49 protein-coding genes and 1 pseudogene are annotated in these 56,476 nt (G+C 67.5%); 32 read left to right on the top strand and 18 right to left on the bottom strand.

What is annotated here, in order from left to right; all coding sequences use genetic code 11:
- The first annotated feature begins 404 nt into the window (after window positions 1–404).
- The 8 genes from HWX14_RS23065 to HWX14_RS23100 all read left to right on the top strand — a co-directional run bounded on the left by HWX14_RS23065 (window position 405) and on the right by HWX14_RS23100 (window position 9,650).
- A complete protein-coding gene (locus tag HWX14_RS23065) occupies window positions 405–1,817 on the top strand; it encodes a PLP-dependent aminotransferase family protein (RefSeq protein WP_175884701.1) in 1,413 nt (470 codons plus the stop codon).
- A gap of 107 nt (window positions 1,818–1,924) precedes the next feature.
- On the top strand, window positions 1,925–2,896 hold the full coding sequence (eutB, locus tag HWX14_RS23070) for a hydroxyectoine utilization dehydratase EutB (protein WP_175884702.1): 972 nt from the start codon (window positions 1,925–1,927) through the stop codon (window positions 2,894–2,896).
- Window position 2,897: 1 nt separating this feature from the next.
- Window positions 2,898–3,902: a cyclodeaminase gene (locus HWX14_RS23075; protein WP_175884703.1), complete on the top strand. Its 1,005-nt coding sequence runs from the start codon at window positions 2,898–2,900 to the stop codon at window positions 3,900–3,902.
- A 10-nt stretch (window positions 3,903–3,912) separates the two neighbouring features.
- Window positions 3,913–5,121, top strand: coding sequence for an ectoine hydrolase DoeA (doeA, locus tag HWX14_RS23080; RefSeq protein ID WP_175884704.1), 1,209 nt, complete (start codon window positions 3,913–3,915; stop codon window positions 5,119–5,121).
- A gap of 4 nt (window positions 5,122–5,125) precedes the next feature.
- Window positions 5,126–6,151, top strand: coding sequence for a N(2)-acetyl-L-2,4-diaminobutanoate deacetylase DoeB (gene doeB, locus HWX14_RS23085; RefSeq protein WP_175884705.1), 1,026 nt, complete (start codon window positions 5,126–5,128; stop codon window positions 6,149–6,151).
- Window positions 6,152–6,164: 13 nt separating this feature from the next.
- Window positions 6,165–6,635, top strand: coding sequence for an Lrp/AsnC family transcriptional regulator (locus tag HWX14_RS23090; RefSeq protein WP_175884706.1), 471 nt, complete (start codon window positions 6,165–6,167; stop codon window positions 6,633–6,635).
- Window positions 6,636–6,756: 121 nt separating this feature from the next.
- Window positions 6,757–8,235: an NAD-dependent succinate-semialdehyde dehydrogenase gene (locus tag HWX14_RS23095; protein ID WP_175884707.1), complete on the top strand. Its 1,479-nt coding sequence runs from the start codon at window positions 6,757–6,759 to the stop codon at window positions 8,233–8,235.
- Window positions 8,236–8,255: 20 nt separating this feature from the next.
- Entirely contained in the window at window positions 8,256–9,650 is a 1,395-nt protein-coding gene (locus HWX14_RS23100; RefSeq protein WP_175884708.1) for an aspartate aminotransferase family protein, read from the top strand.
- Window positions 9,651–9,748: 98 nt separating this feature from the next.
- Here HWX14_RS23100 and HWX14_RS23105 read toward each other — a convergent pair whose 3' ends face one another.
- The 3 genes and pseudogenes from HWX14_RS23105 to HWX14_RS23115 form a co-directional block, all read right to left on the bottom strand.
- Window positions 9,749–10,681 (bottom strand): MBL fold metallo-hydrolase, encoded by a 933-nt coding sequence (locus HWX14_RS23105; RefSeq protein WP_175884709.1) that lies wholly within the window; start codon window positions 10,679–10,681, stop codon window positions 9,749–9,751.
- Between the two features lie 302 nt (window positions 10,682–10,983).
- Window positions 10,984–11,136: pseudogene (locus tag HWX14_RS36890) on the bottom strand (MFS transporter); the annotation flags it as partial.
- 60 nt (window positions 11,137–11,196) lie between these two features.
- Window positions 11,197–11,961 carry a sulfite exporter TauE/SafE family protein gene (locus HWX14_RS23115; protein WP_244130310.1) on the bottom strand — a complete coding sequence of 255 codons (765 nt, stop codon included), beginning with the start codon at window positions 11,959–11,961 and terminating at the stop codon, window positions 11,197–11,199.
- Window positions 11,962–12,282: 321 nt separating this feature from the next.
- On the opposite strand from HWX14_RS23115, the gene HWX14_RS23120 reads away from it, so the two are divergent.
- Window positions 12,283–13,626 carry a PLP-dependent aminotransferase family protein gene (locus HWX14_RS23120; protein WP_175884711.1) on the top strand — a complete coding sequence of 448 codons (1,344 nt, stop codon included), beginning with the start codon at window positions 12,283–12,285 and terminating at the stop codon, window positions 13,624–13,626.
- A 383-nt stretch (window positions 13,627–14,009) separates the two neighbouring features.
- On the opposite strand, the gene HWX14_RS23125 is transcribed toward HWX14_RS23120, so the two are convergent.
- The gene (locus tag HWX14_RS23125; RefSeq protein ID WP_175884712.1) at window positions 14,010–15,395 is read right to left on the bottom strand and encodes an MFS transporter; all 1,386 of its coding nucleotides are present in this window, start codon (window positions 15,393–15,395) and stop codon (window positions 14,010–14,012) included.
- Window positions 15,396–15,669: 274 nt separating this feature from the next.
- Between HWX14_RS23125 and HWX14_RS23130 the strand changes: the two genes are divergently transcribed.
- Window positions 15,670–15,957, top strand: coding sequence for a DUF1330 domain-containing protein (locus HWX14_RS23130; RefSeq protein WP_175884713.1), 288 nt, complete (start codon window positions 15,670–15,672; stop codon window positions 15,955–15,957).
- A 19-nt stretch (window positions 15,958–15,976) separates the two neighbouring features.
- Here HWX14_RS23130 and dhaL read toward each other — a convergent pair whose 3' ends face one another.
- Both dhaL and HWX14_RS23140 read right to left on the bottom strand, forming a co-directional pair.
- The gene (dhaL, locus tag HWX14_RS23135; protein ID WP_175884714.1) at window positions 15,977–17,686 is read right to left on the bottom strand and encodes a dihydroxyacetone kinase subunit DhaL; all 1,710 of its coding nucleotides are present in this window, start codon (window positions 17,684–17,686) and stop codon (window positions 15,977–15,979) included.
- Window positions 17,687–17,925: 239 nt separating this feature from the next.
- Window positions 17,926–19,053 (bottom strand): sigma 54-interacting transcriptional regulator, encoded by a 1,128-nt coding sequence (locus HWX14_RS23140; RefSeq protein WP_175884715.1) that lies wholly within the window; start codon window positions 19,051–19,053, stop codon window positions 17,926–17,928.
- A gap of 453 nt (window positions 19,054–19,506) precedes the next feature.
- On the opposite strand from HWX14_RS23140, the gene msuE reads away from it, so the two are divergent.
- Window positions 19,507–20,067: an FMN reductase gene (gene msuE, locus HWX14_RS23145; protein WP_175884716.1), complete on the top strand. Its 561-nt coding sequence runs from the start codon at window positions 19,507–19,509 to the stop codon at window positions 20,065–20,067.
- A 37-nt stretch (window positions 20,068–20,104) separates the two neighbouring features.
- Window positions 20,105–21,208 carry a dimethylsulfone monooxygenase SfnG gene (sfnG, locus tag HWX14_RS23150; RefSeq protein ID WP_175884717.1) on the top strand — a complete coding sequence of 368 codons (1,104 nt, stop codon included), beginning with the start codon at window positions 20,105–20,107 and terminating at the stop codon, window positions 21,206–21,208.
- 60 nt (window positions 21,209–21,268) lie between these two features.
- On the opposite strand, the gene HWX14_RS23155 is transcribed toward sfnG, so the two are convergent.
- On the bottom strand, window positions 21,269–21,916 hold the full coding sequence (locus tag HWX14_RS23155; RefSeq protein WP_175884718.1) for a LysE family translocator: 648 nt from the start codon (window positions 21,914–21,916) through the stop codon (window positions 21,269–21,271).
- A 111-nt stretch (window positions 21,917–22,027) separates the two neighbouring features.
- Here HWX14_RS23155 and HWX14_RS23160 point away from each other — a divergent pair, with 111 nt between their 5' ends.
- Window positions 22,028–22,876, top strand: a complete 849-nt coding sequence (locus HWX14_RS23160; protein ID WP_175884719.1) for a LysR substrate-binding domain-containing protein — start codon at window positions 22,028–22,030, stop codon at window positions 22,874–22,876.
- Between the two features lie 22 nt (window positions 22,877–22,898).
- On the opposite strand, the gene HWX14_RS23165 is transcribed toward HWX14_RS23160, so the two are convergent.
- Window positions 22,899–23,789 carry a LysR substrate-binding domain-containing protein gene (locus HWX14_RS23165; RefSeq protein WP_175884720.1) on the bottom strand — a complete coding sequence of 297 codons (891 nt, stop codon included), beginning with the start codon at window positions 23,787–23,789 and terminating at the stop codon, window positions 22,899–22,901.
- 152 nt (window positions 23,790–23,941) lie between these two features.
- On the opposite strand from HWX14_RS23165, the gene HWX14_RS23170 reads away from it, so the two are divergent.
- Window positions 23,942–26,998, top strand: a complete 3,057-nt coding sequence (locus HWX14_RS23170) for an FAD-binding and (Fe-S)-binding domain-containing protein (protein WP_175884721.1) — start codon at window positions 23,942–23,944, stop codon at window positions 26,996–26,998.
- A gap of 95 nt (window positions 26,999–27,093) precedes the next feature.
- Here the strand turns inward: HWX14_RS23170 and HWX14_RS23175 are convergent, their stop codons facing one another.
- The 3 genes from HWX14_RS23175 to HWX14_RS23185 form a co-directional block, all read right to left on the bottom strand.
- The gene (locus HWX14_RS23175) at window positions 27,094–27,396 is read right to left on the bottom strand and encodes a hypothetical protein (protein ID WP_011549323.1); all 303 of its coding nucleotides are present in this window, start codon (window positions 27,394–27,396) and stop codon (window positions 27,094–27,096) included.
- A gap of 87 nt (window positions 27,397–27,483) precedes the next feature.
- Window positions 27,484–28,638 carry a branched-chain amino acid ABC transporter substrate-binding protein gene (locus HWX14_RS23180; RefSeq protein WP_175884722.1) on the bottom strand — a complete coding sequence of 385 codons (1,155 nt, stop codon included), beginning with the start codon at window positions 28,636–28,638 and terminating at the stop codon, window positions 27,484–27,486.
- Window positions 28,639–29,283: 645 nt separating this feature from the next.
- Window positions 29,284–30,183, bottom strand: coding sequence for an EamA family transporter (locus HWX14_RS23185; RefSeq protein WP_175884723.1), 900 nt, complete (start codon window positions 30,181–30,183; stop codon window positions 29,284–29,286).
- 57 nt (window positions 30,184–30,240) lie between these two features.
- Between HWX14_RS23185 and HWX14_RS23190 the strand changes: the two genes are divergently transcribed.
- The 4 genes from HWX14_RS23190 (at window position 30,241) to HWX14_RS23205 (ending at window position 33,324) form a co-directional block, all read left to right on the top strand.
- The gene (locus HWX14_RS23190) at window positions 30,241–31,218 is read left to right on the top strand and encodes a LysR substrate-binding domain-containing protein (RefSeq protein WP_175884724.1); all 978 of its coding nucleotides are present in this window, start codon (window positions 30,241–30,243) and stop codon (window positions 31,216–31,218) included.
- Between the two features lie 221 nt (window positions 31,219–31,439).
- A complete protein-coding gene (locus tag HWX14_RS23195; protein ID WP_175884725.1) occupies window positions 31,440–32,108 on the top strand; it encodes a nitroreductase in 669 nt (222 codons plus the stop codon).
- A 57-nt stretch (window positions 32,109–32,165) separates the two neighbouring features.
- Window positions 32,166–32,633, top strand: a complete 468-nt coding sequence (locus tag HWX14_RS23200; protein WP_175884726.1) for a sodium:proline symporter — start codon at window positions 32,166–32,168, stop codon at window positions 32,631–32,633.
- A gap of 226 nt (window positions 32,634–32,859) precedes the next feature.
- Window positions 32,860–33,324 carry a hypothetical protein gene (locus HWX14_RS23205; RefSeq protein ID WP_175884727.1) on the top strand — a complete coding sequence of 155 codons (465 nt, stop codon included), beginning with the start codon at window positions 32,860–32,862 and terminating at the stop codon, window positions 33,322–33,324.
- Window positions 33,325–33,598: 274 nt separating this feature from the next.
- On the opposite strand, the gene HWX14_RS23210 is transcribed toward HWX14_RS23205, so the two are convergent.
- The 3 genes from HWX14_RS23210 to HWX14_RS23220 form a co-directional block, all read right to left on the bottom strand.
- A complete protein-coding gene (locus tag HWX14_RS23210) occupies window positions 33,599–34,243 on the bottom strand; it encodes a glutathione S-transferase (protein ID WP_175884728.1) in 645 nt (214 codons plus the stop codon).
- A 105-nt stretch (window positions 34,244–34,348) separates the two neighbouring features.
- Window positions 34,349–35,521, bottom strand: coding sequence for a porin (locus HWX14_RS23215; protein ID WP_175884729.1), 1,173 nt, complete (start codon window positions 35,519–35,521; stop codon window positions 34,349–34,351).
- A 237-nt stretch (window positions 35,522–35,758) separates the two neighbouring features.
- The gene (locus HWX14_RS23220; RefSeq protein WP_175884730.1) at window positions 35,759–37,612 is read right to left on the bottom strand and encodes an ABC transporter ATP-binding protein; all 1,854 of its coding nucleotides are present in this window, start codon (window positions 37,610–37,612) and stop codon (window positions 35,759–35,761) included.
- 295 nt (window positions 37,613–37,907) lie between these two features.
- Between HWX14_RS23220 and HWX14_RS23225 the strand changes: the two genes are divergently transcribed.
- The 6 genes from HWX14_RS23225 to HWX14_RS23250 all read left to right on the top strand — a co-directional run bounded on the left by HWX14_RS23225 (window position 37,908) and on the right by HWX14_RS23250 (window position 42,114).
- Window positions 37,908–38,474 carry a TetR/AcrR family transcriptional regulator gene (locus HWX14_RS23225; RefSeq protein ID WP_175884731.1) on the top strand — a complete coding sequence of 189 codons (567 nt, stop codon included), beginning with the start codon at window positions 37,908–37,910 and terminating at the stop codon, window positions 38,472–38,474.
- Window positions 38,475–38,699: 225 nt separating this feature from the next.
- The gene (locus tag HWX14_RS23230; protein ID WP_006481042.1) at window positions 38,700–39,125 is read left to right on the top strand and encodes an organic hydroperoxide resistance protein; all 426 of its coding nucleotides are present in this window, start codon (window positions 38,700–38,702) and stop codon (window positions 39,123–39,125) included.
- Window positions 39,126–39,182: 57 nt separating this feature from the next.
- On the top strand, window positions 39,183–40,217 hold the full coding sequence (locus HWX14_RS23235) for an alpha/beta hydrolase (protein WP_175884732.1): 1,035 nt from the start codon (window positions 39,183–39,185) through the stop codon (window positions 40,215–40,217).
- A 260-nt stretch (window positions 40,218–40,477) separates the two neighbouring features.
- A complete protein-coding gene (locus HWX14_RS23240) occupies window positions 40,478–40,849 on the top strand; it encodes a CidA/LrgA family protein (protein ID WP_011549311.1) in 372 nt (123 codons plus the stop codon).
- Window positions 40,846–41,580, top strand: coding sequence for an LrgB family protein (locus tag HWX14_RS23245; protein ID WP_006490940.1), 735 nt, complete (start codon window positions 40,846–40,848; stop codon window positions 41,578–41,580). The genes HWX14_RS23240 and HWX14_RS23245 overlap by 4 nt, the downstream gene beginning before the upstream one ends.
- 228 nt (window positions 41,581–41,808) lie before the next feature.
- Window positions 41,809–42,114, top strand: coding sequence for a hypothetical protein (locus HWX14_RS23250; protein WP_175884733.1), 306 nt, complete (start codon window positions 41,809–41,811; stop codon window positions 42,112–42,114).
- A 115-nt stretch (window positions 42,115–42,229) separates the two neighbouring features.
- On the opposite strand, the gene wrbA is transcribed toward HWX14_RS23250, so the two are convergent.
- Complete coding sequence (gene wrbA, locus HWX14_RS23255) at window positions 42,230–42,832, bottom strand: NAD(P)H:quinone oxidoreductase (protein ID WP_175884734.1); 603 nt, start codon at window positions 42,830–42,832, stop codon at window positions 42,230–42,232.
- A 61-nt stretch (window positions 42,833–42,893) separates the two neighbouring features.
- Window positions 42,894–43,619, bottom strand: a complete 726-nt coding sequence (locus HWX14_RS23260; protein WP_175884735.1) for a pirin family protein — start codon at window positions 43,617–43,619, stop codon at window positions 42,894–42,896.
- Window positions 43,620–43,748: 129 nt separating this feature from the next.
- Between HWX14_RS23260 and HWX14_RS23265 the strand changes: the two genes are divergently transcribed.
- Window positions 43,749–44,666 carry a LysR family transcriptional regulator gene (locus tag HWX14_RS23265; RefSeq protein ID WP_175884736.1) on the top strand — a complete coding sequence of 306 codons (918 nt, stop codon included), beginning with the start codon at window positions 43,749–43,751 and terminating at the stop codon, window positions 44,664–44,666.
- Window positions 44,667–44,756: 90 nt separating this feature from the next.
- Complete coding sequence (locus HWX14_RS23270) at window positions 44,757–45,881, top strand: Fic family protein (RefSeq protein WP_175884737.1); 1,125 nt, start codon at window positions 44,757–44,759, stop codon at window positions 45,879–45,881.
- 102 nt (window positions 45,882–45,983) lie between these two features.
- Here the strand turns inward: HWX14_RS23270 and HWX14_RS23275 are convergent, their stop codons facing one another.
- The gene (locus HWX14_RS23275) at window positions 45,984–47,060 is read right to left on the bottom strand and encodes a LacI family DNA-binding transcriptional regulator (RefSeq protein WP_175884738.1); all 1,077 of its coding nucleotides are present in this window, start codon (window positions 47,058–47,060) and stop codon (window positions 45,984–45,986) included.
- 242 nt (window positions 47,061–47,302) lie between these two features.
- On the opposite strand from HWX14_RS23275, the gene rbsK reads away from it, so the two are divergent.
- The 4 genes from rbsK to HWX14_RS23295 all read left to right on the top strand — a co-directional run bounded on the left by rbsK (window position 47,303) and on the right by HWX14_RS23295 (window position 51,699).
- Window positions 47,303–48,229: a ribokinase gene (gene rbsK, locus HWX14_RS23280; RefSeq protein ID WP_175884739.1), complete on the top strand. Its 927-nt coding sequence runs from the start codon at window positions 47,303–47,305 to the stop codon at window positions 48,227–48,229.
- A gap of 60 nt (window positions 48,230–48,289) precedes the next feature.
- Window positions 48,290–49,609, top strand: coding sequence for an MFS transporter (locus HWX14_RS23285; protein WP_175884740.1), 1,320 nt, complete (start codon window positions 48,290–48,292; stop codon window positions 49,607–49,609).
- Between the two features lie 43 nt (window positions 49,610–49,652).
- Window positions 49,653–50,600, top strand: a complete 948-nt coding sequence (locus tag HWX14_RS23290) for a dihydrodipicolinate synthase family protein (protein WP_175884741.1) — start codon at window positions 49,653–49,655, stop codon at window positions 50,598–50,600.
- Between the two features lie 451 nt (window positions 50,601–51,051).
- Window positions 51,052–51,699 carry a hypothetical protein gene (locus HWX14_RS23295; protein ID WP_175884742.1) on the top strand — a complete coding sequence of 216 codons (648 nt, stop codon included), beginning with the start codon at window positions 51,052–51,054 and terminating at the stop codon, window positions 51,697–51,699.
- 127 nt (window positions 51,700–51,826) lie between these two features.
- Here HWX14_RS23295 and fliD read toward each other — a convergent pair whose 3' ends face one another.
- Window positions 51,827–53,341: a flagellar filament capping protein FliD gene (fliD, locus tag HWX14_RS23300; RefSeq protein WP_175884743.1), complete on the bottom strand. Its 1,515-nt coding sequence runs from the start codon at window positions 53,339–53,341 to the stop codon at window positions 51,827–51,829.
- 549 nt (window positions 53,342–53,890) lie between these two features.
- On the opposite strand from fliD, the gene HWX14_RS23305 reads away from it, so the two are divergent.
- Both HWX14_RS23305 and HWX14_RS23310 read left to right on the top strand, forming a co-directional pair.
- Complete coding sequence (locus tag HWX14_RS23305; protein WP_175885543.1) at window positions 53,891–55,246, top strand: nitrate regulatory protein; 1,356 nt, start codon at window positions 53,891–53,893, stop codon at window positions 55,244–55,246.
- Window positions 55,247–55,575: 329 nt separating this feature from the next.
- Window positions 55,576–56,418: a formate/nitrite transporter family protein gene (locus HWX14_RS23310; RefSeq protein WP_034204814.1), complete on the top strand. Its 843-nt coding sequence runs from the start codon at window positions 55,576–55,578 to the stop codon at window positions 56,416–56,418.
- Window positions 56,419–56,476 lie beyond the last annotated feature (58 nt).

A 56,476-nucleotide genomic window follows, 5' to 3' on the forward strand; every position in this document is an offset into this window, starting at 1 on the left:
TTTTGTCACCCGGATGTCACGTCGCGTGCGGCACGGCCGGCCCGTCAGAAGGAATCCAGGCGGCGTGCCGGCCGTGGTCAAGCTGGAACACCGGCAGACCGAACCGCACGCGCGCGGCGTGGCGACTATATGGAATGGTCAGACGAGAGGCGTCCGGCAACACGAAGCACGAGCGGTGCGTCAAGGCAGATTCGAAGCCCGCGCGGCGCATTCTGCGCGGGTAGGCCGCCCCGCGACCTTCCTCCGCACGATAAAAGTGCCGCGGCGCAAGTCCGCCCGGGCACGCCGATTGCACCGTCCGACTCGACCCGCAACGTCCTGCTTTCGCACGCGATTGCACTAGGACAATATTTTCAGGGTGTCTTTCTGGGCGACCATGCGGAAGCCACGACGGAGACATCGAGATGGGACGGACCGAGGTATCGGCAGGCTGGCGCGACGCGATCGGCGCGGTGCACGGCATCGAGTCGAAATACAAGCGGCTCGTGAAGGCGATCGCCAGCGACATCGAGAACGGCGTGCTCGCGCCGGGCGCACGGCTCGCGCCGCAGCGCGACGTCGCGTCGAGCCTCGGCGTCAGCGTGCAGACCGTCACCAACGCGTACAAGGAACTGGAACGCCAGGGCCTGATCCGCTGCGAGGTCGGCCGCGGCAGCTTCGTGGCCGCGCGCGTGACGGAATCGATGTCGAACTACATCCTCGATACGGCCGAGCGCGAACTGGTCGACTTCTCGATCGCCCGCATCGTGCACACACCGGAGCACGACGTCGCGTGGCGCAGCGTGTGCGCGGCGCTCGCCGGCACCGACGATCAGCCGTGGATCCGTTCGTTCCGGCCGATCGCCGGCCTCGATGCGCATCGCGACGCCGGCGCCGCGTGGCTCGCGTCGCTGAACATGCCGGTGCGTCGCGAATCGCTGCTGGTCACGAACGGCGCGGCGCACGGGATCTTTCTCGCGCTCGCGTCGATCGTCGGGCCGGGCGATACCGTGTTGTGCGAGAGCCTGACCGATCACGGCGTGATCGGCTCCGCGAACGTGCTCGGGTTTACGCTGAAGGGGCTCGAGATGGACGAGCACGGCATTCGCCCCGAACATTTCGAGGAGATGTGCGACGGCGAACGCATCAGCGCACTCGTGTGCACGCCGACCCTCAATAACCCGACCGTGTCGATGATGACCGATTCGCGGCGGCGGTCGATCGCGCGCATCGCGACGCGCTACGGCGTGTACGTGATCGAGGACGACGTGTACGGCCCGCTGCCCGAGAAGACGGGCACGCCGATCGCCAGCCTGATTCCCGAACTCGGCTTCTACTGCACGAGCATGACGAAATCGGTGCTGACCGGATTGCGCACCGGCTATCTCGCGATGCCGCGGCGGCTCGCGTTGCGCGTCGAGAGCGTGCTGCGCGTGAGCAGCTGGATGGCGACGTCGCCGATCGCGGAAATCGCGACGCGCTGGATCGCCGACGGCACCGCGCGGCGTCTCGTCGAACTGCAGCGCCAGCGGCTCGCCGCACGCCAGGAGATGGTGAGGGCCGCGTTGGGGCCGTATGTGCTCGGCGCGCATCCCAATGCGCTTTCCGCATGGCTGCGCGTGCCCGACTACTGGACGGCCGAGCGGATCGTGCGCGAACTGCGCACCCGCAAGATCGCGGTGACGTCGCCCGATCCGTTCCTCGTCGGCGGCACGGAGCGGCCGAATGCGGTGCGCGTGTGCATTGGCGCCGAAACGTCCGATGCCGGATGCAATACGGCGCTCGAGACGATCGCGGGCGTGTTCGAACAGTATCCGCACCTGAACGATTTCCACTGAACCGGCGGCGCTGACGAGAAATCGCGCGCAATGTATCAGGACATTCGAAAGCGCGATTTGGAACATTAGACTGGATCGCATCACATTCGTCGCGAGGCGCGCGTTCCATGTCCTTCCTGTCGCTGTCCGACGTTTACCGCGCGCGTCGTCGCCTCGCCGGGCGCGCCGACGGTACGCCGCTCGTCGCGTCCGCCGCGCTGTCCGCGCGCGTTGGCGCACCCGTCTACCTGAAGCTCGAAACGCTGCAGCCGACCGGCAGCTTCAAGCTGCGCGGCGCAACCAACGCGCTCGCGGAACTCGCGGCGCAGCGCGTGACGCGCGTGGTCACCGCGTCGACCGGCAACCACGGCCGCGCGGTCGCGCATGCGGCACGTGCGCTCGGCATCGACGCGGCCGTCTGCATGTCGTCGCTGGTGCCGGCCAACAAGGTCGATGCGGTCGCGGCGCTCGGCGCGCGCGTGGTGATCGTCGGGGACAGCCAGGACGACGCGCAGGCCGAAGCACGACGCCTGGTGCGCGACGAAGGCTATGCGTACGTGCCGCCGTTCGACGATCCGCGCATCATCGCGGGCCAGGCGACGATCGGCGTCGAGATCCTCGAAGCGCTGCCCGATACGGCGACGCTCGTCGTGCCGCTGTCGGGCGGCGGCCTGTTCAGCGGCGTCGCGTTTGCCGCGAAGACGATCCGGCCGCCGATCGAGATGATCGGCGTATCGATGACGCGCGGCGCTGCGATGCACGCGAGCCTCGCGGCCGGTCGCCCGGTCGACGTCGACGAACAGCCGACGCTGGCCGATTCGCTCGGCGGCGGCATCGGCCTCGACAACCGCTATACGTTCGACATGACGCGCACGCTGGCCGACGACGTCGTGCTGCTCGATGAGCCGTCGATCGCGCGCGGCATCGCGCATGCGTATCGGGAAGAGCGGCTCGTCGTCGAAGGCGCCGGCGCGGTGGGCCTCGCCGCGTTGCTGGACGAGCGGATCGTGCGCCGCGACCGCAGCGGCCCGATCGTCGTGGTGGTAAGCGGCGCGAACATCGACATGGCCGCGCATCGCCGGCTCGTTTCGGAGAACTGACATGACCCAACCCGTCACGTTGCTCGGCCACGCGCAATTGCGTGCGCTGGTACCGCTCGATCTCGCCGCGATCGACCAGGTCGAGGGGGCGTTCGCGTCGCTCGCGACCGACGCCGTCGTGATGCCGCCGATCCTCAATCTCGCGCTGCCGGAGCGCCACGCCGAAGTGGACGTGAAGACCGCGTACCTGCCGCGCTTCGACAGTTTCGCGATCAAGGTCAGCCCCGGCTTCTTCGACAACCCGTCGCTCGGGCTGCCGAGCCTGAACGGGCTGATGCTCGTGCTGTCCGCACGCACGGGCCTGACCGAGGCCGTGCTGCTCGACAACGGCTACCTGACGGCCGTGCGCACCGCGGCGGCCGGCGCGGTGGCCGCGCGCCGGCTCGCGCGCGCCGATGCGCGCCGCGCGGCGATCGTCGGCGCGGGCGAGCAGGCGCGGCTGCAGCTTGCCGCGCTGATGCTGGTGCGCGACATCACGCACGTGACGGTGTGGGCGCGCGATGCCGAACGTGCCGCGCGATTCGCGGCCGACGTGCGTGCCGCACACGGGATCGACGCGATCGTCGCGCGCTCGGTGCATGCGGCGCTGGCCGATGCGGACATCGCTGTGACGACCACGCCGAGCCGCGCGCCGCTCGTGCATGCGGAAGACCTGCATCCGGGGCTGCACGTGACGGCGATGGGCTCGGACGCCGACTACAAGACCGAACTCGCGCCGTCGGTGTTCGGCACCGCGCGCTATTTCTGCGACCGGTTGCAGCAGACCCGCGTGGCCGGCGAGCTCGCGCACGCGATCGCGGCCGGGGCCGTCGCAGCCGACGCGGTGTTTCCCGAACTCGGCGAAGTGATCGCCGGCCGCTGCGACGGACGCACGCATCGTGACGACATCACGATCTGCGACCTGACCGGCACCGGCGCGCAGGACACCGCGATTGCCGTGCTCGCGCTGCAACGCGCCCGCGCGGCGGAAGTCGGCACGATTTTTCACAACGACCTCACGACTTGAGAGGAGACAGATGTCCGCAGTCATCGAAACCCAGACAGCCGCGCCGCGTCTCGCGTTCGCGCGCAGCGAATATGCCGCGCGCATCGCGAAGACGCGCGCGGCGATGGAGCGGGCCGGCATCGACCTGCTGATCGTCACCGACCCGACCAACATGGGCTGGCTGACCGGCTATGACGGCTGGTCGTTCTACGTGCACCAGTGCGTGCTGCTCGCGCTGGACGGCGAACCCGTGTGGTTCGGCCGCGGCCAGGACGCGAACGGCGCGAAGCGCACCGCGTTCATGGCGCACGAGAACATCGTCGGCTATCCCGATCATTACGTGCAGTCGAGCGCACGCCACCCGATGGATTACCTGTCGACCGAGGTGATCGCGGCGCGCGGCTGGAGCACGCTGCGCATCGGCGTCGAGCTCGACAACTACTATTTCAGCGCCGCCGCGTACGCGTCGCTGCAACAGCACCTGCGGGCCGCGCGCTGGGTCGATGCGACCGCGCTCGTCAACTGGCAGCGCGCGGTGAAGTCGCCGCGCGAGATCGAATACATGCGCGCGGCCGCGCGCATCGTCGAGCGGATGCATGCGCACATCGTGGAGACGATCGAGCCGGGCATGAAGAAAAGCGACCTCGTCGCGCAGATCTATGCGACCGGGATCGGCGGCGCCGACGGCTTCGGCGGCGACTATCCGGCGATCGTGCCGCTGCTGCCGACCGGCGCGGACGCGGCCGCGCCGCACCTGACCTGGGACGACTCGACGTTCGCGCGCGGCGCCGGCACGTTCTTCGAGATCGCCGGCTGCTACCGTCGCTACCACTGCCCGTTGTCGCGCACCGTCTATCTCGGCAAGCCGCCCCCGCACTTCATCGAAGGCGAGCGCGCGGTGATCGAAGGGATCGAGGCGGGGCTCGCGGCCGCGAAACCCGGCAACGTGTGCGAGGACATCGCGAACGCGTTCTTCGCGGTGCTGCGCCGCGCGGGCATCGAGAAGGACAGCCGCTGCGGCTATCCGATCGGCGCGAGCTATCCGCCCGACTGGGGCGAGCGCACGATGAGCCTGCGCCCGGGCGACCGGACGGTGCTCGAACCCGGCATGACGTTCCATTTCATGCCCGGGCTGTGGCTCGACGACTGGGGGCTGGAGATCACGGAAAGCATCCTGATCACCGAGACCGGCGTCGAGACGTTCTGCAACGTGCCGCGCAAGCTGTTCGTGAAGGAGTAGGGCGATGCGTGCTTCCCCGATTACGCCGACCGTCGATTTCGACGCGGACGGCGAACAGCACGGCTTCCTGAAGCTGCCTTACTCGCGCGACGATTCCGCGTGGGGCGCGATCATGATTCCGGTGACCGTCGTGAAGCGCGGCGACGGGCCGACGGTGTTGCTGACCGGCGGCAATCACGGTGACGAATACGAAGGGCCGGTTGCGCTGTCGAAGCTCGCCGGTTCGCTGAAGGCGGCCGACGTGACCGGCCGCGTGATCGTCGTGCCGTTCATGAACTACCCGGCGTTCCGCGCCGGCTGCCGCACGTCGCCGATCGATGCGGGCAACCTGAACCGCAGCTTCCCCGGCCGGCCGGACGGCACCGTGACCGAGAAGATCGCCGATTACTTCCAGCGTCATTTGCTGCCGCTCGCGACCCACGTGCTCGACATTCACGCGGGCGGCCGCACGCTCGACTTCGTGCCGTTCGCGGCGATTCACGTGCTGGAAAACCGCGACCAGGAAGCGCGCTGCGCGCGCGCGATGCGCGCGTTCGGCGCGCCGTATTCGATGCGCATGCTGGAACTCGATAGCGTCGGCCTCTACGACAGCGCGGCCGAGGAAGCCGGCAAGGTGTTCGTGTCGACCGAGCTGGGCGGCGGCGGCACGTCGACGGCGGCAAGCGTCGCGATCGCCGAGCGCGGCGTGTATGGATTGCTCGCGCATGCGGGCGTGATCGCGAAGGACGTCGTCGATGACAACGCGCCGCGCACGACGACGCTGCTCGACATGCCGGACGGCTCCTGCTACACGACGAGCGAGCATCGCGGGCTGCTCGAGATGTGCCGCGATCTCGGCAGCGAAGTCGAGGCCGGCGACGTGCTCGCGCGCGTGCACGACATCGACCGCACGGGCGTCACGCCGGTCGAGTACGTCGCGCGGCGGCGCGGGCTGCTCGCCGCGCGGCATTTTCCGGGCATCGTGCAGACCGGCGACACGATCGCGGTGGTGGCCGACATCGTCGAGCGCAACATTCCGGTGGCCATATAAGGATGCGCACGACGTGATCAAGCTCGACCGATACGACCTCGCGATCCTGCGCCTGCTCGAGCGCGACGGGCGCATCACGAAGTCGAAGCTGGCGGAAGCCGTGAACCTGTCGATTTCGCCGGCATGGGAGCGCGTGCGCAAGCTGGAGGAAAGCGGCGTGATCCGCGGTTATCGCGCGGACGTCGACTGGATCGGCGCGTTTTCCGCCAGCCGCATCGTGGTCGAGGTGACGCTGTCGCGGCACACCGCGCCCGACATGCGGCGCTTCGAGGATCGCGTGGCCGCCGCGCCCGAAGTCGCGCAATGCTATGCGACGGGCGGCGGCGTCGACTACGTGCTGCAAGTGGTCGCACGCGACATCGACCATTACCAGCGCTTCATCGATGCGTTGCTGATGGAGGATCTCGGCATCGAGCGCTACTTCACGTACATCGTGACGAAGGTCGTGAAGTGCGCATCCGGCGGCGCGCCGGACTGGCTGTAAAAGTTCGCGCCGGTGCGCGGCAATATGGAAAAAACCCGCATTTCCGGCCGCGCAAACCGAAATTTCCGCATGCGCGGGCGCGACACAATGAAGCTCGTGCCCACCAACGAGGAGACGCAGCATGCTGCCCGGACACCCCGTTCTGTTCAAGTCGACCTGCTATGTCGACGGTCGCTGGATCCACAGCGACAGTGCCGCGACGGTCGCCGTCGTGAACCCGGCCGACCAGGCCGTGATCGGCCACGTGCCGATGCTCGAACGCGCGCAGATCGTCGCGGCCGTCGACGCCGCGCAGCGCGCGTACGACACCTGGCGCTGGACGCCGCAAGCCGTGCGCAGTGCGGCATTGCTGCGCTGGCATGCGCTGATCCTGCGTCACGTCGACGATCTGGCCGCGCTGCTGTCGCTGGAACAGGGCAAGCCGCTGGCCGAAGCGCGCGGCGAGATCCGCTATGCGGCGAGTTTCGTCGAATGGTTCGCGAACGAGGCGAAACGCGTCGCGGGCCGCACGATTCCGACGCACATCGACGGCGCGCATCTGGGCACCGTGATGGAGCCGGTCGGTGTCGCGGCGCTGATCGCGCCGTGGAATTTCCCGGCCGCGATGATCACGCGCAAGGCGGCCGCCGCGATCGCGGTCGGTTGCGCGGTGGTCGTGAAGCCCGCGCACGAAACGCCGTTCTCGGCGCTCGCGCTCGCGCAGCTCGCCGACGAGGCCGGCTTCCCGGCCGGCGTGTTCAACGTCGTGCTCGGCGAGCCGCAGATGGCGATGGAAGCGCTGGTCGGCGATGCACGTGTGCGCGCGGTGAGCTTCACCGGCTCGACGCGGGTCGGGCGGCTCGTGACCGAGACCGCCGCGAAGGCCGGCATCCGCAAGATCGCGCTCGAACTGGGCGGCAATGCGCCGTTCATCGTGACCGAGGACGCGGATCTCGACCACGCGGTGCGGATCGCCGTAGGCGCGAAGTTCCAGACCTCCGGCCAGGACTGCTGCGCGGCGAACCGGATACTCGTCGCGCGCCCGCTGTACGACGCGTTCGTCGAACGGTATGCGCACGCGGTGCGCGCGTTGAAGACCGGGCCCGCGTTCGAGCAGGGCGTCGACGTCGGTCCGCTGATGCATCAGGCCGCGTTCGACGCGACCGTGGCGCGCGTCGAGGATGCGCGGGCACGCGGCGCGCGCATCGTCGCGGGCGGCCGGCCGCATGCGCTTGGCGGCTGGTTCTACGAGCCGACCGTGATCGCGGACGCCGCGCCCGGCATGCGCGTGGTCGACGAGGAAAACTTCGCGCCGATCTCGGCCGTCAGCGCGTTCGACACGCTCGACGAAGCGGTCGAAACGGCCAACGACACCGAGTACGGCCTCGCCGCGTACGTGTGCGCAACGCGCATCGACACGATCTTCCAGCTCGTGCGGCGGCTCGATTTCGCGATGGTGTCGGTCAACGGCGTGAAATTCACCGGCGCGCCGATCCCGTTCGGCGGGATGAAGGCGTCGGGCCTCGGGCGCGAAGGCGGCGCCGAAGGCTTCGAGCCGTTTACCGAAATCAAATACTTCTGCCTCGGCAATCTCGGCCTGCCTGTCGCGGCGACAGCCTGACCCATTCAAAGGAGCACATCATGCAAAAATCGATCGACGCACTGCTGCGCGAGGACCGCGCCCACTTCATGCACCCGTCGACGCACGCGTACGACCACGAGACCGGCGCGCTGCCGGGCAAGATCGTGCGCGGCGGCAAAGGCATCCGCATCGAGGATCACCAGGGCAAGCGTTATATCGACGCGTTTGCGGGCCTCTACTGCGTGAACATCGGCTACGGCCGCACCGAAGTGGCCGACGCGATGTACGAGCAGGCGAAGCAGCTCGCGTACTACCACACGTATGTCGGCCACGCGTCGGACGCGATCATCGAGCTGTCGTCGCGCATCATCGACTGGTCGCCGGCGGGGATGAAGAAGGTCTACTACGGGATGTCGGGTTCCGACGCGAACGAGACGCAGGTCAAGATCGTCTGGTACTACAACAACGTGCTCGGCCGCCCGAACAAGAAGAAGATCATCTCGCGCGAGCGCGGCTATCACGGCTCGGGCATCGTGACGGGCAGCCTCACGGGCCTGCCGAGCTTCCACCAGCATTTCGACCTGCCGATCGATCGCGTGAAGCATACGGTGTGTCCGCACTGGTATCGCAAGGCGCCGGCCGGCATGAACGAAACGCAGTTCGTCGCGTACTGCGTCGACGAGCTCGAGAAGCTGATCGCGCGCGAGGGCGCCGACACGATCGCCGCGTTCATCGCGGAGCCGGTGATGGGCACCGGCGGCATCATCGAACCGCCGGCCGGCTACTGGCCCGCGATCCAGGCCGTGCTGCGCAAGCACGACATCCTGCTGATCTCCGATGAAGTCGTGTGCGGGTTCGGCCGCCTCGGCTCGAAGATGGGCGCGCAGCACTTCGGGATCGAGCCCGACCTGATCACGGTCGCGAAGGGGTTGACGAGCGCGTATGCGCCGCTGTCGGGCGTGATCGTCGGCGAGAAGGTATGGGACGTGATCGCGCGCGGCTCGCAGGAGCACGGGCCGATGGGGCACGGCTGGACGTATTCGGGCCATCCGGTGTGCGCGGCCGCGGCGCTCGCGAATCTCGCGATCCTCGAGCGCGAGAATCTGGTCGGCAACGCGGCGGAAGTGGGCGCGTATTTCGGCGCGAAGCTGCGGGATGCGTTCGGCGCGCATCCGCTCGTCGGTGAGGTGCGCAGCGTTGGCATGCTCGCCGCGCTCGAATTCATGGCCGACAAGGACGCGCGCACGCCGTTCGATCCCGCGCTGAAGATCGGCGCGCAGGTGTCGGCTGCCGCGTTGCAGCGCGGCGTGATCGCCCGGGCGATGCCGCACGGCGACATTCTCGGGTTTGCGCCGCCGCTCGTGATGACGCGCGAGGAAGCCGACGAGATCGTCGGCATCGTGAAGGAAGCGGTGGACGAGGTCGCCGAGCGGAATATTTCGGCCGTCGCGTGATTTTCAAGCGGCTCTGACGCGCGCTTCGGCGCGCGAGGCGACGCCGCCGCATGCAAGTGCGGCGGCGTCTTTTTTGCCGGTACGGTTGGGGAGAACCGTCAGTAATCCCACACGACCGGAACGAAACGGAACCCGTCGCCGTTCCGTGCAACATGCCCGATGGACGGGAACGCGACATGCGCCGCGGCCAGCAGCGCGCCGGTTTCTGCGGCTTCGTTGAACAGCGCGATACGCACGTCGACCGCCGCGTCCGGATCGTGTTCGAAGCCGTTTTGCCAGTCGGGATGGTCGAAGTTGACTTCGAAAATCGCGTCGCCCGCGAACGTCAGTTTTTCCCCGTTCGATGCGATGTCGACCACGCAATGCCCCGGCGTATGGCCGCCCGTCACCCGCGCCGACACGCCCGCCGCGACTTCAACGCCGCGGTCGAACGGCACGATGTTTTCGCCATAAAGTTCCGCGAACGTCGCCGCTGCCTTGCGCAGTGCGGGCGGAACGGTTTCCGGCATCACCGTCTTGCTGAAGTCCGGATTCTTCCAGAACGCCATTTCCGCGGCCGATACGTGAATGCGTACGTCCGGGCGCAGCTTCGCCTTGACGCCGTCGACGTTCAGCCCGCCGACGTGATCCATGTGCATGTGCGTGATCACGATATCGGTGATCGCGGCGAGATCGATGCCGGCCGATTCCAGCCGCATCACCGAGCGCCCGGCACGCGTGAAGTATTCGAAGCCGTCGCCCACGCCCGAGTCGATCAGGATCAGGCGATCGCCGCTGCGCACGAGCGCGACGTTGAGCGCCCAGTCGAACATGTCGCGTTGCAGGAAACGGCCGTCGAACCATGCGTTGCGGTCCGCTTCGCTCACATTGGTGGACATCGTGGAAGTCGGCAGCGGCAGCACGCCGTCGCTGATCAGCACGACATCGACATCGCCGATGCGCACGGCGTAGCGGGACGGAAGGAGTTCGCCCGAACCTTCGTTGCCCAGGCGGGCGATGACCGGCTGGACGTTGCGGATGGGTACGTTCATGTTCAGTAATCCTGTTCGTCGGGTGGGGTAATCCGCCCTGCGGGGCGCAGCGCGGTTCGCGAGCGCGATCGTAAAGATCGCGCGCTTCGGTTCGTCCGGATTCCGGTCGAGCGTGTCAGCGATTGTAGTGACGGCCGACATGCGCCAACAGCGCCGCACGTGCGCACATCGTGTTGTCCGGCCGACAACAATCCGGCGGCGGCTTCCGCCGCCCGAAATGCACATCGCCCGCCTCCGTTGCCGGAAGGCGGGCGATGCAACGGATGCCGTTTATGGGAAGCCGGGCGCGGCCGGCGCGCGGGTCAGGCCGGTTGCCCCGGCACGGCTTCGACGCGCAGCGAACACCTGCGCGTCTCGATCACTGCCAGCCGCGCGACCAGCTCGACCGCGCAGGCGGCCATCATGTAGTCAGCGGGAATTAGCGCGTTGCCGGTCGTGCCGATCAGCCAGTCATCTCCCCCGCCGATATGCCGTTCCCGCTCGCCCGGTACGACATCGCGACAGGCTTGCCACGCTTACGCGAGATACCCCGTTACGCCATCCCAAAGCAGTTTCACCGCGGCCAGCACCAGCAGCCCGTAGCAGGCTCGATAAACCTGGCGTTGATCCAGTTTCGCGTGAAGCCGCCAACCGGCTATTACACCAGCAGGAATTGCACACAGGCAGACCGCCATCACGATCCAGACATTGCCCGTCGGCCTGGCCAGCAGCAGCCATGGCACTGCCTTGGTCGCGTTGCCCACGGTAAAGAACATGCTTGTCGTCCCCGCATAGACCTCCTTGCCGAGGCCGAGCGGCAGCAGATACATGGCGAGCGGCGGGCCGCCCGAATGCGCGACCATCGTGGTCACGCCGGAGGCAAGACCCGCCGTGATCGCCTTTGGCGTCGAACGCGGACGGACCGTCAACGCCGCGCCTCCGACCCACCATAGTCCGACGAAGATCAGCGTGATCGCCGCCATCACGATCGCGATCGCGCGGTGGTCGAGGAGCCGGAACGTCAGATAGCCGACGCCGATGCCCGTCACGAGCCCCGGCAAAAGCAGCATCAGGTCCGGCTTCGACCAGGTCGAAGGCTTCCAGTAGCGCAATGCGAACAGGTCCATTGCGATGAACAGCGGCGCGAGCATGCCGCCCGCGGTCACCGGATCCATCACCAACGACAGCAACGGAATACCGACGATCGAAAAACCGCCGCCGAAGGCCCCTTTCATGAACGAGATCAGGAACACGCCCGCAAAGGCGATCAGTACCGTGATGAGGGTCAGTTGCAGATCCATTCCGGTCGACGAAATCATCACGATGACCTCGCGCGGTCGGCGTCACACACGCCCGACAGGCGTGAAGGCCCCGTCGTCCTTCTCGCAGACGCAGGGTGGGCGGTCATCGAAGCGGTGAAAGGCATAGTGCGTCTCCATGAATGCTCCGAGGACAATCCGACGCCCGCGTGGATTTCGTCGAAACGAAGCGCGTGCACATTGGCCGTGGAAGCTGGGCAATCCCGATACAATCAGGCGATGAAGACAGCATGCACCGGCGTCATACTCGGTACAATAAAAACATTGATCTCGGTGCAATATATATTGAACTCGGTGCATTGAATGTCAAAATCCGAATACCTGAAGTTGGCCGACACGATCGCCGCTGACATTGCTGACGGAACGCTCAGGCCGGGCGACCGGCTTCCGCCACAGCGCAATTTCGCGGACCAGCGAAAGATCGCCGTGTCGACGGCCAGCAGGGTCTATGCGGAGTTGTTGCGGCGAGGGCTCGTCGTTGGCGAGGTCGGGCGGGGAACGTTCGTTTCGGGCGACGCAAGGCGCGGCGCGGCGGCGCCGGGCGAGCCGCGCGACGTCCGGATCGATCTGGAGTTCAATTACCCGATACTGCCCGACCAGATGACACTCATCGCGAGAAGCCTGAGCGGGCTCGAAAGCGTTGCGGCGCTCGCGAGCGCCCTGGGTCAGGCAACCAGCGGTGGCACGCCCGCTCTCAGGAACGTCGCCGCCGCATGTCTGGCGGGCAATGGTTGGGCGCCTTCTGCCGAGCAACTGGTCTTCACGGGGAACGGACGACAAAGCATTGCGGCCGCGGTCGGCGCCATGGTTCCGACGGGCGGGCGCTGCGGCGTCGAAACCTTGACCTACCCGTTCATCAAGGGCATCGCGGCTCGCCTCGGTATCACGCTGGTCCCGCTCGCGATGGACGAAGGCGGCGTGCGCCCCGACGCCGTACTCAAAGCGCACCGGGACGCGAATCTCTCGGCGATCTACATTCAGCCCGCCATCCAGAATCCGTTGGGCATGACAATGAACGCCGCGCGACGGGAAGATCTGTTGCGCGTCGTGGAAAAACTCGGCATTCCGATCATCGAGGACAACGTGTATGGCTTCCTCGACGACCAACCGCCGCTTGCCGCCCTCTCACCGGACAATTGCATCATGATCGACAGCCTGTCGAAGAAGGTGGCGCCGGGGTTGACGCTCGGCTTCATCGTGCCGCCGCATCGGTTGCGTGAAACCGTGATGGCGTCGGTGCGCTCGGGCGGATGGACGGCATCGGGATTTGCATTTGCCGCCGCGCAGCGATTGATGAGCGACGGTACGGTTGCCGAACTCGCCCGACTGAAACGCATCGATGCGGTGGCCCGTCAGAAGCTGGCCGCCGACCGTCTGTCGGATTTCGACATTCAGACGAACGGCAAATGCTTTCATCTGTGGTTGACGCTGCCGGCCCATTGGCGCTCGCAGGCATTGGTCGCGGCCGCGGCGCGGCGAGACATCGCGTTGACGCCCTCGACCACCTTCGCGGCCGCGCCCGGCCATGCGCCGAACGCCGTCAGGCTGGCGCTTGCCGCGCCGACGATGGAGCAGCTCGACGCGGGTCTGCTCACATTGAGCGGAATCCTGAATGCAAGAGAAGAGGATTTCGATTCGACCGAATAAGGTCTGCGCCGCGACGCTCGATTGGCCGCTCGCGCGTAGTCGTCGGACAGTCGTTCGGCGCCGACGCCCTCAACGCAACGCTTGAGCCGCATCGATTCACGCGCAGGCGATCGAGAACCTCGGGCCGGCCACCTGGCCGAGCCGAAACGGCGGCTCCGGCGGCTTGAAGATACGGCCGACGCTTTGCACGCCTGTCCGCTTCGGGCGAGCTCACGGCCGTCAATTCCGTCGACGGCCAACGACTGCTTCCGGCCGAAGCGCATCGGAACCGCGGTGGCCGTCGACCCGTCCCGAAACGCACATCGCCCGCCTCCGTTGCCGGAAGGCGGGCGATGCGAAGGTTGCCGCTTATGGGAAACCGGAGGCGATCCGTCGCGAATGCGTCAGCCCGGTTGTCCCGGCACGGCTTCGCCGCGCAACGAACACCCGCGCGTCTCGATCACCGCCAGCAGCGCGACCAGCCCGACCGCGCACGCGGCCATCATGTAGTACGCGGGAATCAGCGCATTGCCGGTCTTGCCGATCAGCCAGTCGTTGACGATCGGCGCGGTGCCGCCGAACAGCGACGTCGACACGTTGTACGCGATCGCCATGCCCGCATAGCGGACGTGGGTCGGGAACATCGCCGGGAACATCGCGGAAATGGTGGCGAGCTGCGGCACGTAGAGCACGCCGAGCACCGCGAAGCCGATGAAGGCGCCGAGCGGGCCGTGCGTCATCAGCGTGAACATCGGCACGGCCGCGACGAACAGCCCGACGAGCGAGAACCACCACATCGTCTTGCGGCCGACGCGGTCCGACAGCCAGCCGGCGAACGGCAGCAGCACCATCATCGCGAGCATGCCGATCAGCGGAATCAGCAACGACATGTTCTCGCCGACGCCGAGTTCCTTGTGCATGTAGGTCGGCATGTACGCGAGCAGCACGTAGTTGACGACGTTCAGCGCGACGACGAGCCCGCCGAGCAGCAGCAGCGGCTTCGCATAGCGCACCAGCAGCAGCCGGACCGGCAGCGCGGCGGTGGCGTTTTTCTCGCGGCGGTGCGCCTGTTCCTCGAGTTCGCGGAACACCGGCGTTTCCTCGAGGCGCGAGCGCAGGTAGAAGCCGATCAGGCCGAGCGGCGCCGCGACGAGGAACGGCAGGCGCCAGCCCCATGCATGCATCGCCGAATCGCCGAGCAGCAGCGCGAAGCCGAGCATCAGGAACGCGCCGAGCGAGAAGCCGGCGAGCGTCGCGAATTCGAGGAAGCTGCCGCACAGGCCGCGCCGCGAATCCGGCGCGTATTCGGCGATGAAGGTGGCTGCGCCGCCGTATTCGCCGCCGGTCGAGAAACCCTGCACCATGCGCAGCACGATCAATGCGGCCGGCGCGAGCCAGCCGGCCGTCGCATAGCTCGGCAGCACGCCGACGAGCAACGTGGCGCCCGACATCGTCAGGACCGTCAGCGCGAGCACGCGCTTGCGGCCGAGCCGGTCGCCGAGCGGGCCCCAGAACAGGCCGCCGAGCGGGCGGATCAGGAACGAGATCGCGAACGTGCCGAGCGCGAACAGCGTCGCGCTCGCGGTGTTGCCGGGAAACAGCGCGGCGGAAATATACGCGAGGCCGTACGCGTAAATACCGTAATCGAACCATTCGGTTGCATTGCCGAGGGCGGCGGCCGCGATCGCGACGCGCGGCAGGCTGTGCGGCTCGTCGCCGCGTTGGGTGGTCGCGTCGTCGGGAATCGACGACGCGGCGGAAACGGAAGTCCACGATGGCACGTATCGCATGAGGGGTCCTCGCTATCAGCATGCGCCCGGGCGGGCGCCGACGAGGATCAAAGTAATCCCGCCAATTCGCCTGGCCGGATGTCATAGGACGATGTGGGGATCGGGGTTTTCCCGCGCCGGGGCGGGGCGGCCCGCGGCGGCCGTGGCCGGCTCGTCGCGGCTCGGCGCGGCGCCGGCCGGCGAACGGCGGTAAGCTGCGCGCTGCCACGCGGCATTCATCGGACCGTGCAGCGCGTGGCGTCCCTTTTTTCACCCTTCAACAGGAGCGCATATCGTGGCGACCTACATCGTTTTTACGCGGGAAAGCACGCAGGACCAGCATGAGCTCGACCTCTACGCGAGCCAGGTCGGTGCGACCCTCGCCGGCCATCCGGTGAAGGTGCTCGCCGCATATGGGCCGCAGGAAATCCTCGAGGGTGAAGGCCCGGAAGGCGTCGTGATCGTCGAGTTCCCGTCGAAGGAGGCCGCGCACGCGTGGTATCACGGCCCCGAATACCAGGCGGTCGTCCAGCACCGGTTCAACGGCGCGCGCTATCGCGCGGTGCTGGTCGAGGGCGTCTGAGCGCGGCCGCGCGCGCCCGTTACCGCACGTGCGGCAGCAGCGCGCGCAGCCAGTACGACACGGCCACCGCACCGCCATCCGGCGTGCCGATCGCGCGCTCGCCGAGATAGCTGGCCCGTCCCGCGCGCGGCGCCATGCGCGCCGTTTCCTCCGCGCCTCGCTCGGCCGCTTCGACTGCCGCCGTCCACGCGCTCGCGGGATCGCGATCGCCGTCGAGCGCGCGGCCGAATGCGTCGACGGCCGGCACCAGCGCATCGAGCATCGTCCGGTCGCCGGCCTGCGCGCCGCCCAGTTCACTGATCGAATCCACCGCCGCGCGGAACGCCGCGGCCCAGTCGCGCGGCGACGGCTCGGCGCTATCGGCGACATCGGCCAGCCGGCGCGACGCGCGCAGCAGCGCGGTCGCATAGAACGGGCCCGAACTGCCGGCGATCGCGCGGCGCAACGCGGCGCCGAGCGCCGCGAGCGCACCGGACGGCGTGCCGTACGCGGTGTCGGGCAATTCGAGGACCGCCTGCGCGGCGCGCCGCATGCTCGCGCCGAGATCGCCGTCGCCGGCTGCCGTGTCGAGATCCGTCAGCGTCTGTTCGTGGTCGATCAGCGTCTGCGCCACCGCGTGCAGCGCCGGTTGCAGGCGCGCGGCCCACGCACGGCCCGCCGTATCGAGCGGTGGCGGCGGCGCGTCCTGCGACGCGGCCGCGGCCACGCGGATCTGCGTGTTCACGATGCCGCCGCCCGGCCATGCGCGCGCCTGCGTCGGCGCGTCGAGCAGCGCCGCGCGTTCGTCGTTCAGCCGCAGCACCGAGATCGAGCAGCCGGGCATGTTCAGCGCGGACAGGAACGTGCCGGCCCATGCGCGCGCGACGACGATGCCGCGCCGGCTCAGGTTGTCGAACGCGGCGCGCAGCACGATCGCGAGTTCCATGTCCGGCGTCGCGCCGAGGCCGTTGACGAACAGCGCGACGCGTTCGTCGCGGTCGAGCACGAGATCGGCGACGATGCTCGACAGCAGCGTGTCGGCCAGCGCGTCGGCCGGCAGCGGCGCGCGGCGCTCGACGCCTTTCTCGCCGTGGATGCCGAGGCCCAGCTCGATCTCGTGATCGGCGAGGCTGAAGCCCGACTTGTCGGCGCCCGGGATCGTGCAGCCGTCGAGCGCGACGCCCATCGTGCCGAGCTCGGCCGCCGCGTCGCGCGCGATGCTCGCGACGCGGGCAAGCGGCAGCCCGCGCGCGGCGGCCGCGCCCGCGAGCTTGTGGATCAGCACGGTGCCGGCGATTCCGCGTCGCTGGCCGCGCTCGACGCGGCCGCGCAGCGACACGTCGTCGGCGACGATGACCGTCTCGACCGGAATGCCTTCCGCACGCGCGAGCTCGGCGGCGAGCCCGAAATTGAGGCGGTCGCCGGTGTAGTTCTTCACGATCAGCAGCGCGCCGTTCGGGCCGGCGCTCGCGCGGATCGCGGCGAGCACGGCGTCGGTCGACGGCGACGTGAACACTTCGCCGCACACGGCCGCGCTCAGCATCCCTTCGCCGACGTAGCCGCCGTGCGCGGGCTCGTGGCCGCTGCCGCCGCCGGACAGGATCGCGACCGGCCGCTGCGACGGCTCGGGCAGCGGCTGGCGGACGAGCACGTGCTCGTCGCCGAGGATCGCGAGATGCGGCGATTGCCGCGCGATGCCTTCCAGCATTTCTCGCACGACGTCGGACGGGCGGTTCACAAGCTTTTTCATGGCGACGGATTCCGGACGGGTGAACAGGGCTCGGCCGGGCGCGCACGGGCGCCGGACGGCTTTCGTGTTGCGGAGGATCGTGCGTGAGCGGTTGCCGGTCGCAGGCGATCGCATGACCGACGGCCGGATGCAGAGCGGGCAACGAAGCGTACGCGTCGCGCCACGATACATCAGGTTCGGATGTTGCGGCACGGATCGCGGCGCGATGACGTGATGGCGCGTCATCGCGCCGGATGCCGCTATTTCAGCGCGGTGATCGCCTTCGCGCGAATCAGCCGCGCACGCAGCACGTTACGGCTGATGCCGAGCAACTGCGCGGCGCGGATCTGGTTGCGATGGCTGAATTCGAACGCGACGCGCATGACCGTGTCCTCGATGTGTTCGAAGAGATTGCCATGGCCGTCGTCGAACAGGTTGCGCAGCGCGTGTTCGAGCGCCGCCTGTGCGTCGGCGGACGAATCGGCCACAGGCGCGGGCACGCTCGGCAGGCACGGCGGCGCGATGTGCAGGTCGGTGTGCTGCAGCGCGTCCTGGCGGCTCACGAGCAGCGCGTGATGGATCACGTTCTCCAGTTCGCGGATATTGCCGGGCCAGCCGTGTGCCTCGAGCCGGCGCTCGGCGCGAGGATCGATGCGGCGCGGCCCGCCGCCGAGCCGGTCGCGGTAAATGTCGAGGAAGTGGCGCGCGAGCGGCAGGATGTCGCCCGGGCGATCCCGCAACGGCGGCACCGCGAGCTGCACGACGTTGAGCCGGTAGAACAGGTCGCCGCGAAAATGCCCGGCCGCGACGGCCCGTTGCAAGTCGACGTTGGTCGCCGCGACCACGCGCACGTCGACCGGAATGCCCGTGCGCGAACCGAGCCGCACGACCTCGCGCTCCTGCAGCACGCGCAGCAGCTTGACCTGCATCGCGAGCGGCAGGTCGCCGATTTCGTCGAGAAACAGCGTGCCGCCGTGCGCGGCTTCGAACCAGCCGGGCTTCGCGCTGAATGCGCCGGTAAACGCGCCTTTCTCGTGACCGAACAGTTCGCTGTCGACGAGCGTTTCGGAAAATGCGCCGCAGTTCACCGCGACGAACGGCCCGTCGCGCCGTGCGCCGAGTTCGTGTACGTGGCGCGCGATCAGTTCCTTGCCGGTGCCCGTCTCGCCGACGATCAGCACGTTCGCGTCGCTCGGTGCTACGCGGCGAACCTGTTCGAGCAGCGCGAGCGAACGCGGATCGGCGAACACTTGCGCGTGCGCGCGGGCCTGCGCGTGACGTTCGGGCAGCGCGGGCACGGGCGCCGCGGCCTGAAGCCCGGCCGGGTCGCGGGAAGTGTTGACGACACGAAGGTTGAGCGGGCGAGGCGAAGCGGAAATGGAAGTCATGGCGATGAACCGTTGGATCGCCAGGCGATGCGGCCCGGCTGCTGCGTGGTCAGCAGAGTGTTGAACGTTTCGCCGCGCACGAAAAGCATCGATTTCTGATAACCAAAGCGCGATTGCTGCGGAACCCGCAACGGCGCGGAAGAGCGGCGGTGTCGTGACGTCCAAACGTCGAATTCAGCGTTATCGCGTGCGCTGCGCTGCTGCCTGATCAGCAGCGCATCCGCAGACCCGCTGCGCGGTGTTCATCGCGTGACGGAATATCGATGTGACGCGCGCGCCGGAACGCTTGCCACTGTCGCGCATTTGGTCGAGCGCCATTTCTGGCGGGCGATCGCGAAAAGTTTCGGGATGCAGATGACTCTTCCGTCCCGCAGCCGCACCGATGGCACGCTCCTTGCTGACCCGAACCGGTATCGCCGCACCGCACGCGGCTCCACCACGGGAACGCATTGCATGAGCCACACCCTCAACGTCGTCGCGATATCAGGCAGCCTGCAGCGGCCGTCGCGCACGCTGGCGCTGACCGACGCGATCGTCACGGCGCTCGGCGCCGCGCTGCCGATCGAGACGCGATTGATCGAACTCGGCGAGATCGGCAGCCGGCTGGCCGGCGCGCTCACGCGCGCGCAGGTGCCGGACGATCTCGATGCGCTGATCCGCGCGATCGAGACGGCAGACGCGCTCGTCGTCGCGAGCCCGGTGTACCGCGCGTCGTACACGGGGCTCTTCAAGCACCTGTTCGACCTCGTGCGCCACGACGCGCTCGTCGACGTGCCCGTGCTGCTCGCGGCCACCGGCGGCAGCGAACGCCACGCGCTCGTGATCGACCATCAACTGCGCCCGCTGTTCAGCTTCTTCCAGGCGCGCACGCTGCCGATCGGCGTGTATGCGTCCGAAAGCGATTTCGACCAGTACCAGATCGCGAACCCGGCGTTGCGCGAGCGCATCGCGCTCGCCGTGGCGCGCGCGGTGCCGCAACTGCGCCCGCACGCGCTTTCCGCCGCGGCCGCGTAAGCCGCTTTTTCGTTTCCCCTTCGACCAGGACACCTTCATGAGCCTTCCCGACCCTTCCGCCGATGGCGTCAAATTCGCGTACTGGGTGCCGAACGTCAGCGGCGGCCTCGTCGTCAGCACGATCGAGCAGCGAACCGACTGGAGCCTCGAATACAACCAGAAGCTCGCGCGCACGGCCGAGGCGGCCGGCTTCGACTACGCGCTGAGCCAGATCCGCTTCACGGCCGGCTACGGCGCCGAATACCAGCACGAGTCGGTGTCGTTCAGTCAGGCGCTGCTGCATGCGACGACGAAGCTCAAGGTGCTCGCCGCGATCCTGCCGGGGCCGTGGCATCCGGCCGTGGTCGCGAAGCAGCTCGCGACGATCGACCACATCTCGAACGGGCGCATCGCGATCAACGTCGTGAGCGGCTGGTTCAAGGGCGAATTCACCGCGATCGGCGAGCCGTGGCTCGAGCACGACGAACGCTATCGGCGCTCGAAGGAATTCATCCAGGCGCTCAAGGGCATCTGGACGCAGGACAATTTCACGTTCAAGGGCGACTTCTACCGCTTCAACGACTACACGCTGAGCCCTAAGCCTTTGCAGAAGCCGCATCCGGAAATTTTCCAGGGCGGCAGCTCGCGCGCGGCGCGCGACAACGCGGCGAGCGTGTCGGACTGGTATTTCACGAACGGCAATACGCCGGAGAACCTGAAGGCGCAGATCGACGACATCCGCGCGAAGGCGGCCGCGAACAACCATCGCGTGCGGATCGGCGTCAATGCGTTCGTGATCGCGCGCGACACCGAGGAAGAAGCGAAAGCCGTGCTCGACGACATCATCCGGCACGCGCACGTCGAGGCCGTGCACGCGTTCGGCGACGCGGTGAAGGAGGCCGGCAAGGCGTCGCCCGAAGGCGAGGGCAACTGGGCGAAATCGACGTTCGAGGATCTCGTGCAGTACAACGACGGCTTCCGCACGAACCTGATCGGCACGCCGCAGCAGATCGCCGAGCGGATCGTCGCGCTGAAGGCGATCGGCGTCGATCTCGTGCTGGCCGGGTTCCTGCATTTCATCGAGGAAGTCGAGTACTTCGGCAAGCGCGTGCTGCCGCTCGTGCGCGAACTCGAGGCGCAGCGGCAGGCCATTGCCGCGTGACGCCGACCCGCCGCCAGCGCGCGGCCCGCGATCGTGCGGGCCCGCGCGGCGGCGCGACGCTTACGCGATACCCGCCATCTTCGACGCATCGACGAGCATCTCCACGCCGAGGCCGCCGAGCACCGCGCCCATCGCCCAGCGCTGCGCGAGCAGCAGCGTCGGGCGGCCGTGCAGGAACTTCGCCAGGCTGCCCGAGCAGATCGCCACCAGCCCGTTGGCCGACGCGAACGCGGCAATCAGCAGCGAGCCCAGAAACAGCGACTGGCCGAACACGCTGCCCTGCCCGTAGTCGATGAACTGCGGCAACAGCGACACGAACAGCATCGCGAGCTTCGGGTTCAGCACGCTGGTCGTCGCGCCCATCGCGAGCAGCCGCAGCGGCTGCTCGTTCGGCAACGTCTTCACCTCGAACGGCGAGCGGCCGCCCGGCCGCACTGCCTGCCACGCGAGGTACAGCAGGTAGGTCGCGCCGACCGCGCCCAGCACGCTGCCCGCATAGGGCACGCTCATGAACAGCGTCGTGATGCCGAACGCCGCGGCGAACATGTAGAACAGGTAGCCGAGCATCACGCCGGCGAGCGAAACGAGCCCGGCTGCGCGCCCTTGCGCGATCGAGCGCGACATCACGTAGACCATGTTCGGCCCCGGCGTGACCGCGAGCATGCCGCCGATGACGAGAAACCCGTAGATCGATCCGGACGTTTGCATGTTTTCCGCTTCCTGCGTCGAATGAGTGCTGACGGGGTTCATTGTCCGGCGCTGGAGATGAACAGTAAAACGGGATAAACTGAATCGATTGATCAGTTTTTCTGAGCAGACATGAAGAAGCTCGACCTCGATGTGCTCGCGATGGTGGTGGCCGTCGCGGAATCCGGATCGTTCGCGCAGGGCGCGCAACGCGTGCACCGGTCGCCGTCGGCGGTGAGCATGCAGATCAAGACGCTGGAAGACGCGCTCGGCAAACCGCTGTTCATCCGCGACACGCGCAACGTGACGGCGACCGACGACGGCAGGATGCTCGCCGACTACGGCCGCCGGATGCTCGCGATGCGCGACGAGGCGTGGGCGTCGGTCGTGCGTCCGGAGATCCGCGGCCGCGTCACGATCGGCGTGCCCGACGATTACATCTCGTCGCTGCTGCCGCAGGTGCTCGGCAAGTTCGCCGCGATGCATCCGCGCGTGGAAGTGCGCGTGATCGGCCAGCCGAGCAGCGCGCTGGTGCCGATGCTGAAGGACAACACGGTCGACCTCGCATGCCTGACCCGCGTCAAGGGCGTGTCCGGCGAGCTGATCCGGCTCGAGCCGATCGTCTGGACGGGATCGCCGAAACGGAACGTGTGGGAAGAGCGGCCGCTGCCGGTCGCGCTGTTCTCGCACGGCAGCATGGCGCGCGACCATGCGATCAAGGCGCTGAATCGGAAGAAGATTCCGTTCCGGATGTCGTATGAAAGCCCGAGCTTTCTCGGGCTGCTCAGCATGGTCGAGGCCGGCCTTGCGATCGCGCCGCTCGCGCGCTGCTGCGTGCCCGATCACCTGTTGCAGCTGTCGGAGAGCCACGGGCTGCCGTCGCTCGGCGAACTCGACGTCGTGCTCGCGCGCAGCGCGCAGTCCGCGCGCCCGCCGTGCGACTACCTCGCCGAGCAGATTCTCGGCGAATGGCGTGCCTGACCGGCACGTCGCCGGAAGCGTGTCAGCACGACGCCAGCAGCCATTCGCGGAACGCGACGAGCGACGGCAGCGTTTCGTTGCCCGGCGGGTAGACCAGGTAATAGCTGCGCTGGCTGGTAATCGCGTCGCCGATCGACACGAGTTCGCCGCGGCTCAACTCGTCCTCCACGAGCACCTTCGGCACCAGCCCGATCCCCATTCCGGCACGCACGGCCTGGATCAGGTGCGACGTCAGCTCGAAGCTCGGGCCGATACGCATCTGCCGATGGTCGAGCCGATAGTGCGAGAACCACTCGGCCCAGGCCTGCTGATTGCTCGTCACGCCCAGCAGCGTCTGCTTCGCGGCCCAGGCCGGCGTGCGCGCATCGGCCTTGCGGCCGCACCCCGTGTCCGGCGGCGCGATCGCGATCAGGAACTCGTTGTACAGCCGGTGCGCGTGCAGGCCCGGCCAGTCGTCCGCGCCGACGGTGATCGCCGCGTCGAGGTCGTCGTTGAGGAAATCGATCGCGCCGATCCGTGAATGAAGGTGCACGGTCACGCCGGGATGCGCGGCGTAGAAGCCATGCAGGTGCGGCAACAGCCATTTCGAGCCGAAGGTCGGCAGGGTCGCCAGCCGCAGCGAGCCGGCGCCGGCCTGGTGCGACATCGCCTGCAGCGTCGCGCCGCGAATGCGCCCGAGCGCGCCGCTCAGCTCGGCGAAGTAGCGGCGGCCGACTTCGGTCAGCTTGACCGAGCGGCCCTCGCGCCGGAACAGCGGCACGCCGAGTTGATCTTCGAGTGTCTGCACCTGCCGGCTGATCGCGCTCTGGCTCAGCGACAGCTCGTCGGCCGCGCGCGTATAGCTTTCATGCCGTGCGGCGGCCTCGAATACGAGCAGCAGCGACATCGACGGGGTGAGGCGACGGTAATTCATGAGTTTTATGCAAGCTTCGACGGGCGAAAATTCGTTTGTTTCTGACGGAATATCCAAAGATACTGGAATTCCGGTTGCGCGGAAACTTGCCAAAAGATCATGTTTCGACGCACGTTAAGCCACCGGCGCCACCCACACTGCGTTTTTGCCTCATGTCGATCGCTCCATTGCCCCGCCCCGTCAGCCCGTCCGCGAACGTTTACCGCGATTTTCTCGCCGCGCTGCAGGCCGCCGGCTTCGCCGGGGAAATCCGCGCGGACCACGCGAACCGGACCGTGCAGGCCACCGACAACTCGATCTACCAGCGCCTGCCGCAGGCTGTGATCTGCCCCGCGCATGCGGACGACGTCCAGTTGCTGGCCCGGCTGCTGGCCGAGCCCGCGCACCGCGACGTCGCGGTCGCCGCGCGCGGCGGCGGCACCGGCACCAACGGGCAATCGCTGACCGACGGCATCGTCGTCGACCTGTCGCGCAACATGAACCGGATCCTCGAAATCAACGCGCAAGCGCGCTGGGTGCGCGTCGAGGCGGGCGTCGTCAAGGATCAGCTCAATGCGGCGCTGAAGCCGCACGGGCTGTTCTTCGCGCCGGAGTTGTCGACGTCGAACCGTGCGACCGTCGGCGGGATGATCAACACCGACGCGAGCGGGCAGGGTAGCTGCACGTACGGCAAGACGCGCGACCACGTGCTCGAACTCGATTTCGTGCTGATGGGCGGCGAGCGGCTGCACAGCGATGCGCTCGGCGATGAAGAACTGGAACGCCGCTGCGCGCGGCAGGATCGCGTCGGCAAGGTGTATCGCACCGCGCGGCGCATCAGCGACGACAAGGCCGCGCTGATCGACGCGAAATTTCCGAAGCTCAACCGCTGCCTGACCGGCTACGACCTCGCGCACCTGCGCGAACCCGACGGCCGCTTCAACCTGAACGGCGTGCTGTGCGGCGCCGAAGGCTCGCTCGGTTTCGTCGTCGAGGCGAAGCTCAACGTGTTGCCGATTCCGAAATATTCGGTGCTGGTCAACGTGCGTTACGCGGGCTTCATGGACGCGCTGCGCGATGCGCGTGCGCTGCTCGAACTCGAGCCGCTGTCGATCGAGACGGTCGACTCGAAGGTGCTGATGCTCGCGATGAAGGACTTCGTGTGGAGCAGCGTGGCCGAGTATTTCCCGCAGGACGACGCGCGTCCGACGCTCGGCATCAACCTGATCGAATTCAGCGGCGACGACGAACACGACGTCGATGCACGCGTGCGCGCGTTCGTCGAGCATCTGCGCACCGATACGAGCGTGGAGCGGCTCGGCCACACGCTCGCGACCGGCGACGATGCGGTCAAGCGCGTGTATGCGATGCGCAAGCGCGCGGTCGGCCTGCTCGGCAACGTGCAGGGCGAGGCGCGTCCGCAGCCGTTCGTCGAGGATACCGCGGTGCCGCCCGAGAACCTCGCCGCGTACATCGCCGAATTCCGCGCGCTGCTCGATGGCCACGGGTTGCAGTACGGGATGTTCGGCCACGTCGACGCAGGCGTGCTGCACGTGCGCCCGGCGCTCGACATGAAGGACCCGAAACAGGCCGCGCTGGTGCGGCCCGTGTCGGACGCGGTGGCCGAACTCACGCAGCGCCATGGTGGCCTTTTATGGGGCGAGCACGGCAAGGGCGTGCGCTCCGAATATGCGCCGGCGTTTTTCGGCGAGCTGTATCCGTCGTTGCAGCAATTGAAGGCCGCGTTCGATCCGCACAACCAGTTCAACCCGGGCAAGATCGCGACGCCGCCGGACCCCACGCTGCGGCTGCTGAAGATCGACGAGGTGCCGACACGCGGCGACCACGACCGGCAGATCGACGAGCGCGTGTGGCAGAGCTACGGCACCGCGATGCATTGCAACGGCAACGGCGCGTGCTACAACTTCGATCCGGACGACGCGATGTGCCCGTCGTGGAAGGCGACGCGCGAACGCGTGCAGTCGCCGAAGGGGCGCGCGTCGCTGATGCGCGAATGGTTGCGTCTGCAAGGGCAGGCCGGCGTCGACGTCGTCGCGGCGGCGCGCACGCGGCAGCCGTTCCTGCGCGGTCTGGCCGAGCGCTGGCGCAACACCCGCAACGCCGGCAACACCCGCGATGGCGCCGCGGATTTCTCGCACGAGGTGTACGACGCGATGGCCGGGTGCCTGGCATGCAAGTCGTGCGCAGGGCAATGCCCGGTGAAGGTCAACGTGCCCGAGTTCCGCTCGCGCTTTCTCGAGCTGTATCACCAGCGCTACCTGCGGCCGCTGCGCGACTACCTGATCGGTTCGCTCGAATTCACGATGCCGTGGATGGCGCGCGTGCCCGCGCTGTACAACGGGTTGATGGGCGCCGGCTGGGTGAGGACGCTGCTCGAGCGCCGGGTCGGCATGGTCGACAGCCCGTTGCTGAGCCGCTTCGATCTCGCGGCCGTAATCCGCGCATGGAACGTGAAGCCGGCCGACCCGCACGTGCTGGCCGCGCTGAGCGACGCACAGCGCGCGCGCAGCGTCGTCATCGTGCAGGACACGTTCACGCGCTATTTCGATACCGAGCAACTGGCGACGCTGATCGAGCTGGCGGCGCGCCTCGGTTTCCAGGTGTGGCTCGCGCCGCTCGCGCCGAACGGCAAGGCGCTGCACGTGCAGGGCTTTCTCCATGCATTCGCGAAGGCGGCGATCCGCAACGCGACGCAACTGGCCGCGCTGGCGCGCTCGGGCGTCGCGCTGGTCGGTCTCGATCCGGCGATGACGCTCACGTATCGGCAGGAATACCTGAAGGTGACCGGGCTCGCCGACGTGCCGAAGGTCGCGCTGCCGCAGGAATGGCTGCTGGATGCGCTGCCCGAAGCCGGTGCGCGCAGCGCGACGGTTTCATATCGGCTGCTGCCGCACTGTACCGAGAAGACCAACGCGCCGGACAGCGGCAAGCAATGGGCGCAGGTGTTCGCCCGTCGCGGGTTGCGCTTGCAGGTTCAGGCGGCCGGGTGTTGCGGGATGTCGGGCACGTACGGGCACGAGGCGCGCAATCTCGCGACGTCGAAGACGATCTATGCGCAGTCGTGGGCCGCGCACGTCGATGGGGCGCAGCAGGAGGGCGAGGCGCTGGCGACCGGGTATTCGTGTCGCAGCCAGGTGAAGCGGTTGTCGTCGAAGCAGGTGCGCCATCCGTTGCAGGCGCTGCTCGATCACGTGCGGACGGTGGAGTGACAACGGGGCGGCGTGGGTTGCGCGGCCCGTAAGAGCGCGTCGATCGCGCGTCGAGCGGCCATCCCCGTGCCGCTGTCGACCTTCGCCGGCGCGGGTCAGGCGTCGGCTTTCGCTGCTTTTCGCGACCGCGGTTTTTCCGCTGCGGGAAACACGCCGACGCCGCGCGGCCGTTTCGGCTCGATCCGCATTTGCCGGATCACGCGCCGGAAATCGATCTCGTGCGCGGCCAGCGTGCCGATCAGTTTCGCGATGACCGCGAGGTGGGAAGGGACGGTGCCCTTGCTCGAATAGTTGGTGATCGAACTTTCGTTCATCCGGATCAGGCGGGCGAACTCGCGCGCCGTCAACTGCGCCTTCTTCAACTCCTGTTGGAATTCCGCATACGCCATTGCACACATGATGCTTCGTCTCCGTGAATCAGCATTCGGCCCGCGCGGCGCCGGCGCCGACGAGTGGCGTTCCCGTCGTGCCGGCGCCGCGTCGGGTTACATCTTCACCTGGTCGAGGAAGGTCTTCTTGCCGCTCTTGTAGCCGTAGATCGAGATGATCCCGTGCGTCAGGTCGCCCTTCGCGTCGAACGTCGTCGTGCCGATCACGCCGTCGTACTTCGTCGCCGGCATCGCCGCGAGGATCTTCGCCGGGTCGGTCGAGTTCGCGCGCTTCATCGCGTCGACCGCGATGTAGACCGCGTCATACGCGAACGGCGCGTCGAACTTGATGCCCTGGTTGAAACGCTTCTGGTACTTCGCGAGGAAATCCGCGCCGCCCGGCATCTTCTCGAGCGCAGCGCCTGCCTGCGAGCACAGCACGTTGTCGGCCGCCGGGCCGGCCAGTTGGGCCAGCGAATCGGTGCACACGCCGTCGCCGGACAGGATCTTCGCGCGCAGGCCGAGCTGCTTCGCCTGCTTCGCGAGCGGGCCGCCGGTGGCGTCCATGCCGCCGTACATGATCGCGTCGGGGTTCTCGCCCTTGACCTTCGTCAGGATCGCGCGGAAGTCGACCGCCTTGTCGTTGGTCGCGTCGTGCGACAGCACCTTCAGGCCGAGCGCCTTCGCCTTCTTCTCGAACTCGTTCGCGAGGCCCTGGCCGTACGCGGTCGAATCGTCGATCACCGCGACGCTCTTCACGCCCTTCGCCTGCGCATAGCTCGCGAGCGCCGGGCCCTGCTGCGCGTCGGTCGCGACCACGCGATAGGTCGTCTTGAAGCCTTGCTGCGTGTAGGTCGGGTTCGTGGCCGACGGCGAGATCTGCACGATGCCCGCGTCGCTGTAGATCTTCGACGCCGGGATCGACGTGCCCGAGTTCAGGTGGCCGATGACGGCGACGACCTTGTCGTCGACGAGCTTCTGCGCCACCTGCGTCGCCTGGCGCGGGTCGGCCGCGTCATCCTGCGCGTCGAGCTGCAGCGTGATCTTCTTGCCGCCGATCGTCAGGCCCTTCGCGTTGATTTCCTCGACCGCGAGGCGCGCGCCGTTCTCGTTGTCCTTGCCGAGGTGCGAGATGCCGCCCGTCGTCGGTTCGACGCTGCCGATCTTCACGACCTGGTCGGCCATCGCGCTCGACGCGGCCGCGAACGCGGCGGCAGCCAGTGCAACGGTGATCAGGGGTTTGCAGCGCATGCCGACAGTGCTTCGTTCCATCTGCCATCTCCGAATTGAATGTCTTTCTATTGACGTCTCGACCGGCCGGCTGCGGGCCGGGGCGATCGGACGAGTCTCCGTGCCCATCGCGGGCTTCATTTGCATGGCATCCGGCCGTGTGACCTGCCGCCCGGGCGAGCGGGCGAATCGTCGCCGGACGTCATGCAATCGTATGAATATATATGAAGCCGGTTTTGCGCGCTGCGGCGAATCTCGTAGCGGGCCGTGCGGCGCGGGTCGGCGCCCGGATGTCGAAGGTTCCGGATGCCGGAAATCGTGCGCTGCGGCGGACCCCAAGACTGCGATTCGCTGTCGTCGGCCTTACGGCCGCATCCATTATTCGGCCGGTCGCCACGGCGAAGCCATGGACACTGACATGCGGTCAATCGTGAACTGTTCGGTCGATTTGTCTGCACAGTTTGGTCAGTTGCGAATCGCGTATGGGTTTCATGGTCATGCTTCATCGAGAGCGATCGCTATTCGTATGCAACTAACGGTCAAGTTCGGCGACGTCAATGAATGGGTGCCGATTGCGTCGACCGAACGGTCTATTCAGATCGGCAGAAGCCGGGGCGTTCTGGGACTCGCGGCGCGGCAAATCCGGATCGTCGCGGCGGCCACGCAATTCGCTGCAAGCACTCGACGCTACGACCGTCCACGCAACGCGACGACGATCACGCCTGCAATTGCCAGCAGGCCGCCGCACGCCGTCGCGATGCCGGGCCGCTCGCCCGTCAGCACCACCGACAGCAGCGTCGCGACCGCCGGCGTCAGATAAAGAAAGCTGGCCGCGCGTGCCGCGCCGAAGTAGCCGAGCGCGATGGTCCAGGTCGCGTAACCGAGCGCGGCGGGAAAGACGCCGAGCACGACGACGGCCAGCGCCGTGTCGCGCGACCCGCCGCCGAGCGACACGAGCGCGCCGGGCAGCCAGGGCGCGAGCAACACCGCGCCGGCCAGCAGCGTGTACGCGGTGCAGGGCAGCGCGCCGTACACGGGAATCAGCCGCCGCTGCAACACGAAATAGCTGGCCGAGCACAGCGCCGCGCCGAGGATCAGCGTGCTTCCCGAGCCGAGGACGAGGCCGCCCGGCTGCCCTTGCGCGATCACCGCGATGCCGGCCAGGCTGACCAGCGAACCGAGCCAGCCCCAGCGATTGAAGCGCTCGCGCAGAAACACGGCGGCCAGCAATGCGGTGAAGATCGGCAGCGTATTCACGATGAAACTCGCCGCGCCGGCCGACACGGTCTGTTCGCCGGTATTGAGCAGCGCGTTGTAGAGTGCGATGCCGAGCAGGCCGCATGCGAGAAAGCGCCACGCATCGGCTTTCGTCGGCAGCGGCGGCCGTCGCCATGCGAGCCACGCGATCACGAGCAACGCGGCGGTCGCGAAGCGCGCGGCCGCGAGCTGCAGCGGCGCGAGGCCGTGCAGGCCGATCCGGATGAACGGGAACGCGGACGCCCACGAGACGATCGTGAACGCGACCGCGGCTGCCGCGACGAGCGGTTGTCGCGCGCCGCGCGACGTCGGTGACGAAAGGGTATTCATGCGGCAATGGTGCGGCGTGGCGAGATGTTAAGCTAGCGCACAGATCAACACGCGGATATGAATATGGCTCACAGCTCGGGGGCACGGCGAGCCGACGGTCCGGCGCGTGCGCGCCAGGTGGCCGGCGGGCCGTCGGCCGCCGCGCCGATGCCGGCCCCGCGGCCGCCGCTCGCGAGCCTGGAGACGGTCTGCACGGTGGCGCGCGAGGGTTCGTTTCTCGCGGCCGCGGACGTCTCCGGCGTCACGCACGGCGCGATCAGCCGACGCGTGGCCGCCGTGGAAAACTGGCTCGGGATGGCGCTGTTCGAACGGCATGCGCGCGGCGTGCGCCTGACCCCGGACGGGCAGCGCTTCGTCGGCCGGATCGAGCAGGCGTTCGCGATCATCGACAGCGCGGCCGATCAATGGCGCACGCCGCGCACGCCGCGGCTGGTCCGGATGAGCGTGGTGCCCGCGTTCGCGCAGCTGTGGCTGCTGGAGCGGCAGCCGGCGCTCGAGAGCGAAGCGCCCGCGTTGCGCATCGAGCTCGGCATCGAACTGCGCAACGTGGATATCGCCGGCGGCGAAGCCGATCTGTCGATCCGCTACGGGCGCGGCAATTGGCGTCGGCTCGACACCCGGCCGTTCATGCCGGAACGGCTGTATCCGGTCGCGCATCCGCGGCTCGCCGGCCAACTGGCGAGGATGCGCCGCGGAGCGGGCGACGCCGCGCTGCTCGACATGCCGTTGCTGCACGATTCGGACGTGACCGGCTGGCGCACGTGGTTCGACGCGCTCGGCATTCCGTTCAAGCCGCGTGCGCAGGATCGCCGGTTCGAGGATTACAACCTCGTGCTGGCGGCGGCCGAAGCGGGGCTGGGCGTGGCGCTTGCGCGCACGCCGCTTGCGGATGCGTATCTGAAGCGCAGCGCGCTCGTGCGCGTGAGCCGTCACGAGGTCGATTCGCTGCTCAGCTATCACTTCGTGCATGCGAAGGGCGAGAATCGGCCGGAGGTGCTCGCGTTGATGGAGCGGATGGTGAAGGCGCTGCGCTAGCGCATACATGGCGGCTCGCGCAGGCGACCGCTTCGGCACGCGCATCGCGCATGCGGCGGGCCGTCCGTTCCGTTCGTTCGGCCCGGGCCGCCGAATCGTTACAATGCAGCCGCGGAATACGGTGCGATCGCCGGAGTGAGGCAGAATCGCGCGTTTGGCCGGCAGATGGGCCACTCTCCAACCATGACAGTACGGGTTCAAATTTGCAGAAAAGGGAACCGATGAATAGACCAGACAAATCGTCGAAAGCGCGTGCGGCGCTGGATCAACTTTTTTCCGGCCTGGCGCCTGCGGACGCGAAGCGCGAATCGCCGCGTGCGGGCAATCCGTTCGCAACGGACGACGAGGTGTCGAGCGCATCCGGCGGTCGCGGCGGGGTGGAGGTCACGCTGTCGACCCGCATCCAGCTGCGCGGTTATCCGAGCGCCGACGCGTTCATGAAACGCATGGCCGAAGCGTGGGGCCTCGAGTGGGGCACCTACGACAGCGTCCGCGCGGTGGCGACGCTGCCGGCCGGATGGCGCTCGCGCCGGCTTCCGGAAGTCACGCAGATCGTCGACGAACGCGACGTGCTGCGCGCCGAGAGCAGCCTGCAGGGCGGCGAGATGTCGTATCTGAAGGTGCATCCGCGCTACTACATCGATGCGCGCAAGCGTTTCGGCTGGAGCAAGTCGTCGAAGGCGTCCGACGATCCGGATCTCGACGGCCCCGACTGGAACTGCTTCGTGGTCGATCGGGAAAAGTCCATCGAAGTGCACGAACTGACGACGTCGTCGTTGAAGGCCGACATGGACAATGCGCGGGCGACGCTGCTGAAATGGCTCGACGAGCACTATCCGAAACACCGCGACCCGTTTGCGTACTGGTCGGACTGCGAAGGGGCGTCGTAAACCGGCTCGCACGGCGGTTCGTTCGATGCATCGGCCGGCCCGTCATGAGGACGACCATTGAAACGAGCGAGTGGGGTTCCGATTCTCTGGGCAGCGTTCGGCGCGGCGGTCGGGTCGACCGTCATCGAGTTGCTGCTCTGGGCAATCGCCGGCGATGACGCCGTCCAGAATCTGTTGCGCGACGCGCGCCTCACGGCCGCGATCGTGATGGGGCGAAGCGTGCTCGGTGCGTCCGGCGGTTTCGATCTGCTGGTCATGGGCGTGGCGACGCTCGTGCATGCGGCGCTTTCGCTGGTCTATGCGGCCGTGCTGGCACGGCTGGTCCGCAGTCTGTCGTGCGTGCCCGCGCTGCTCGCGGGCGGCGCGTTCGGGCTCCTGCTGTACGGCGTGAACCTGTACGGGTTCACGGCGATCTTTCCGTGGTTCATCCCGGTGCGCGGCGCGATCACGCTGGTCGCTCATCTGATCTTCGGGATCACGGCCGCGGCTGTCTACTCCGTCGCCCGACGCGACGCTACCGGCTGATCAGGGCATCGATTGCCGACGGTGCCGGCCACCGTCATCCGTATTCCGACCCCTGGAATAACTTGCCGCGCTGTGTCGTTTAGCGCTCAGGAGACCCTGTACGAAGCGAAGCAGCGGCGAGCGGTGAGCGCCGCGCGACGCATCGTGCGCAAGCAAAACGGTGTGTGGGGCGTCGTTGGCGACGCGCGGAATCCAATGGTCGGGGGCAACAACGCAGGAGCCGATCATGTGCAACTTGTTTCGATCCGTGACGGGCATCGTCTGTCTCGGCTTTGCGGCGTCCGTCTTCGCGCAAATGGCTGACGATCCAGCGGAGACCGGCGCGAACTGCCGTGCGGTCGTCGCGCAGGCGGACATCGACGGCACGGAGCAGCAGGTCGTGGGGCGCGCGTGTCTGCAAGACGACGGGACCTGGCAGATCGTGCAAAACGCCGACGGCAGCGTGCTGTGGTACCCGGCGGCGGCCTATCCGTATGCCGATCCGTGGTACTGGGGGCCGCCGCTGTTCATCGGCGCGGGCGTGAGCTTCATCTTCGTCGATCGCTTCCGTCGTTTTCACCACTTCGATCACGTCGATCACTTCAATCCGATCGGGCATCGCCGCTTCGGCGTGCCGATGGGCGCGGGGTTCCGGCACGGCGCGTTCCCGGTCGGTGCGGGGCACGGGTTTGGCGGCATGCGGCGACATTAGGCCGGTGATTAGGCTGGCGTTGCGATATCTATTCGAGGCCGGCGTTTCGATGCACGGCATCGGCCTCGTCTTGCTGAAACGCCAAGTTGACCGGAACGTCGTGAGCGCTCATCGCGTTGCCTGCGTGGTCGGTCGGTCATGACCCGCCCGGCGACGATCGTCGTCGCGACGACGCGTGCGTATCCGGCGTGCGTGCAGGTCGGTACGATACGCCGTTGTGCTTGCAACCTTCCAGCAGGCCGCTCCGTTGCCGGCGCAACAATCGATCAGTCGCTCAGCCGAGCTTTCCACGCAGATCGTCGAACGGGATCATCACATTCGTGCGATACGCGGGCCGCGCCTTCAATCGTTCGTACCACGCTACGACATGCGGCACGTCGGGCCGCGCGATATCGAGTTCGAAATAGCGGTAAAGGTGCGTGCCGGCCGCGATGTCGGCGAGCGTGATCGCGTCGCCGGCGAGAAACGGCTGCCCGGCCAGCACGGCATCGAGCACCCGGAAATACTGCGCGCATTGCGCGATGCTCTGCTCGACGCGCACCGTGTCGCGCTGCTCGGGTGGCGTGCGGTAGTAGTCGCGGAACACGCCGTTGAGGAATGCCGGCTGCAGCGTGGTCTGCGCCCAGTCCATCCAGCGGTCGGCGCGCGATTGCTCGGCGGGATCGTCGCGCCAGAAGCCGGGACGTCCGTAACGCGCGGCGAGGTAGCGCAGGATGCTGTGCGATTCCCATACGACGGTACCGTCGTCGTCGATCACCGGGATGCGCCCGTGCGGGTTCATCGCGAGGAATTCGGGCGTGTCGAGCACGCCGAACCGGCCGCCGGCCGGCACGTGCCGATGGGCGAGCGCGAGCTCGTCGACGAGCCACATCACCTTCTGGACATTGAACGCGTTGCGTCGTCCCCATACCGTCAGCATGCCGGGCTCCCTGTGTCGTGACGAACGTGAAGATGGACAGTGTAAACGCCGCAGGCGCGCACCGCGGTGCGCGCCTGTCATGACGATCGTCGTGCAACGTGACGATCAGAACTTGTGGCGGATGCCGACGATCGCGAGTTCCTGCGTATCGGTGCCGGAGTTCACGCCGTACGAGCCGACCGACGCGGCCGCTTTCACGGTCGCCCCGCTCGCGTTGAGCGTGTTGCCGCTCGCCTTCTGATAGCCGAACAGCGCATACAGGTCGGTGCGCTTCGACAGCGCGTAATCCGCGCCGAGGTTGACCTGGTTGTAGTGCGCGGAAGCCGGGCCCGTCAGCGACGTGTAGTTGTAGCCGACGCCCGCGCGCAGTGCCGGCGAGAACTGCCAGTTGAAGAACGCCGAGCCGTTGTTGAACTTCGCGTTCTGGCTGAATGCCGACAGCGTGTCCGTGCCGTACTGCGTGTTCGAATACGCGAGGCCGAAGGTCGCCGCCCCGGCCACGTACTGGCCGGCCACGCGCACGATCTGGATCGACTTCGCGCTCGAGAAGCCCTGGTTGATCACGGTGTTGAACAGCGTGTCCGAGCTGCTCGACCACGTGCGCACGCCGTTCGCGACCGTCGTGCCGCCGTTCGCGTAGAAGTAGCCGGCGCCGAGCGACAGCGGGCCGTTCGCGTAGCTCGCGCCGAAGCTGTACGTGCGGCCGCTGCCGGTCGCGCCCGCGACGCCGCCGAAGCCGTACAACGCCTCGAACTGGAAGCCGGAGATCAGCGGGCTCGTGTATTTCACCGAGTTGCTGACGCGCAGGCTGTTGTCGTAGTTGTCGAGATCGCCCGGCGTCGCGAACACGCCGCCGAAGTAGTTGTCCTGCGTGAGGCCCTGCACGAGGTCGACGATCGGATCGTACTGGCGGCCGAGCGTCACGGTGCCGTAGGTGCTGCTCGCGAGGCCGACGACGGCCTTGCGGCCGAATTCGCGCCCGCCCTGGCCGAGCGCGCCGGTGCCGATGTTGAAGCCGTTCTCGAGCTGGAACAGCGCGGACAGGCCGCCGCCGAGATCCTCGATGCCGCGCAGCCCCCAGCGGCTGCCCGACAGATTGCCGCTGCTGAACTTCACGAGGCTCGACGCGTTGCTGCCGTTCGCGTTCTGCGCGTTGTGGACGTATGCGATGCCGGCGTCGGCGATCCCGTACAGCGTGACGCTGCTTTGTGCGTGGGCGCCGGTGGCGACGAGCGCGGCCGGCAGGGCGAGCAGCGCGAATGACCGGATCTGCTTCATGGTTGGATTCCCCCGTTGGTCGATTGATCTGACGAATCGGTGAACGATACGGGCCGCGCATCGTCGAGGGAACCAATAAATTGTCCGATCGTTATGAGGCGGCGCGGTGATGGATGCGCGCGCAACGGACTGACGGGCGGTGCGCAGATGGCTCGCGCGCCGCGGCCGGCGTGCCGCGCGATCGCGGCGGCATCCGCCTGCGATCGCCGCGCCGCCATGTTGCCACGGCGGTCCCGCCTACTGCGCCACGCTTTCCGCGTCCGCCGTCTCGCCGAGGAACCCGCCGCTCTGGTGCGCCCACAGCGCCGCGTAGATACCGCCCGCCTGCAGCAACTGCCGGTGCGTGCCTTCCTCGACGATGCGCCCTTCGTCGAGCACGATCAGCCGGTCCATCGCGGCGATCGTCGACAGCCGGTGCGCGATCGCGATCACCGTCTTGCCGCTCATCAGGCTGTCGAGGCTGCGCTGGATCGCGACTTCGACCTCGGAGTCGAGCGCGCTGGTCGCTTCGTCGAGCACGAGGATCGGCGCATCCTTGAGCATCACGCGCGCGATCGCGACGCGCTGCCGCTGGCCGCCCGACAGCTTCACGCCGCGCTCGCCGACTTCGACGTCGTAGCCGCTGCGGCCGTGGCGGTCGCGCAGCCGGTCGATGAACTCGGACGCTTCCGCGCGCACGGCCGCGTCCTGCATCTCGCGCTCGGTCGCGTCGGGGCGACCGTACAGCAGGTTTTCGCGCATCGTCCGGTGCAGCAGCGACGTATCCTGCGTGACCATCCCGATCGCGCCGCGCAGGCTGTCCTGCGTCACGTGCGCGATGTCCTGCCCGTCGATCCGGATCGAGCCGCCGCCCACGTCGTAGAAGCGCAGCAGCAGGTTCACGAGCGTCGACTTGCCGGCGCCCGAGCGGCCGATCAGGCCGATCCGCTCGCCCGGCCGGATCGTCAGGTTCAGCCCGTCGAATACCGCGCGATCGTTGTCCTCGTGCGCGAACTGCACGTTGTCGAACACGATTTCGCCGCGCGCCACCGTAAGCGGCTTCGCATCGGGCGCGTCGACCACGCTGCGCACCTTCGTCAGCGTGTTGATGCCGTCCTGGATCGTGCCGACGTTCTCGAACAGCTCGGTCATTTCCCACATGATCCAGTGCGAGTAGCTCGACAGGCGCAGCGCCATCGCGATCACGGCCGCGACGACGCCCGCGCTCGCTTCGCCGTGCATCCACAGAGACAGCGCGAGCCCGGCCGAGCCGACCAGCAGCAGCGTCGACAACAGATGGTTGACGATCTCGAACGCGCTGACGAGCCGCATCTGCGCGTCGCCGGTCGCCTTGAACGCTTCCATCGCGCGCCGCGCGTGGTCGGCTTCGCGCCGCGTATGCGAGAACAGCTTCACGGTCGTGATGTTCGAATACGCGTCGGTGATGCGGCCCGTCATCAGCGCGCGCGCGTCGGCCTGCCGGCTGCCGACCGCCCCGAGGCGCGGCACGAAATATGCGCACGCCGCGCCGTAGCCGAGCGCCCACAGCGCGAGCGGAATCATCAGCCGCCAGTCGAAGCTGGCGGCGAGCACGAGGATGCCGATCAGGTAGGCGGTGACGCCGATCACGACGTCGACCGACATGAACAGCGCGTCGCGCACCGCGAGCGCGGTCTGCATGATCTTGGTCGTCACGCGGCCCGCGAACTCGTTCGCGTAGAACGACAGGCTCTGGTCGAGCATCAGCCGGTGGAATACCCAGCGCAACCGCATCGGGAAGTTGATCGCGAGCACCTGGTGCTTGACCATCGTATGCAGCGCGATCAGCAGCGCGCTGCCGGCGAGGATCGCCGCGAAACCGGCGAGCGTGCCGAAGTGGCGGCCGCCGAATTCCGCCGGGGTCGACGACGACAGCCAGTCGACCACGTGCCCCATCATCGCGAACAGCGCGGCTTCGTACGCGGCCAGCGCGGCCGACGTCAGCGCGATCAGCAGGATCCAGCCGCGCGCGCCTTTCGTGCACGCCCAGACGAACGAGAAGAAGCCCTTCGGCGGCGTGACGGGCTCTTCGAGCGGGAAAGTCGGCAGGCGCCGTTCAAACCACGAATACATCGACTTGTTCTCCTTGTGCGGCCCGACGCAGCGGACGAGCCGACGATGCCGGGCCGGATGCGATGCGGCAATCGTGCGCCGGCCCATCCTTTCAGCCGATGGACGCGGCGCCGAGATCGCGTGACCCGTCGTGAAGTGTCGCATCGATTCGATCGCGCTGCAGGCCGGTTGTAAGCCGCCCCGGCCGTGCGGCCGGCTCCTCCGTACTTGCGCATCGGGCTCCTTCGCACGCAGGATCATCTCGCCCTTAAAAAACCCCTTGACTATCTATCTATGAGTAGATAAAGTTCGGTCCATGGAAACGAAAACGACCGTCCGCGAACAGATTCTCGACCACGCGATCACGCTGATGATGCAGCGCGGTTACAACGGCTTCAGTTATCGAGACCTGTCCGACCTGGTCGGCGTGAAGACGTCGAGCATCCACTACTACTTCCCGTCGAAGGACGATCTCGTGCTGGAAGCGGTGGCGGCCTACAGCGACGAAGTTCTCGCGGCCGTGCGGGCGATCGATCCGGCATTGCCGGCCGACGTGAAGCTGAGCCTGTACACGAAGATGTTCGGTCGCACGCTCGGCGACGGCAACCTGATCTGTCTGTGCGGGATGCTCGCGTCCGACATCGAAACGCTGCCGGAGAACGTGCGGCAGGCGGTGCAGGCGTTCTTCACGGCCAACGAGCGCTGGCTCGCGGAATTGCAGGCGCAAGGCGCGAAGGAAGGCACGCTGCAGTTCAGCGGCGAGCCCGACACCGCGGCGCGCACGCTGTACGCGGCGTTCCAGGGCAGCGTGCTGGCCAGCCGGCTGTTTCACACGCGGGCGCGTCTCGAGGACGTCGAGGCCGTCTGGAAAACGCGGTCCTGACGGACGGCGCAATGCAGTTGGGCGGTTCGCCGCCTTTTATTGGATCTCGTTATCTATCATGTAGTAGATAGATGATTGGCGCAGGTGGTGTGTCCGCCTGCATTTTTTGGGGATGTTTATCTATCTATGGATAGATAAATTGATGCGAGGCCGGCGGAAAAACCGCCGGCACGCGGACCCCGGTTCGAAGGCTGTTTCATTCATTTGTGGAAAAAGGAGTCTGTCATGTCGATCGAAAAAGTGCTGTACCGCGCCCATGCAAAAGCCACCGGCGGCCGTGACGGCCGTGCGACGGTGCCCGAAAGCGGCCTCGACCTGAAGCTGACCACGCCGCGCGAGCTCGGCGGCGCGGGCGGTGCGGGCGCGAACCCCGAACAACTGTTCGCCGCCGGCTACAGCGCGTGTTTCATCGGCGCGATGAAGTTCGTCGCGGCGCGCGACAAGATCGCGATCCCGGCAGACGCCGCGATCGAGGGCAGCGTCGGCATCGGCGCGATCCCGAACGGCTTCGGCATCGAAGTCGAACTGAAGATCTCGCTGCCGGGCCTCGATCGCGACATCGCGCAAACGCTGATCGACCGTGCGCACGTCGTCTGCCCGTACTCGAACGCGACGCGCGGCAACATCGACGTCACGCTTACGCTCGTCTGACCGATCGCACTGCCAACCATCCATCGCCATTCAAAGATTCGACCAAGGAGTTGCACCATGAAGATCGTCAAGCCGCTGTTGATCGCTGCCGCCGTGGCAGCCACACTGTCCACCGCACCTGCCGCGTTCGCCGCGGGCGCCGACGCGGTCGGTCCCGATGCGAAGACGAGCGCGTTCCTCGCCGCGCTGAACGGCCAGAAGGGCCCGGGCCTCGAAACGCTGAGCCCCGCGAAGGCGCGCCAGGTGCTGGTCGACGCGCAGAACGGCGTGAAGGTCGATCTATCCGGCATCGACGTGTCGAACCGCACCATCGAGCAGGACGGCCTGTCGGTGCCGGTCACGATCGTGCGTCCGCAAGGGGTGACGGGCACGCTGCCGGTATTCGTGTTCATTCACGGCGGCGGCTGGGTGCTCGGCGATTTCCCGACGCACGAGCGGCTCGTGCGCGATCTCGTCGTGCAGTCGGGCGCGGTCGCCGTGTTCGTGAACTACACGCCGTCGCCGGAAGCGCGTTACCCGGTCGCGATCAACCAGGCGTATGCGGCGACGAAGTGGGTGGCCGCGCACGGCGCGGAGATCGGCGTCGACGGCAGCCGCCTCGCGGTGGTCGGCAACAGCGTCGGCGGCAACATGTCGGCGGTCGTCGCGCTGATGGCGAAGGACAAGGGCGGCCCCGCGATCCGCTTCCAGGGGCTGATGTGGCCGGTCACGGACCACAACTTCAACACGGGTTCGTACAACGCGTATCAGCAAGGCCACTTCCTGACGCGGCCGCTGATGAAGTGGTTCTGGGACGCCTATACGAAGAACGAAGCGCAACGCAACGAGATCTACGCGTCGCCGCTGCGCGCGAGCGTTGCGCAGTTGAAGGGGCTGCCGCCCGCGCTGATCCAGGTCGCGCAGTTCGACGTGCTGCGTGACGAAGGCGAAGCGTACGGCCGCAAGCTCGACGCGGCGGGCGTGGACGCGACGACCACGCGCTACGACGGCACGATCCATGACTTCGGCTTGCTGAACGCGTTGGCCGACGATGCGCCGACGAAGGCCGCGACGAAGGCGATGGCCAACGAAATCGCGACGCGGCTGAAGTAACGCGATCGGCGGTCGTTCGAATCGGAACGACGGGACGGCGGGCACGTTGCCCGCCGTTTTTGCGTGTGGGCGTTTCGTTCATGCCCGGCAGTGTGTCGGGCAAAACGGTTGAAGCGAATGAATGGCGATCGCACGAACGCGCCCGTGCCGCCGGCATTGTTGGTACGATCGCGCGTATCGTCCACGCCGGCGTCGCCAGCCGCCGGTTCATTGGCCGCGCAGCCGCACGCTCGCGCGGCCACGTTCGGGAGAAGCGGTTCATGTTGCAGGCGTTCGCGGTCTTGCTGATCTTCCAGTGTCTCGGGGAGGGCGTGTCCTATCTGTTCGGCCTGCCGGTGCCGGGCCCGGTGATCGGCATGCTGCTGCTGTTCGGTTTCGTGATGCTGCGCCCGCAGGTGGCCGATGCGATCGAGCCGACCGCGCTCGAGCTGCTGCGTCACCTGTCGCTGCTGTTCGTGCCGGCCGGCGTCGGCATCATGGTGTCGGCCGACCGCGTGCGCGGCGACGCGGTCGCGGTCGTCGTCGCGCTGGCCGTCAGCACCACGCTCGCGATCGCGGTCACGGCGCTCGTCACGCGCGCGCTGCTGCGGCGCCAGCGCCGCGCGGGCGGCACCGCGGAGGGCGCGCAATGACGGCCTTCCCGAAGCTCGGCGCGATCTGGGTCTATCTCGCCGCGAGCCCGCTGCTGGGCCTGACCATCACGCTGGTCGCGTATCTGTTCGCGCAGGCCGTCTATGCGCGGGCGCGCTTCAATCCGCTGGCGAATCCGGTGCTGATCGCGGTCGCGGTGATCGTCGTGCTGCTGACGCTCACGCATACGCCGTATCCGACGTATTTCGAAGGCGCGCAGTTCGTCCACTTCCTGCTCGGCCCCGCGACGGTCGCGCTCGCGCTGCCGCTGTACCGCCAGTGGTCGAAGCTGCGGCGCACCGCGCTGCCGCTGCTGGTCGGCCTGCTCGCGGGCTCGCTGACCGCGATCGTGTCGGCGGTCGGCATCGCCGCGCTGTTCGGCGCGTCGCACCAGACGATCGCGTCGCTCGCGCCGAAATCGGCGACGACGCCGATCGCGATGGCCGTCGCCGCCGAGATCGGCGGCATTCCGTCGCTCACGGCCGTGCTCGTGATCTCGACCGGGATCTTCGGCGCGGTGTGCGCACGCGGCATCCTCAATCTGCTGCGGATCGACGAGCCGGCCGTGCGCGGCTTCGCGCTCGGCGTCGCGTCGCACGGGATCGGCACCGCGCGCGCGTTCCAGGTCAGCGAGGAAGCCGGCGCGTTCGCCGGGCTCGGGATGGGGCTGAACGGCGTGTTGACGGCGTTCGTCGTGCCGATCCTGCTGCCGGTGCTGTCGCGCTGGATCTGAGCGTCGCCGCGCTCGCCCGGGGTATCGGTTTCCCTGATGGCGTGCACGACACGCCGAAAGGACGGCGCACCCGCCGCGCATGTATCGTTGACGTTATCAGGACAATTCAGGAACGCACACGGACATTTGCGCGGCGATCGGCTAACGTTGCATCGGTGCCGTTGTCGCAAGCCGTCGCGTGCGCGCCGGTGTCCGACCCACACTCAACAATCGACAAGGAGATCGGTCATGAAGCAGTCTCGCGTGGTTTCGGTGGCAGTAGCAGTAGCGGCGTCGTTCGGTCTGTTGTTGACCGCCGCGCCGGCGGCCTATGCGCAGGACACTGCGCCCGCGCCGACGCAGAAGCAGCTCGACAAGGCGCAGAAGAAGGCGGCGCGCAAGGCGGCCCGCGCGCGGCACGCGTCGGACCTGAAGGCGATCGGCACCGGCAGCGGTTACCGGTTGACCAACGACCAGAGCAACTATCCGCAGAACGCGGTGCAGAAGGCGCCCGCGACGAAGGCGGCGCCGGCCGCGCCGGCGTCGGGCCAGTAAGGCCAGTAACGGTCGAAAGCGTTGCACAGCACGAACGGCGCCGGTCGAACCGGCGCCGTTCGTTCATGTGCAGCGCGGCGGGGCAGCAGCACCGCGGGCCCGCGAATCCGCCGCGTTACGACGCGAGCTTGTTCGCGAGTTCCGCCACGTGCTTGCCCTGGTAGCGCGCGATGTCGAGCTCGTTCGCGCTTGGCTGGCGGCTGCCGTCCGCGCCCGCGAGCGTGGTCGCGCCGTACGGCGTGCCGCCGGTGATTTCGTTCATGTTGACGAGGCCGCTGCACGCATACGGCACGCCCACGATCACCATCCCGTGATGCAGCAGCGTCGTATGGAACGACGTGATCGTCGTTTCCTGGCCGCCGTGCTGCGTGCCGGTCGACGCGAACACGCTGCCGATCTTGCCGACGAGCGCGCCCTTCATCCACAGGCCGCCGGTCTGGTCGAGGAACGTGCGCATCTGGCCGGCCATGTTGCCGAAGCGGGTCGGCGTGCCGAAGATGATCGCATCGTAGTCGGCGAGTTCGTCCACCGTGGCGACCGGCGCGGCCTGGTCGACCTTCACGCCGATCGCGCGGGCCTGGTCGACGGGGATCGTCTCCGGCACGCGCTTGAGCGTGACTTCGACGCCGGGCACCGATTTCGCACCCTCCACGATCTGCTGCGCCATCGTTTCGACGTGCCCGTAGGACGAGTAGTAAAGAACGAGAACCTTGGCCATGTTGCGAATCTCCGATTAAAAGGGCCCCGCGCTCAGCGGGGCCCGGTTTCCCGAACGGGCGTCACGCCCATTCGGCCGTCACTTCGACCGGACGCAGGTCGAACACCAGCACTTCGGCATCCTTGCCGTCGGCGATCGTCAGCGCGTGTTCGCCGCGGATGCGCGCGCCGTCGCCTTCGCCGAGCGTCACGCCGTTGACCGTCACGCTGCCGCGCGCCACGTGCACGTAAGCAAAGCGGCTCGGATCAAGTTCCAGCGTAGTGCTTTCGTCGCCGTCGAACAGGCCCGCGTAAATCCGGGTGTCCTGCCGGATCTTCAGCGAACCGGCATCGCCGTTCGGCGACACGACGAGGGCGAGCTTGCCGCGCTTGTCTTCGGCCGCGACATTGGTCTGCTGATAACGCGGCTCCGCACCCTTTTCGGCCGGCCCGACCCAGATCTGCAGGAAGTGGACCGGCGTGTCCGGCGAGTGGTTGAACTCGCTGTGGCGCACGCCCGTGCCCGCGCTCATCAGCTGCACGTCGCCCGGCACGATCACCGAACCGGTGCCCATCGAGTCCTTGTGTTCCAGCGCGCCGTCGAGCACGTACGACAGGATTTCCATGTCCCGGTGCGGGTGCGTGCCGAAGCCGCGGCCCGGGGCGACGCGGTCGTCGTTGATCACGAGCAGGTCGGAGAAACCGACTTGCTTCGGATCGTAGTAATTCGCGAACGAAAACGTATGACGGGAGCTGAGCCAGCCATGCTCCGCACGGCCACGTTGGTTTGCTGCACGGATATCGATCATGATTTTTTGTCCTTGAAGTCGCCGGACCTCGGTAGTGGGCTCGGCTGTTCGTTGAGATGAATCTTAGGTCAATCGATTTGACAAATAAATCGCTGTAGAGATAATGACTGTCGCTATGGAGTGGACAATATGGAACTCAACGACCTGAGGATCTTCGTCGCGACCGTGGATGCAGGGAGCTTCACGGCGGCGGCCGATCAGCTGATGCTGTCCAAGCAGTTCGTCAGCCGGCGCACGATGGCGCTGGAGGCGTCGCTCGGCGTGCGGCTGCTGCATCGCAATACCCGCAATCTCGCGGTGACCGAATCGGGGCAGGAGTTCTATGCGCGCGCGCAGCGGATCCTCGCGGAGATCGCGGATGCCGAACAGGCGATGTCGGTGCGCAGCACCGAGCTGCATGGTTCGCTGAAGATCAGCGCGCCGCTGTCGTTCGGGATCACGCACGTGTCGCCGCTGATCGCCGAATTCCTGTCCGCGCACCCGGCCGTGCGGCTGAACCTCGATTTGACCGACCGGCGCGTCGACCTGATCGGCGAGGGCTTCGACCTCGTGCTGCGGATCGGCTCGCTCGAGGATTCGACGCTGATCGCGCGCCCGCTCGGCGCGTGGCGGATGATCGCGTGCGCGAGTCCCGCCTACCTGAAGCGGCACGGCGCGCCGCAGACGCCGGCCGATCTCGCCGGCCACACGTGCGTGCTGTACGGGCGCGAGCGGCGGGTCGGCTGGGAATTCCGCGTCGACGGCGCGGCGCGCACGTTCGACGTGCAGGGTCCGCTCGTCGCGAACAACGGCGAAGTGGTGCGCGACGCGGCGATCGCCGGGCTCGGCATCGCACTGCTGCCGCACTTCATCGTCGGCGCGGCGCTCGACAGCGGTGCGCTCGTGCCGGTGCTCGACGCGTACGTGCCGCCGCCGATCACGCTCAATGCGGTGTTTCCGCAGCACCGGGAAGGCTTCGTCACGCTGCGCACGTTCATCGGGTTTCTCGCGGAGCGGCTCGGGGAGGCGCCGCCGACAGGGGCGAGCGGGGCGGGCCGGGTGCGGTAGCCGGCCGCTTTGCGGTGAATGGGACGCTCAATCTCCGCAGAATTTGCGGAGATTATTGAGTCGTGCGGCGAATGGGCGGATAATCTCCGCATGATGAGCGGAGATTGCACCTTTATCTGGGAAGCGGCCGACTGGCCGGCATGGCGCTTCGACCTGCCGGCCCTCGCCACGCCGCTCGCCGACGTCAGCCGTGCGCAGGGCATGCTGGTCGGACGACTGGCGGATGTCGGCCTGGCGTTGCGCGACGAGGCGAGCCTGGCCGCGCTGACGGACGACGTCGTCAAGACCAGCGCGATCGAGGGCGAGAACCTGAATGTCGCATCGGTCCGGTCGTCGATTGCGCGCCGGCTCGGCGTCGACATCGGCGCGCTGGCGCCGGTCGATCGTCACGTCGAAGGCGTCGTCGACATGGTGCTGGATGCGACGACCCATTCGGGCGCACCGGTCACCGACGCGCGGCTGTTCGGGTGGCATGCCGCGCTGTTCCCGACCGGCTATTCGGGGCTGTCGCGGATCACGGTCGGCGGTTGGCGCACGGATGCGCGCGGGCCGATGCAGGTGGTCTCCGGGCCGATCGGCCGGCAGCGCGTGCATTTCGAGGCGCCGCCTGCCCCACGCCTGCCGCACGAGATCGCGCGCTTTCTCGCGTGGCTCAACGCGCCGCCGGCCGAGCCGTTGCTGATCCGGGCCGGGCTCGCCCATCTGTGGTTCGTCACGCTCCACCCGTTCGACGACGGCAACGGTCGTATCGCGCGCGCGCTCGGGGATCTGGTGCTGGCGCGCGCGGATCGCAGCCCGCAGCGTTTCTACAGCCTGTCCGCGCAGATCCAGCGCGAGCGCAACGCGTATTACGACGTGCTGGAGCGTACGCAGCGCGGCTCGCTCGACGTCACGGAGTGGCTCGCGTGGTTCCTGAATACGCTGGGCCGGGCGATCGATCATGCGCATACGACGCTCGATGCGGTGCTGATCAAGGCGCGCTTCTGGCAGCGATGCGCGGGCGTCGCGATGAACGAGCGCCAGGTCAAGGTCATGAATCGCCTGCTCGACGGCTTCGAAGGGAAGCTGACGACCACCAAGTGGGCCGCCCTCGCGAAATGCTCGCAAGACACGGCGCTGCGCGACATCACGGAGCTCGTCGAGCAGCGCATGCTGCGTCGCTCGGCGTCCGGCGGCCGCAGCACGAGTTACGAGCTGGTGCCGTTCGACGGCTGATGTCGTCGCCGGCGCCGAAGGCGATCGACGCGTGGCACGACGATCTCGACGAGACGCTGCCGATCGACGATCGACGTGATGCAGCAAGCCGGCGCTGCCGCGCTATTTCTTGCGCGCGGCGCGCGCTTGCGCCGGCGTCCGCGCCGGCGGCGCGGCGGATTCCCTTATGCGCAACTCGGGCTGGACGGCATGGCCGGGCCCCGTGGCGCCGTTCTCGAGCGCATCGAGCAACGCATGCGCGGCCTGGCGCCCGATCGCGTCGGTGTCGACCCACATCGTCGTCAGCGGCGGCTGGATCTCGCGCGCGAGCGCAATGTCGTCGAACCCGGTGATGGACAACTGCGCGGGCACGTCGATGCCGAGCGCCTGCGCTTCGAGCAACGCGCCGAGCGCGAGCGCATCGTTGCCGCAGATCACGGCGGTCGGCCGCGTCGCCGCGTCGCTGCCGGCGATCGCGCGCAGGCTCGCGCGCCCGAACGCGATCGTGGCCGCGCCTTCGTGCTGATGGACGGGGCGCACCGCGAGCCCGTGCGCGGCCAGCGTGTCGTGAATGCCGCGCAGCCGGGCCTGGACGCGGTCGTTGTCCGTCGACGGCTGCATGATGATCGCGAAATCGCGGTGGCCGAGGTCGAGCAGGTGCGTCGTGAGCCGTGCGAACGCCGCGCGGTTGTCGAAGCCGATGCAGCAGTGCGGGCTGTCGTCGCGGTACGCATACGTGACGACGTACGGCACGCGATGCATCGCAAGGAGTTCGAACAGTTCCGGCGGATACGCTTCGCCGACCAGCGACACCGCTTCCACGCCGCGCGACAGCATCGCGCGCACCTGCGCGAGCGCCTGCGCGGGGTCGTAGTTCGAGCAGCCGAGGAACAGCGTGATGCCGTGCTCGGCCATGACCGTCTGCATGCCGGCGACTTGCGACGCGAACACCTGATCGTCGAGAGTGGGAATGATCGCGCCCGTGATGTGGGTGCGCGTGGACGCCAGCGCGCGGCCGGCCGCATTCGGGATCCAGTTCAGGGCGAGCGCCGCGTCGCGCACGCGCTGCTGCACGTCGGCCGACACCTTGCCGGGATCGTTGTACACGCGCGAGACGGTCGCGGTCGACACGCCGGCCAGTTTGGCGACGTCGCCGAGCACCGAGCGGCCGCTGCCGCGGCGTGCGCGGGGCGTGCTCATCGGCCGTCTCCGCGCGTGGCGGCCGTGCCGCTGCCGTGTGCCGTCGGAAGCCTCATTGTTTACCCTCGATTCGTGATGGCCCCGCTTGCATTCTCGACCAAGCCTGCGAGAATGTAAGCGCTATCTTGCTGCTGCTTCCCTATTATGTCAGACACTTGTTCGATCCGTATGGCGAAATTTTCCGAGACGACGGCCTTCCCGGTCATTTTGTCGGCTGCAAATGTAAGCGGTTACATCAAGCCATGAACGGCATCCGGTCACCGCGTATCGCCGTCGTCGGCAGCGCCAACATCGATCTCGTCACGCGCGCGCCGCGCCTGCCGGCGCCGGGCGAGACGCTGCTCGGCACGACGTTCGAGACCGTTCACGGCGGCAAGGGCGCGAATCAGGCGGTGGCGGCCGCGCGCCTCGGCGCGTCGGTCGCGATGATCGGCTGCGTCGGCGACGACGCGTTCGGCGCGCGCCTGCACGCCGCGCTGGCGGCGGAGCGCATCGACGTGACACACCTGCACCGGATCGGCGGCACGGCAACCGGCGTCGCGACGATCACGGTCGACGACGGCGGCGCGAACAGCATCGTCGTGGTGCCCGGTGCGAATGCGTGCGTCGATGCCGACCGGATCGACGCGGCACGCGACGCGATCGCCGGCGCCGCGCTGCTCGTGTGCCAGCTCGAAGTGCCGGTCGCGAGCGTGACGCGCGCGATTGCCTGTGCAAGCGCGCATCACACGCCGGTGCTGCTCAATCCCGCGCCCGCGCAGCCGCTCTTCGATGCATTGCTGGCGCGGGTCGACTATCTCGTCGTCAACGAAACCGAGGCCGAGTCGCTGACCGGCATCGCCGTCGGCGACGACGCGTCGGCCGCGCGCGCTGCTGACGCGCTGTGCGCGAGGGGCGTCGGCAACGTGCTGGTCACGCTCGGCGCGCGCGGCGTCTGCTGGCGCGGCAGCGCAGGCAGCGGCCGCCATCGCGCGATCGCGGTGGCGGCCGTCGATACGACCGCGGCCGGCGACACGTTCGTCGGCGGGTTCGCGGCCGCGCGGGCCGGCGGCGCGTCGATGGACGACGCGATCGGTTTCGGCCAGCGTGCGGCCGCGATCAGCGTCACGCGCCACGGCGCGCAGACGTCGATCCCGACGCGCGACGAAGTAGTACGGTCGGACACCTGAATTCCGCATGCGACGGAACGGCCGAGCCCGGCCCATACCAGTGACATGGAGACAATCGACATGAACGACAACCAATCTGTTCCGCACGCGCCGCCCCGGATCCGGCGCGGTCAACGCATCGCGCTCGCGCTGTTGATGGCGAGCGGGATCGTCAACTATCTCGATCGCGGCACGCTGGCCGTCGCGAGTTCGGCGATCCGCGGCGATCTCGGCCTGTCGCTCGCGCAGATGGGGCTGCTGCTGTCGGCCTTCTCATGGAGCTATGCGCTGTGCCAGTTTCCGGTCGGCGGGCTGGTCGACCGCATCGGCCCGCGCCGGCTGCTCGGCATCGGGCTGATCGTCTGGTCGTTCGCGCAGGCGTCGGGCGGCCTCGTGTCCACGTTTGGCTGGTTCATCGTCGCGCGCATCGTGCTCGGCATCGGCGAGGCGCCGCAATTCCCGTCGGCGGCGCGCGTGGTGAGCAACTGGTTTCCGCTGCGGGCGCGCGGCACGCCGACCGGCATTTTCAATGCCGCGTCGCCGCTCGGTACCGCGCTTGCGCCGCTGCTGCTGTCGGTTCTCGTTGCATCGTTCAACTGGCGCTGGGCGTTCGTCGTGACCGGGGCGCTCGGTCTCGTCGTCGCCGTCGTGTGGTTCGCGTTCTATCGCGATCCGGTGCGCGCGCAACTATCTACCGCCGAGCGCAATTATCTCGATGCCGACGCGCAAAGCGTCGCCGCGGCGCCGAAACTGACGTTCGCCGAATGGCGCAGCCTGTTCTCGCACGGCACGACGTGGGGGATGCTGATCGGCTTCTTCGGCTCGGTGTACCTGAACTGGGTCTACCTGACCTGGCTGCCGGGCTACCTGACGATGGAGCGGCACATGAGCCTGATCCGCACGGGCTTTGCCGCATCGGTGCCGTTCCTGTGCGGGTTCGTCGGTTCGCTGGTCGCCGGCTGGCTGTCGGATCTCGTCACGCGCCGCAGCCGCTCGCCGGTCGTGAGCCGGCGCAACGCGGTGGTGGCCGCGATGCTCGGGATGGTCGCGTTCACGATTCCGGCCGCGCTCGTGCAGAGCAATACGGTTGCGCTCGCATGCATTTCGGTCGTGATCTTTCTCGCCAACGCGGCGTCGGCGTGCTCGTGGGCGCTCGCGACGGCGGCCGCGCCGCCGAGCCGCATCGCGTCGCTCGGCGCGATCCAGAATTTCGGCGGCTTCATCGGCGGCGCGCTTGCCCCGATCCTGACCGGCATCATCGCGCAGAAGTGGTCGTTCGTGCCCGCGCTGCTCACCGCGGCGGCGATCGCGTTCGCCGGCGCGATGGCCTACCTGCTGCTCGTGCGCAAGCCGATTCCCGAACAGGCCGCGAACGCCGCGCCCGGACCGTTGCCGGCGTGAGCATGCAGCCTGCATCCGCATTCATTGAAGGAAGGAGAAACCGATGCAACATCCGCAGCAATCGAACGTGACCATCGAGGGAATCGTGCCGGTGATGCTGACGCCGTTCGACGACGCCGGCGCGATCGACTACGCCGGGCTCGAGCGGCTCATCGAATGGTATCTGGCGCACGGCTCGGATGCGTTGTTCGCGGTCGCGCAATCGAGCGAGATGCAGTTCCTGAGCCTCGCCGAACGCGCGGAACTCGCGCGCTTCGTGGTCGAGCGGGTGGCCGGGCGCGTGCCGGTCGTCGCGTCGGGCCACATCAGCGACGATCTCGACGCGCAGGTCGCCGAATTGTGCGCGGCGGCCGAATCGGGCGCGCAGGGTGTCGTGCTCGTGACCAACCGGCTCGATCCGCAACGCAAGGGCAGCGCCGCGTTGCTCGACCATCTGAACCGGCTGCTCGCGCGACTGCCGTCGGATCTTCCGCTCGGCCTGTACGAATGTCCGGCGCCTTACCGGCGGCTTCTGTCGGATGACGAACTGCGCGCATGCATCGACACGGGCCGGTTCGTGATGCTGAAGGACGTGAGCTGCGATCTCGCGACGGTCAAGCGACGCGTCGCGCTTGCCGAGGGATCGCCGCTGAAGATCCTGAACGCGAACGCCGCGATTGCGTGGGACGCGATGAAGGCCGGGTCCGCCGGTTTCAACGGCGTGTTCACGAACTTCCACCCCGATCTCTACCGGTGGCTGCGCACGCAAGGCGAATCGAATCCGGCGCTGGCCGACGAACTGTCGACGTTCCTGGTCGTCTCGGCGGTATCGGAGGCGCTGGGTTACCCGGCGCTCGCGAAGCTCTATCACCAGCGGATCGGCACGTTCGGGTCGATCAAATGCCGTGCGATCGACTACGACGTGCGCGAACGCTTCTGGGCACTCGACGCCGTGCTCGACAAGATCGTGGCCGGCACCGAGCATTTCCGCCGGCGAATCGCCGCGTTGTAACGGGGGGCGCGTGCCACGCCAGTGGCGTGGCGCGTGATCGCATCGCGTGCCGTGCATGCGGCCGGCACGTCCGTTGCGCTTGCTGGAACGATCCGCGTGCACGATGCGTCGCGATCGCGGCGCAATCCAATCATCGAGATTCCCGTCACGTCGATGGCGGCAACGCGTGCCGCCATACCGCTGCGCCGCCGCACCTCCGGCCGTCATTCGGCGGTCATTCACTCTGTCACGAACCCGAACCGCCCGCGATCCGCGAGCGCGGTGACGATGCTCGTCCGGCCAACCTGCCGCGCGTCGCATTGACGATGTCTGACGGACTGTCGACATGTGCTCGCACCCGGCGAGAAAAGCGCACAAATCTGCGCAATCCCGCGCCCGTCCGTTGTAACGCTTCGTAATACCATGCCGCGGAGTGATTTTTACCGACGAACCGCTGAAGCCGCATTCGCCCATGCAACACCTGCCGACGACAAGCCGGCCGCCGATCCTGGCGGCGCCGGTTGATCCCATGCTGCACGCCGTGATCGACGAAGTCGTCCACCGGAGCGTGTCGGAGGCAACGACGCGCAGCGGCTACATGCGCTGCGCCGACTATGCGATCGTCGGCGCGCAGGTGCTCACGCTGCTGACCGGCAAGCCCTATCGACCGTTCGCGGGCGGCGAAGTCATGGATTTCGGCGGCGGCAACCTGTACGCGCTCTGCACGACGCGCGAGCGGCGTCGCACCGCGCGGCACCTGTCGCAGCTCGCGCGTTATCACTGCTGGATCGAAGCGCGCCACGACGATGCGGGCGGGCGCACGCGCAAGGAAATCGTCGACTTCACGCTGCGCCACGACGAGACCGTCGCGAACCAGCTGGGCATGCCGTTCGCCCGTGCTTATCAGGCCTATTTCTGGGGGTGGGAGGACGAGCACGCGGTGCCGGCCGAGTTGCACGACCATCCGGTATTCGCGAAGCAGGGGCCCGTGTGGCGCTGGGCCGAGCGCGAATGCACGTCGCTGCTGCGCGCGTACGAGCACGAACGGCCCGGCTATTTCGCGCGTCAGGTGTCGCGTGCGATCGATTGCTTCGCCGATCGCGTCGAAGGTCTCGGCTGACGCGTGCCTGCTTCGAGGACAAGCGCGGGCCGGCTCCCGGTCGCGATGAGACGAACCCGGCGAGCACAGGCGCGCCGCCGGGCATGAACGACAGTGTCGGGCCGCGCGCATCGCGCGGCCCGGCCGCTTACTTGCTGGACAGCGTGCCGCTGCTGTTCGCACCGCCAAACAAGCGCGTCAGGTACTGCGTGTTGGTGTTCATCCGCGCCATCAGCGTGTTGAGCGCGGTGAACTGCGCCTGATACTGCCGGGTCAGTTGCGCGGCATAGTCGGACAGATCCGACTGCTGCTGCGCGACACGTTTCAGATCGGCGGTCAGCGCGGTCGTGCGCACGTCGATCATCCCGTTCTTCTTCGTGAACTGCGTGATCTGGTCGGCCAGGCGCGTGCCGATCCCGTTCTCCGGATTGAACAGGCGCGCGACGCCCGACGGGTTCGCGGCCAGCGCACCGTCGAGCTTCGCGCTGTCGACGTTCAGCGTGCCGTCCTTCTCGAGCTTGATGCCGATCGACAACAGGTTCACGTGTCCGTTGCCCTTCTCGGTGGTGGCGCCGTTGTCGACGCCGCGCGCCACGATCGACGCCAGCGCGTTGCGGATCGTGTTCAGCGTCGAATCGCCGATCAGCGCGCCTTGCGCGCTGGCCCCTGCCGTGTAGCTCGACAGCGCGCCCATCGTCTTGACCACCGTGTTGTACAGGCTCACGAAATTCGTGATCGTCGCGGCCTGCGACTTCGTGTCGGTGCTGACCGTCAGCGTCTGCGTATCGGTCGCGCTGACCGCGGCCGCCGACAGGTTCAGCGTGATGCCGGTCAGCACGCCCGATACCGTGTTGCTCGCGCTGGTCGATGCGATCCCGTTGAGCGTGAATTTCGCATCCTGCGCGACGGCGCTCTGCCGCCACGCGGCCGCGCCGTTCGCCGAATCGATCTTCGACGCGCCGCCGGCCGGGTCGGCCGTCGACGTGACGCCGAGGTTCGACAGGCCGTTGTCGCTGGACACGTTGCCGACCGCGACGCTGATCGCGTTCGCCGCGCCCGTCTTCGACGACGCGAGCACGAGGTGCGCGCCGTCCGTGCCGTTGATGACCGTCGCGCTGATCCCCGGGTTGCCCGACGCGCCGTTGATCGCCGCGGCGATGCCCGCCAGCGTGTTGTTCGCGTTGCCGACGTCGACCTTGAACGACTGGCTGCCGAGCGACAGCGTCAGCGTGCCGGTGCCGAGCGCCTTGCTGCCGTTGAAGCCGGCGGACGACAGCGCCTGGGCGGTCGCGATCTGCGTGACGCCGACCGTGTAGGTGCCGGCGACCGCGCCCGCGCCTGCCGTCGCAGTCAGCCCCTTGCCGCTCGCGACGGCGTTGAACGTCGATTGCAGCGCGCCGTTCTTCAGCGACGTCAGGCCCGCGTCGAGCGCACCGAGCGCCGACGACAGCGCGCCGAACGCGGAAATCCGCGTGTTGCCGGTCGTTTGCGAAGCGGCAAGCGTCGCGGCCCGGCCGGCCGTCTTCGCGTTCACGAGCGTCTTGACGAGCGAGCCGACGTCCATCGCCGGATTGCCGGTCGAGCCGTTGATGATCGATTGCGCCGCCTGTTGCATCAGGCTGTTCGCGTTCGCGCCGCTGTTGACGGGCGTGTTCGTTGGCATGGGTGAGTTCCGGTTAAAGGCGATGCAGTGGCGAACGGCGGTCGGGCCGGCGTGCAACGATCCGGGCGGGTCCGTGGCGATCCGCGTGCGTGTCGTTTCTCGCGCTTCTCGCCCGACGCCCGCTGCGGATCGCGGGAGTGTCGGGAAAACGTAAGAGTGATTGGGTGGGCTATCGTATTATTAAATCGGTATTGGTTAGTAATTTTTTGTAATGATTCTTGTGAAAAATGTGGGAAAAGAAAGAGGGGTGCGGAGCCCGGTTTCTGAAAGAAGTCGGCTATTCCGAGGGTAGAAAATCGTAGCCGGCCCGAAGCGGACATGAAACCTTGGGCTGTGTACGGGCGGGCAAGCTCAAAAGATTTAGAGCGTTTTTTGGCAGTGCGCGTTGTGAAGGTTGCCGAGGCATTGCAGGCCTAGGCTCGGGAAGTATTGGGCAGCGAAGCTGCGGACCGCGCCTTCGTCACGATCTTGACGTGCAAGGCGTCAAGAAATAACGATTATTGTCCGCACTACACTGCACCGAGTCCCTGTCGACGGTCAGTATCCACCATGCCCGCCACCGCCTTGCAATTCGCGCTGCTCGCCAAGCATCAGGAAATCGCGTCCCTGCGCCACCTGGCCGAGCAGATCGAACTCGTCGACCTGCTCGGCCGCCTGATCCATGCGCTGCAGCGCGAGCGCGGCGCCACCAGCATCTATCTGGCGTCGAGCGGCAAGCGCTTTGCCGCCGAACGTGCGGCTTCGCGCGGCGAATCGGCGCCGCTCGTCGCGCAGTTGCGCGAGCGCCTGGATCTGGAGCTGACGCCCGCGCGCGGCTCCACGTCGCGCCTGCTGTCGCTGATCGCCTGGGTGCTGCTCGACCTGGAATCGCTGGATGTGCTGCGCGAACAGATCGACCATCTTGCGCTGTCGGCGCCGGATTCCGTCCAGGCGTTCAGTACCGTGATCGGCGGCCTGGTGGAGCTGATTTTCCAGTTTGCCGACGGCGCGGCGGATCCGTCGGTGTCGCGCATGCTGATTGCCCTCGTCCATGTCGTCGAGGGCAAGGAGGAAGCGGGACAGGAACGCGCCGTCGGCGCGCACATGTTCGCGGCGGGCGCGTTTTCGGCGGACCAGCAGCAGCGCCTGCTGTATCTGATCGCCGCGCAGGAGCGCAGTCTCGAAGTCTTCGCGAGCTTCGCGAGCACGGCGCAAAACGCATGGTGGGAAACCCGCATGACGGAGCCGCACATGGCGGCGCTCGAGAAGCTGCGCCGCGTACTGTGCACGGCGCACGCCGGCGATGCGCTCGATGCCGGCCTGAGCGAAGCATGGTTCGACGCCGCGAGCGCCCGCATCGATGATCTCTGGCACCTTCAGATTGCGCTGACGCTGCAGGTGCAGGAAACGTGCGACGCGCGAATCGACGACGCGCACCGAACGCTACGCGACTCCGAGCGCCTGATGGCGCAGTTGCGGAACAATCCTCCCCCGCATATCCAGGCGCTCGCCCAGTTCTTCGCCGGCGATCCGTTGTCGGCGCGCGCGGCGGTTCACGAACTGCCGGGACGCCTTTCCGGCTCCGACCTGGGGACGCTCGCCAGCCTGAAATCCCTGCTGGAGTCGCAATCGGCGCGACTGGCCGGCGCGGAGGTCGAGCTCGACGCGGCACGTCGCGCGCTCTACGAACGAAAGCTCGTGCAGCGCGCGAAAAATACGCTGATGACGCGCTTCAGCCTGCGGGAGGACGAAGCGTATCGGATGCTGCAGAAGGCGTCGATGGACGGCAATCGGCCGCTTGCCGATATCGCGGAAGACGCGCTGACGTCGCCCGAGCGATTCGTCGACGAGCACGCGCAGCCTTCCGCGCGACGCCGTACGCAGCGAAGCGGCCCGGAAACGCCGCACGACGACGGCACGACCTGACCGGAAAAGCACCGCGCTTCACGCACCGCGGCTGCGCCCGAAGCGCATGCACGAGGTGCAGTTTGCACCGCGCGAGTGCGATTCGCTGCGATCGGCTGTGGCTTTCTCCCCCGGCATTTCGCGTCCGGCCAGCCTGCATCGCGATATCCCCGTCACTGGTATGAGAATTGCAAACCTCTCGCTCGTCGGGCTAATGGCGGCCTGACGATCACGCCATGTCGAACCGTGGCGGCCGATCACGTGGATAACAGCGTCCGCGCCAGGCACTCGCATGTCGAGCGAGTGCCTGGCGCGTTTTTTTTGCCCGTCCAACTTTACGAGCGCACACCATGGCCTACCTCACGCCCAACGAATTCGTCACCAGGATGGTCGATGCCGGTGAATCGAAGCTGTCGATGTCGACCCGCGATACGCTGATTCGCGCGTACATGGCGGGCGCGATCCTCGCGCTCGCAGCCGCCTTCGCGGTCAGCATCACGATCAACACCGGCAACGCACTGGCCGGTTCGCTGCTGTTTCCGGTGGGATTCTGCATGCTGTACCTGCTCGGCTTCGACCTGCTCACCGGCGTCTTCACGCTCGCGCCGCTCGCGGTGATCGATCGCCGGCCCGGCGCGACCTGGGGTGGCGTGTTTCGCAACTGGACGCTGGTGTTCTTCGGCAATTTCGCGGGTGCGCTGACGGTCGCGCTGTTCATGGCGATCATCTTCACATTCGGCTTTTCGGAAGCGCCGAACGCAATCGGACAGAAGATCGGCGGCATCGGCGAAGCACGCACGCTCGGTTATGCGGCGCACGGCGCCGCCGGCATGCTCACGCTGTTCGTGCGCGGCGTGATGTGCAACTGGATGGTGTCGACCGGCGTGGTCGCCGCGATGATGTCGACGTCCGTACCCGGCAAGGTAATCGCGATGTGGATGCCGATCCTCGTGTTCTTCTACATGGGCTTCGAGCACTCGGTCGTGAACATGTTCCTGTTCCCGTCCGGCCTGATGCTCGGCGCCCACTTCACGATCGTCGACTATCTGCTGTGGAACGAGATCCCGACGGTACTCGGCAACCTGGTCGGCGGGCTGGTGTTCGTCGGCGCGGCGCTGTACAGCACGCACTACAAGACCGCACCGAAACGCGCGCCCGCTTCGCCGGTGGGGGTCGTCGCGCGCAAGGCCTGATCGCGCTGCGCGAGCCGCAACCGAACGCCGGCGACGCGCTGAAATGCGCACCGGGGCG

The organism is Burkholderia sp. BCC0044 (assembly GCF_902832955.1).
GTDB lineage: Bacteria > Pseudomonadota > Gammaproteobacteria > Burkholderiales > Burkholderiaceae > Burkholderia.

Excerpts from the sequence above, each read along its gene's own strand:
- HWX14_RS23075 (WP_175884703.1), top strand. The coding sequence starts at position 2,898 with ATGACCCAACCCGTCACGTTGCTCGGCCACGCGCAATTGCGTGCGCTG.
- HWX14_RS23100 (WP_175884708.1), top strand. The coding sequence starts at position 8,256 with ATGCAAAAATCGATCGACGCACTGCTGCGCGAGGACCGCGCCCACTTC.
- HWX14_RS23225 (WP_175884731.1), top strand. The coding sequence starts at position 37,908 with ATGGAAACGAAAACGACCGTCCGCGAACAGATTCTCGACCACGCGATC.
- HWX14_RS23270 (WP_175884737.1), top strand. The coding sequence starts at position 44,757 with ATGATGAGCGGAGATTGCACCTTTATCTGGGAAGCGGCCGACTGGCCG.
- HWX14_RS23185 (WP_175884723.1), bottom strand. The coding sequence starts at position 30,183 with ATGAATACCCTTTCGTCACCGACGTCGCGCGGCGCGCGACAACCGCTC.
- HWX14_RS23285 (WP_175884740.1), top strand. The coding sequence starts at position 48,290 with ATGAACGACAACCAATCTGTTCCGCACGCGCCGCCCCGGATCCGGCGC.
- HWX14_RS23125 (WP_175884712.1), bottom strand. The coding sequence starts at position 15,395 with ATGCGATACGTGCCATCGTGGACTTCCGTTTCCGCCGCGTCGTCGATT.
- HWX14_RS23105 (WP_175884709.1), bottom strand. The coding sequence starts at position 10,681 with ATGAACGTACCCATCCGCAACGTCCAGCCGGTCATCGCCCGCCTGGGC.
- fliD (WP_175884743.1), bottom strand. The coding sequence starts at position 53,341 with ATGCCAACGAACACGCCCGTCAACAGCGGCGCGAACGCGAACAGCCTG.
- HWX14_RS23295 (WP_175884742.1), top strand. The coding sequence starts at position 51,052 with ATGCAACACCTGCCGACGACAAGCCGGCCGCCGATCCTGGCGGCGCCG.
- HWX14_RS23120 (WP_175884711.1), top strand. The coding sequence starts at position 12,283 with ATGTCAAAATCCGAATACCTGAAGTTGGCCGACACGATCGCCGCTGAC.
- HWX14_RS23165 (WP_175884720.1), bottom strand. The coding sequence starts at position 23,789 with ATGAATTACCGTCGCCTCACCCCGTCGATGTCGCTGCTGCTCGTATTC.
- HWX14_RS23220 (WP_175884730.1), bottom strand. The coding sequence starts at position 37,612 with ATGTATTCGTGGTTTGAACGGCGCCTGCCGACTTTCCCGCTCGAAGAG.
- rbsK (WP_175884739.1), top strand. The coding sequence starts at position 47,303 with ATGAACGGCATCCGGTCACCGCGTATCGCCGTCGTCGGCAGCGCCAAC.
- doeB (WP_175884705.1), top strand. The coding sequence starts at position 5,126 with ATGCGTGCTTCCCCGATTACGCCGACCGTCGATTTCGACGCGGACGGC.
- wrbA (WP_175884734.1), bottom strand. The coding sequence starts at position 42,832 with ATGGCCAAGGTTCTCGTTCTTTACTACTCGTCCTACGGGCACGTCGAA.
- doeA (WP_175884704.1), top strand. The coding sequence starts at position 3,913 with ATGTCCGCAGTCATCGAAACCCAGACAGCCGCGCCGCGTCTCGCGTTC.
- HWX14_RS23180 (WP_175884722.1), bottom strand. The coding sequence starts at position 28,638 with ATGGAACGAAGCACTGTCGGCATGCGCTGCAAACCCCTGATCACCGTT.
- msuE (WP_175884716.1), top strand. The coding sequence starts at position 19,507 with ATGAGCCACACCCTCAACGTCGTCGCGATATCAGGCAGCCTGCAGCGG.
- HWX14_RS23310 (WP_034204814.1), top strand. The coding sequence starts at position 55,576 with ATGGCCTACCTCACGCCCAACGAATTCGTCACCAGGATGGTCGATGCC.
- HWX14_RS23195 (WP_175884725.1), top strand. The coding sequence starts at position 31,440 with ATGAATAGACCAGACAAATCGTCGAAAGCGCGTGCGGCGCTGGATCAA.
- HWX14_RS23290 (WP_175884741.1), top strand. The coding sequence starts at position 49,653 with ATGCAACATCCGCAGCAATCGAACGTGACCATCGAGGGAATCGTGCCG.
- HWX14_RS23260 (WP_175884735.1), bottom strand. The coding sequence starts at position 43,619 with ATGATCGATATCCGTGCAGCAAACCAACGTGGCCGTGCGGAGCATGGC.
- HWX14_RS23235 (WP_175884732.1), top strand. The coding sequence starts at position 39,183 with ATGAAGATCGTCAAGCCGCTGTTGATCGCTGCCGCCGTGGCAGCCACA.
- HWX14_RS23175 (WP_011549323.1), bottom strand. The coding sequence starts at position 27,396 with ATGTGTGCAATGGCGTATGCGGAATTCCAACAGGAGTTGAAGAAGGCG.
- dhaL (WP_175884714.1), bottom strand. The coding sequence starts at position 17,686 with ATGAAAAAGCTTGTGAACCGCCCGTCCGACGTCGTGCGAGAAATGCTG.
- HWX14_RS23205 (WP_175884727.1), top strand. The coding sequence starts at position 32,860 with ATGTGCAACTTGTTTCGATCCGTGACGGGCATCGTCTGTCTCGGCTTT.
- sfnG (WP_175884717.1), top strand. The coding sequence starts at position 20,105 with ATGAGCCTTCCCGACCCTTCCGCCGATGGCGTCAAATTCGCGTACTGG.
- HWX14_RS23250 (WP_175884733.1), top strand. The coding sequence starts at position 41,809 with ATGAAGCAGTCTCGCGTGGTTTCGGTGGCAGTAGCAGTAGCGGCGTCG.
- HWX14_RS23095 (WP_175884707.1), top strand. The coding sequence starts at position 6,757 with ATGCTGCCCGGACACCCCGTTCTGTTCAAGTCGACCTGCTATGTCGAC.
- HWX14_RS23115 (WP_244130310.1), bottom strand. The coding sequence starts at position 11,961 with ATGGATCTGCAACTGACCCTCATCACGGTACTGATCGCCTTTGCGGGC.
- HWX14_RS23140 (WP_175884715.1), bottom strand. The coding sequence starts at position 19,053 with ATGACTTCCATTTCCGCTTCGCCTCGCCCGCTCAACCTTCGTGTCGTC.
- HWX14_RS23305 (WP_175885543.1), top strand. The coding sequence starts at position 53,891 with ATGCCCGCCACCGCCTTGCAATTCGCGCTGCTCGCCAAGCATCAGGAA.
- HWX14_RS23160 (WP_175884719.1), top strand. The coding sequence starts at position 22,028 with ATGAAGAAGCTCGACCTCGATGTGCTCGCGATGGTGGTGGCCGTCGCG.
- HWX14_RS23190 (WP_175884724.1), top strand. The coding sequence starts at position 30,241 with ATGAATATGGCTCACAGCTCGGGGGCACGGCGAGCCGACGGTCCGGCG.
- HWX14_RS23265 (WP_175884736.1), top strand. The coding sequence starts at position 43,749 with ATGGAACTCAACGACCTGAGGATCTTCGTCGCGACCGTGGATGCAGGG.
- HWX14_RS23155 (WP_175884718.1), bottom strand. The coding sequence starts at position 21,916 with ATGCAAACGTCCGGATCGATCTACGGGTTTCTCGTCATCGGCGGCATG.
- HWX14_RS23245 (WP_006490940.1), top strand. The coding sequence starts at position 40,846 with ATGACGGCCTTCCCGAAGCTCGGCGCGATCTGGGTCTATCTCGCCGCG.
- eutB (WP_175884702.1), top strand. The coding sequence starts at position 1,925 with ATGTCCTTCCTGTCGCTGTCCGACGTTTACCGCGCGCGTCGTCGCCTC.
- HWX14_RS23215 (WP_175884729.1), bottom strand. The coding sequence starts at position 35,521 with ATGAAGCAGATCCGGTCATTCGCGCTGCTCGCCCTGCCGGCCGCGCTC.
- HWX14_RS23170 (WP_175884721.1), top strand. The coding sequence starts at position 23,942 with ATGTCGATCGCTCCATTGCCCCGCCCCGTCAGCCCGTCCGCGAACGTT.
- HWX14_RS23230 (WP_006481042.1), top strand. The coding sequence starts at position 38,700 with ATGTCGATCGAAAAAGTGCTGTACCGCGCCCATGCAAAAGCCACCGGC.
- HWX14_RS23240 (WP_011549311.1), top strand. The coding sequence starts at position 40,478 with ATGTTGCAGGCGTTCGCGGTCTTGCTGATCTTCCAGTGTCTCGGGGAG.
- HWX14_RS23275 (WP_175884738.1), bottom strand. The coding sequence starts at position 47,060 with ATGAGCACGCCCCGCGCACGCCGCGGCAGCGGCCGCTCGGTGCTCGGC.
- HWX14_RS23065 (WP_175884701.1), top strand. The coding sequence starts at position 405 with ATGGGACGGACCGAGGTATCGGCAGGCTGGCGCGACGCGATCGGCGCG.
- HWX14_RS23210 (WP_175884728.1), bottom strand. The coding sequence starts at position 34,243 with ATGCTGACGGTATGGGGACGACGCAACGCGTTCAATGTCCAGAAGGTG.